A 54,949-nucleotide genomic window follows, 5' to 3' on the forward strand; every position below is an offset into this window, starting at 1 on the left:
GCCGAGCCACCAGTTGTCGTCGCCGGGGTAGTAGAAGAGGACGTCGGTGTGGCCGTTGCCGGTGAAGTCGCCGGTCCAGACGGGGCGGCCGTCGTTGAGGGTGCCGAAGCCGGCCGTGTTGCCGATGAGGGACCAGGTCAGTTGGCCGTTCTGCAGCGTGCCGAGCCACCAATTGTGGTCGCCGGGGTAGTAGAAGAGCACCTCCTCGCGGCCGTCGCCGGTGAAGTCGCCCGTCCAGAACAGGAACGCCTTGTTGATGGCGTGCCCGAAGCCGGCCGTGTTGCCGATGAGGGACCAGGTCAGTTGGCCGTTCTGCAGCGTGCCGAGCCACCAGTTGTCGTCGCCGGGGTAGTAGAAGAGGACGTCGGTGTGGCCGTTGCCGGTGAAGTCGCCGGTCCAGACGGGGCGGCCGTCGTCGAGGTCACCGAAGCCGGTGGTGTCGCCGACGTCGCGGAAGTCCATGGCGCCGTTCACGGTCTGCCCGAGGTACCAGTGGTGGCGTGCCGGTGAGTAGTGGAGGAGCTCGGTCCCCGGCTGCCCCTGGAAACGGCCGACCCAGGTGTTCGACGGGCTCGGATAGATCGAACCGTACATCCACGCGACCGCACCGCGGTCGGACTGGCTCAGGCCGTTGCGCTGCCCCATCACGACGCCGGGAGGCAGCTGCTGGTTGGGGCTGATCGTGGTGTTCGTCAGGCCCGTGGTGGGGTCGGTCGTGCCGAACGCCGTCGACCCGTAGTGCATGATTGACCCGAAGTCGTACTCGCCGATGTCGTCGCCGTCGGAGACGTGCTGGTCGAAGTTGTGGCCCTGGCCGGCCTGGATGTTCTGCCAGAGGATGGTGACGAACTTGTCGCGGTCCTCGCGGCTCTGCTCGTGCCACAGACCGACGGCATGGCCAATCTCGTGGATGGTCGCTCCCCGCCCGCAGCCGGCGGCGATGTTGATGTCCTGGGCACCGCCCTGCCGGCCGACCCAGGACGAGCACTGGTCGGAGTCCCGGAAGACGACCCACTGCGCGTCTGCCCCTGTGCGGGGCCGCAGGTGTAGGCGGGTGTTGAGGTGCCAGTGGTTGATCGCGCCGGTGATCGCGGTACGGGCGGCGGGCGTCAGGGTGTTGTCGAGGACGAACGGAACCACCCCGCCCGGCCAGCGCTTGTTCTGGCCCGGGACGATCACCGCCGACTCGGGAAGCCCGCCCGGCGGCTTCGCCGCGTCGACCGCTTCGCCGGGAGCGACCTCGTCCCCCACGCCGTGCGCCAACTGGGCCGCCTCGGAGCGGATCTGGCCCGCCTGCCGCTGGAGGTCCGCGTCGAGCCCGAGGATGATGTCGCCTTCGAACACTGCCACCCCGTCGACCACGCTGTACTGGACCGGCTGGTCGGTGAAGGTCTCCCCGCTGATGAGCGCCGTACGGACTTCGACGCCCACGAGCTCCTCGCCCTGACCGTCGGACGGCCCGTGCGGGTCGTGTTCGGGGCCCTCCGGATTCGTGTTGCTCCGTCGCTCGTCATCACTCATGACGGCCCCCTTGCTGTCGCTGGGCTCCTGCGGAGCCCTATCGGAGGACCACGCAACCAGTGGATTCCGCCATTCCTAAGGTCTGAACGCGTCACATGTCGCAAAGCAGTTGACAGACATCCTCAGAAACAAATAATGCGCACCGTCTCAGGGAGCCCGTCCCTGGGGGCCCGATCGGCGACTCCCTGAACGTGCGGCCCACCAGACGGTCGTGCTCCGCGCCCCGCCCTGCCAAGCGTGGCTCGATTCCCCTTTCACTCCTGCCGGGGCGCCGCCTCGCCTGACGCTGCTCAGCTGGAGGAGTGCAGCTGCTCTCCGAGCCCGTCCGGCGGCTCGCCGCCTGGTGCGTCGTCGTCCTGCTCGTCGCGGGGGTGGGCTCCGAGGCCCTTTTCCCACCCGTCAGCAGCGCCCCGTGCAGCTGACGGCTCCCTGCCTGTATCGCGCGCTCATCGGACGAGCTGAACAACAACGAGGACAACTTTTGCACCGTCCACGGCGAGGTCTACCAAGAGGCCGACGACAACGCCCTGGAGGCGCTCCGCGAACCCATCGGGAACTCCGATGACCTTCCGCGAACACAGCGCCTTCCCCGACTGGGACGACTGGGAGCTCGCCTGCGAGGCCGCCTGCTGCGCGCGGGATGGCCCGCTCCAACGACGACGCGCAGGCCGAAGCGGACCGGCAGATCGTCGCGGCGTTCACTGCCGACGAAGTCCGCCGGGTCGACGCCTACCTGGCCGCAGGAGTGCCCCGACACCGACCGCCTGGTCGCGGTCGAAGCCCGGCTCGATTCGAAGTGGCTGACCGAGCAGCTCAAGCGGGCCCTGGCGCAGATGGACGACCTGTGGGACCGGATCGACACCTCTGGAAGCCTCATGGACACCGGCTACGTCTCCAGCGCCATCGGATACATCAGCGGAACCCGCGAGTCGGTCGGCGGAACCCGCGAGGCGGGATGAGGCCCCAGCCGCCGCGCCTGCACCCGTTCGCACAGGCCGACCTCCTGGCCGGTGACGAGTGGTGGCGCGGCTGCCCGGACTGTCACCTGCCTATCCAGGGCGGGGGCGCCGGCCTCGCCGCGCACCGCAGCACCGTCCACACCAGCGCCGGGGACCCCCGGCGCCAGATCACGAGCCACCTGGATTTCTGACCCGCCCTCACCGGCGTGACGGACGCTCCGTGCCGCCGCGGCCCGGTTCGACGGAGGCCGGGGCGGTCGCGGTGGTCCCTCAACACCGAGGCACCAACACCGAGCAGAGAAAGGAGCTGGACGTCATGCACCTGCGCATCTACGAGGTCGACGTCCCGATACACGACACCACCGACCCGGACCGGCGCGGCCTGCACGTCTTCACCGGCGTCGCCGACTCCCCCACCGCGGCCCTGCGCCGCGCGCACGAGGTGTACGACGCCGCGCTCGCCGCGCACACGGCCGGACTCGAGATCCCCGGCAAGCAGCCGGACAGCTGGGGAGCGCGCGGGCTTCGGCCCGGCTGGCAGATGGAGTGGCCCGCCGCGAAGGCCGGCCTCTGGCACAACCCCGTCAGTTGGACCACCCGCAGCGACTTCGCGCTGTAGCTCCGCCCCGGGACAGCCGCACTTGCTTGGCGGCTTCGTCGGCTGTCCCGGGCCCATCCATCCCGTACGAGACGAGACGGAGAACCCAAGTATGTCGTCCCTCCTGCGCGTTCACGGCCGGATCGGCCAGCGCACCCTCTTACTGACGACCGCCGCCGTGCCACTGATCGGCTGGACCGTGCACGCCCTCGCGCTGCACAGGCGGCTCGCCGCCGCGAAGAGGGACCCGCTCACCGGCCTCCTTCGGCGCGACGCCTACACCGCCCGTGCCCGGCAGGTCCTGCACCGCCACGGCGACGACACCGTCGTGGTCCTGGTCGACCAGGACCACTTCAAGGACGTCAACGACCGGCTGAGCCATGCGGCCGGGGACACCGTGCTGCGGGCGACCGCCGACCGGCTCACCGCCTGGGCGGGCCCGGGCGCGGCCGTCGGCCGGCTCGGTGGAGACGAGTTCGCCGTCGTGCTGCACCTGCCCCGCGACCGCCGCGAAGTCCGCCTCGCGCAGCTGGTGCGGATGCTGCGCATCCCGGTGGTCCTCGACGACGGCCAGGCCGTGGACGTCGCCGCCTCGGTCGGCGCCGCGGTCCTGGACGTGATCGGCACCCGCGACCTGTCCGTGGCACAGCGCGCCGCCGACGCCGCCCTCTACGACGGCAAGCACTCCGGCCGCGCCGTCCTCGCCACCAAGGAGCACGCCAAGGTGCCGTCCATCAACGGGCGGCGCGCGGGCCGACCGGGCACGGCGATGTGGGGGCGAGCCGCATGAGCATCGCCACCCTGCCCGAGGGCGACTGGATCCGCGGCATCACGATCCGCCAGCCCTGGGCCACCTGCATCCTCGCCGGGAAGAACCCGGAGAACAGGCCCGTGCACTGGCCGTGGCGAGGCTGGGTCCTTCTCCACGCCGGGAAGGCGAAGCCAGAGCCCGCTGTGCTGCGTGACCCGCTGGTGGCCACCGCGATCCGCGGCCGCGAGCTCCACCGCGGCGCGGTCATCGGCGTCGCCCGGCTCACCGACTGCCACCTGGACCAGGGGCCCGAACACTGCACCAGCCCCTGGGCGCAGCGCGACGTTCACCACCTGGTCCTCGCCGACGTCCACGAACTGCCGCCGCCCGTGCCCGCCACGGGCGCGCTCCCGGCCTGGAAGCCGACGCAGGACCTTGTGGACCGAGTCTTCCAGCAGCTGCCCCACCTGCGGCCGTGACCCGCAGGAGCAGCAAGAAGCCGTTGTGGGAACCGGGCCTGATCCCGGTTCCCGGTGGCTTGCTGGACTGGCGCGACGGCCAGCATTTCGACCGCTGGCAGGACCGCCCCTGCGCGCTGTGCGACAAGCCCACGCCGATGCGCTCCCACTACGGGGAGCCCGTCCACAAGGCGTGCGCCGAACGCTGGATCGCCGCGAATCCCACCGAGGCCCGTCTCGGCCGGTTCGCCTCCGACGTCCAGCCCAAGCGCCGGCGCGACGACGACCACGCCTGAACCCCTCCACCTGGAGGCTCCCTTGAGCAGCACCCAACGCGAGGTCGACCACGTCCTCGCCTATCCCGAGCCGCCCGCTTCCCCGATCTGGCACCGCCACGGCGCGAAGGCCAGGCCGCTCACCGACGCCCAGAAGAAGCGCAATCGCGAGCTGCTGGATCTCGCGCAGCGCAAGCCCCGCACCGCCGCCGCGTAGGAGGGCCAGTCATGTTCACCGACATGAAAGAGGCCCTCGAAGCGGAGGCCCTCGAACTCACCCCGCTGGGCAGCGGCCAGAGCGCCGCCGCCTCCCTGGTGGTCGCCCACCAGCCCGCGACAAGGACGACGTCGCCGACCTGCTGGGCGCGCTCGGACTGCCCTGCGGCGAGGACGACCTCGTGACCCTGCTCCCGCACCTCACCAGCCCTGACACCCCGACGACCGGAGACCCGATGCCCGCCAACGCCTTCACCGCCACCGCCGCCTCCATGCTGAACAACGGCGACAGCCCCGAGCACGTCCGCGAGACCCTCGGACTGTCGGAGAGCGAACTGGCCGAAGCCCTCCAGTACAGCGACCAGGACGCCCCCACCCCGGACACCGGCACGGACGCCCCGCAGGCGGCCGGCCCCGCATCCGACCGTCCGGTGGACAGCGACGGGATCGAGGCCCTGCTCTCCTGGGCGAAGGAGCACCCGGCCGCCGTGATCCGTAACAAGGCCGCCCGGATCCGCAGCGACCTCTACGAGCTGACCGCACGCCGCGAGACCGACGACGCCCAGCGTGAGGCCGAAGAGCGCGTCGCCAAGCTCAAGGCGGAACTGGAGAAGGTCGTGCTCTACGACAACCCCGACGCGCTTCTGATCTGCGCGTTCAAACATGACAACGCCCTATGCGAACCTGAGCCCGGCACTACTGCCCCGAGGCAGTACGACTGCCGACCCGACTGCGGCAACACCGTCCGCACCGACACGCACGCCCGCCTGCTACGCGAACGCGCCGACGAGATCGACCAGCTCGCCGACCACGCACCACAGCCCATCGGAAAGCGCCTACGCGCCAATGCAGCCAGGCTCTGGGCAACCGCCGACACGCACGACGCCACCGCCCAATCCACCGAGGCCCTCACATGAACCAGCAACACCAGGACGAGCGCGCCTGCATCCGCGAGGCCATGGACCGGCTCCTCGCCGGACAGGCCACGGCCTCCAACGGCAGCCTCACCGTCGTCGCCCTCGCCACCGAAGCCGGCGTCCACCGCATGGCCCTCCACAAACGGCACGTCGATCTGAAGATCGAGTTCTACGAACGTGTCCGCAGAGAAACCGAACAGGTCCCGGAATCCGAGAAGCGACTTCGGGACACCGTCACCAAGCTCAGAAGGATCGTCACCAATCAGAAGGCCGAGATCGAGGAACTTCGCCAGCAGGTAACCAGGCTCACCCTCGCCAGCGCCGTGCTCCAAGAGAGCGAGAGGCAAGCAGAACGGGCACCTGCCTCCGACAACGTCGATGGGCTCCGCCCATCGCCAACCTGATGAGTCTGGCGTTGGCTACTCACACGGAGAGCAGGCGGCGCTTGTCGACGACTTAGCCAAGGACCCCGCGCAGTCCATGCCCGATCAGTCAGCAACGGGCGGCAGATCCCACAGCCGGGTGACGCCGTCGGCGGAGACCGCCAGCTTGGTGCCATCCGCGTTCAGTGCGAGCGCGGTGACGTTCCTGTAGCCGGTGATCGACTTTCCGGCCTTGTGGCATTTCTCGTCCCATATCCATACGATGCTGCGCTCGGAAGTGGCGAGCCGTCTGCCCGTGGCGCTGATCGCCACCTCAGTGGAGTCCGGGTAGGCCGGAAGTGAGCAGATGCGCTTGCCAGTGCGCATGTTGCGCACGAAGGTCTGGACAACCTCATCCTGGAGGACTTGGACAAGGTAGGTGCCGTCCGCACTCAGTGCCAGACGTCTGCCGTTGGGCTTCTCCGACGGTCGTTTGCTGATCGGTGCGCCGGTGTGGGTGTTCCGCACCATGCCACGCTTCGTGACGCCGTGCTCGTCCTCCAGCGCAGTGAGCAGGTACTTTCCTCCAACACTCAGTGCTGCAGGGCGGAACCGGAAGGGAGCATCGGCGGAAGGCAGGGCTCCGTCGAAGATGACGGTCTCGCGATTCCGTGCCCCGTCCCACGGAAGCACTCGCGCGTCGTCCCTGTCCGTATAACCCCCGTAATGGTTCGGGATTATCAAGACTCCGTCTTTGCGTGCGGCCAAGACGGGCGTCGAATCCCACTGCCGCCAGCCCGGGAGCCTGACTGCACCGCTCGTGGATTGTTCGCCGGTACGGGTATCCCATCGCCGTACCTCGCCGGAGGGGCTGACCGTGACGAGGGTGTGGTTCTTCGACGGGCTGAAGACCATTGATTGGACGTCACCGGTCACCATGACGACACCTGAGGTGTCTTCTGGCAGGACGTGGCGCACGGCGAGCCCGCAGGCCAGAAGGGCGGTGACGACTGTGACCACCTGGATGCGGCGGTGTCGGAGGCTCCGGGCCCGGGGTGTCGGGGCGCGGTCCTGGGCCAGCGAACGGCTGGCGAGCCGTTCTTGCAGCCGGATGTGGCGGAACTGGTAGGTGCCCGAGGACTGGCGCAGCAGCTGCCGGTCCCTGGCGTCGGAGAGGAACCGTGTCAGACGCCAGGGCAGTTTGCCTTGAGCAGCCAGGACCAGGCGGAGGAGCGCGAATCTGGGCCAGGACCGGGTCAGCAGTATGAGCAGGGCAAAGGCCACCGCCGGCAGGAGGGTGTTGCCGATGGTCGTCTGGAGTGTTTGGTAAGGATCGGTGTCAGCGACGATCTGGTTGACGAGATCGGAGGGTATGTGGGGGGCGGACGCATGAGTGAGCGCGAGCAACACCATGAATCCGACGGCAATAGCGAGGATCACCAGCGGCATTGCGATGGCGCCGAGAAATGCTCCGGCGGTCAGCGCCCCGGCCAGGGAGGACGTGCGGTCCTGGCGCAGGAGTTCAAGCGGGCCGGCACCAGTAGCACGTTCCGGTGGGGCATCGAGCCATGCGTGCACGGCGAGGGCCAGGTTGACGGCGAGAGCTCCTCCCGCCGCCCCTGCGACGATCCGGCAGAAGTCGAGCACCAACGACGTGGGCCAGCTTCCGGAGAAGGTGATGGCGACAGCCGTGGTGGCCGCGGTGGGCACGGTCAGGATGGACGTCAGCTTCAGACCCGCGGCGAACCCTCTGCGCAGCCGGCCCAGGGACCCGCGCCGGCTGAATGACAAGCTCCCGGGCGGCCGGTCCGGTGCCGCATACCAGGTGATGATGATCAGGATCGCGCAGCCGGCGCCGATCTCAGCTGCTTGGTTCAGTTCAAAGAAATCTTCATGGATCACACCCCTGGCGAGGTTCACAGTTCGGTTGACGGCGGCGGCGGCGATCATGATGAGCAGGCCCAGTGCGATGCCGAGGACGAGCCCGGCCCAGCGGGAGAACAGCCGGTTGCTCATGAGCCACCACACCAGATCACGTTCGCGGTATCGGTGGAGGTAGGTCGCCAGATACGTCAGATACTGCTCGGTACGCTCGGCTCTGCGTTGCCACTCCCCGTCAGCGTGACCCTCGCGGCTTCCCGGTGGCGGAGCATAGGCCGCGGTGATGACGTGGTCGACGAGGTGGTCTTCCACGGCGTGCGATCCGTCGAAGGAGAGGAGTTCGCTCGGATCCCGGTCGCAGTTGCGGTAAACGGTGCGGGCCAGAGTGAGAGCCAGCGGCGTCGACAGAGCGGCCGCGAGCGGGCTGTCGGGGTTTTCCCGCAGGTGCGCGTAGACCGGCTCCCACTCAACGTCGGCGGGCCAGCTCACGTCACCGAGATAGGCGATGGCGTCCGATACCGGCACCGGCGCCACCTCTACCACCGGCGCTCGGCGAAGAGCCGGTGAGCCACCTTCGATGACGTCCTGGTACTCGACCGAGCGGCAGGTCAGTACGACTCCGCGATCCTCACCGCAGGTTTCATTGAGGGCGCGTACGGCGCTGCGTCGGGACGCCTCGGGCATTTCGTCCAAACCGTCCAGGATCGGCAGCAGCCGCCGTTGGTTCAGCAACCGTTTCGGGATGTCGGGCCGGCCACCGTAGTAGGCGGTGGCGAGTGTGCCCACGATCCAATCGTCCAGCGACTCACTGACCGGGTCCCAGGCGGACACTGCCAGCAGCACGGGCACCGGTGCTCCCGCCTCACGTTCCGTAAGCAGACCGAGAGAGAGCATGGTGGCCAGTACGGTCTTGCCCGCACCGGGCTCCCCCAGCACAACCAGCCTGCCGCTGGGTATCTGCCGGTATCTCTCGGCCAGTTCGGCACCGGCCGAGGTGAAGTCGTCGTCCAGCCGGCCGTTCAGTGACAGCCGCAGGATACGGGCCCCGACCGGGCCGACGACGGCCTCCGGTGGCGCGGTCACCGGCCGGTCGGTGGCCGACCAAGCCAGCGGGATAATCCGTGGGTCGCGCAAGCGACGGGCTGCGACCTCCTCTTCCCACTGATCGCGCACCGTCACCGCAAGGTCGTCCGCGAGCTGCGCCGTGTCCGCCGGCGGCGACAGCGGCGGGAAGAGACCGGCCAGTGATACCGCCAGCGCAGCCAATGAGACGAACAGTCCGGCCCAGCCGACCAGTTGCTCAATCCCCTGCTCTTCATCCGAGCGCAACATCGCCCAGCCAAGGCCGAGGGACACAACCATCAACAGGGCGAACAGGCACAGGCGCACCCACCTTCGCCGCACGTACCGTGGGAGTCGGCTCACCACAGCAGGATGCCGGATGAGATCAACTCCTGTGTCGGAAATGCGCATTCAGCATCGTCGTGCACAGAATGCAAATGCTGCTTGGCAACTTTCGTGGCCTGCTGACCCCGGCTTGTTGGTGCAGGCAGCACGGGCAGCTGCTGACGCTGCCGGCATGGGCGAGGAACCTGGAGTTGGATCGTGCCGGACGGCTTATGGGAGATCACCAAGCCGCTGATCCCAGAACACCGAACATGGCCGCAGGGCGGCGGAACAGCCAACACGCCTGATGAGACGCTGTTCGTGGCCATCATCTACGTGTTGGTCGGCGGGTGTGCCTGGCGGGCCCTGCCGCCCTGCTTCGGTGTCTCGAAGTCAACCGCCCACCGCGGCTTCCTGATCTGGTCCAGAGCCGGAGTGCAGGGCCGACTACTTCGACGTACTGTGCGCCTGCCTCCGTCTGCCTATTACACGGCTGAGGCCGACCTCCCTGATGGCGACGCAGAAGCAGGCACACATACCTCGCACTGCGCGAAATCCGACACACGGTCATCCGCCTCATCCGCGATCACCTCCGCCTTGCCCCCGAGGATCCGCACTCCTGGCGGGGCCACCACCTCGACTTCACCGCCGTCACCTTCGACGGCGGAGACTTCTCCGGTGCGGTGTTCTCCGGCGGCATAGTCGACTTCAGCCGTGCGGTGTTCTCCGGCCGGACGGTCGACTTCAGCGGGGTGACCATCCCCACCGGGAGCCAGCACTGCCAGGAGACTGAACAGAAGAACTTGACAGGGAAGACGACCCCGCAGACGACACGGCCTTCTCCTGCACGACCGAAGAACCCCGCATCGCGTACGCGCTGCTCACCGAGATACAGCCCGGCGACCTGCTGCACGTGGCGGGATTCCTCCCCCAGTCCGACAGCCCGGCGGAGCCTGCCCGGCTCACCGTCGACGTCCTGGAAGTCCTGGCCACCGCACCGGCGCGGGCGCCGATGCCCGGTCACACCCCCGAGAACCCCGCTCAACTGTGGAACGCAGGTTGAGGTGGTGCACTACTGACAAAGTTTCCTGCACGGATGACAAAGTCCGAAGCCCACGATGGCTCTAAGGTCCATCGTTGTCACGTGTTGGCGTGACATGCATCCCTCCAGTCCGTCACGTAACTTTCGATACGCGCCGCCCGAGGGCGAATCACGGGCGCTGTTCCAAGCTCTGCGTTCTGCAGAAATGAAGGAGCTGTTTCCGCCCAGAACCGACAGGAGGCAGTCGTGCCCGTCTCTGAGGAGGCTGACCCCAAGGTGGTCGTCAACGGCGAGGGCTCGCGTTCGATTTGGCCCGCCAACCGGGCGAGCCCAGCGGGCTGGCCCGACGAGGCAACCCGGCCTGCCAGGATCGCACCCCTCGACGACACCGACGGGCTCCTGCCCAACGAACCGGGTAGGGCGGCGACCGCCGACGCTGAGGCATGGTGATCGACCGTGCGCAAGGCCCCGCTCCACCAACTGGCCCTGCGCAGCCGGGCGGACGCCCGGCGGCTCCAGACCCGATCCAGTTCGGCAGAAGCATTCTGCCCCACCGCTCCGATCCCGGGGCTCCTCGCCCAGGCCCCTGGCACAGCACGGTGACGCTCGGGCGAGCAGCGTCCCCGCCAAGTCTTTCAACTACCGCAGTCAGAGGATGCCCCTCTTTGCCCGGAGTAGGGGACTTGAAGCCGGAAGGTAAGACCGTCATGGATGAACTGGTGCTGCGTGCACAGCAGTTCGTGAACAACACATACAGCGACGTGATTGGCACGACGCTTGAGGAGGACGGGCAAACTGGCTGGGCCACGATGTACGCGCTCACCCGCGCGCTCCAGTACGAACTCGGTATCACCGCCCTGTCCAACAGCTTCGGCCCCACCACCCTGACCACCCTGAGAGCGGCGTACCCGTCGCTCACTGCAGCGACCGTACCGTCGGAGAACTTCGCGAAGATCGTGCAGTCGGCGCTCTACTGCAAGGGATACGACGGCGGCGACATCGACGGTGTCTGGGGGCCGCGCGTCACCACGTCCGTGACACAGCTCAAGCAGGACATGGGCGTCGGCAATGTCGAAGGAACCGGCCTCACCCCGAAGGTGTTCAAGGGCCTGCTGAACATGGACCCGTACGTGCTGGTGACCTACGGCGACCGGGCCGGCAGCTCGGCCGTGCAGACTGTCCAGCGCTGGCTCAACGGACGCTACATCGGCCGCGCCGACTTCTTCGTCATCCCCTGTGACGGTCACCACTCCCGCAGTGTTGCCAAGTCAATGCTGTACGCGATCCAGTACGAGCTCGGCATGGCGGACGGCACCGTCAATGGCGTTTTCGGCCCCACCACCCAGTCCGGCCTGCGCAGCCACCCCCTGGCTTCCGGAAACAGCGGTGTCTGGGTGTCCCTGCTCACCGCTGCCCTGGTCCTCAACGACCGCCCGGTGGCGTTCACTTCCTCCTACGACGCACAGGTCGCGGAGGCGGTCGCGCTGTTCCAGTCGTACGTCGCCCTGCCGCACACCGGCACCGTCGACTTCTCCACGTGGGCGTCGCTGCTGATCTCCTACGGCGACCAGTCCCGCCCCGGCACCGCCTGCGACTGCATCACCACCGTCACCCCAGCCCGCGCCCAGGCCCTCCACGACGCCGGATACCGGCACGTCGGCCGGTACCTGAGCAACGTGGCCGGCTCCACCCTCGACAAGATGATCAAGCCCGGTGAGCTCGACACCATCGCCGCGGCCAGTCTGAGCTGCTTCCCGATCTACCAGACCTGGGGCGGCAGCGCCGACTACTTCTCCTACAGCCAGGGCCTGCACGACGCCCACGACGCCATCGTCTGGGCACGACGACACGGCTTCCAGGACGGCACCCGCATTTACTTCGCCGTCGACTTCGACGCCCTCGACGGCGAGGTCACCGCCTCCGTCCTGCCGCACTTCCGTGGCGTCCACCACGTGATCACGACCTACTCCCGCTACCGGATCGGCGTATACGGCGCACGCAACGTGTGCCGCCGCGTCTCGGACGCCGGCTACGCCGACGCCAGCTTCGTCTCCGACATGTCCAGCGGCTTCTCCGGAAACCTCGGCTACGCCCTGCCCGCCAACTGGGCATTCGACCAGATCGCTACCCTCACCGTCGGCTCCGGCGAGGGCACCATAGAGATCGACAAGAACATCGCCTCGGGCCGCGACGACGGCGAGCGGACCTTCAACCCCGCCTCTTACACCGAGACTCTCGACGTCGACATCGTCGCCGCCGACCACGAGGCGATGAAGGCCGAGATCCGCACCTACCTCGAGAGTATCGGGGTCCCCGAGACCGGAGGCGACGGCTGGACGGACGACGACTGGATCACCCTCGGCGGCATATCCAACTCCCAGGCCATCGACGCAGTCGTCTCCATGGACTGGCTCTTCACCCGTCTGGCCCGCAACCTCCGGCTGCGCAAGGCACTGGTGCAGGCACCGGTGCTGTGGGAACTGCGGCAGTTCAACCCGCTGGACCCCATAGCCGACGAAGCCGTCAAGGCCGGCCTGAAGGACGACTCCAGCACCGGCTGGGGCCAGATCTTCGGCTGGGTCGCCATCGAGGCCCGCAACTACTGCGTGGAGCAGGGCCTCCTCAATGAGCCGCTGCTGACGCTCGAGGACGACCTCTCCACCGTGTGGACCAGACTGCACGAAGACCCCGAGTACAACATCGAGACCGCGGCCTACCTGACGGTCTACAACGCCTTCCAGATCAGTCTGCCCCGCCCCGGCCTGGACACCTCGGACTCCGACAGCGAACGGATCATCGCCCGTTACAACGGCACCAACGAAGCCGCCGAACAGTACGGCCGGGACGTCGGCGGCGTGTACCGCGTCATGGAAAGCTACTACGCCCGCCACCGCGCCGCGGCGAACTGACCCCTGCCCACAGCACATCGAGGAAGAGGCGCTCGACATGACGTACATCAGCAGGCGCATGATGGTGCAGGGCACGGCGGTCCTGGGGCTGGGACTCGCCTCCGGCACCCTCCTCACCGCCCCGACGGCTTCCGCCGCCGACGTGGCAGCCTCCGGAAGCTCCGCAGGAGCCGTGGGCGCCGCGGCGAAGGAACGCCCCGTTTCACTCAACGGCTGGGTGATGGAGGAGCAGGCGGACGACGTTTCCACCGTCTGGACCCGCCCCGTCCCTGGCACCGGCCTCACCGTCGCCACCCGCATCGGCGATGTGGAGACCGTTCTGGTCCATCTGCTGCGCCGCCACCATTACGAGATCGACGAGTTGCGCCCTGGCGATGTCACCGGCTGGCAGCACCCGTCAGGCATCGCCCAGGCGACCCCCGCCTCCAACCTGGCCTCTGGCACCGCTCTGCGGATCCGCCCCGGCCATTACCCGGCCGGCACCGCAGGAGGCTGGTTCCTGGATCAGCTGACCGTGCTCCGCGACATCCTCGCCGAACTCGACGGCGTGGTCCGCTGGGGCGGGGACGACAAGCAGCCCGACGAGTCCCTGTTCAGCATCGACGTCACCCCCGGCAGCCCCCGCCTGCCCCGCCTCGCCGCCGAATTGCGCGGCTTGCGCGAACACCCGGGGCGTGGAGCCGGCGTCCCCGCCGACCCACTGGCCACCGACCGCCGCGAGGCCGCCGAAGCCCTCGCCCGCCAGCAGCGAGCAACCGCTCGCTGAACCACCTCAACCAGCCCTGAAAGGGTTAAACCAGCATGTCGAGAATCAGTCGCACCCTCATCGCCGGCGCCGCCGCTCTGGCATTCAGCATCACCTTCAACACCAGTCCCGCCGCCGCCAGTGTGAGCAGCGGGTACATCGACGAAAACGCCGGCGCCCAGAACGACTTCTCCGACGAGGCCACGCTCTGGTCGGGCAGCTCCTACTGGAACAGCAACTCCGTGGGAGTGATCCAGTCAATCCTCTACGCGGAATTCATCATTGATGCCCCGGATGTGGACTGCGCCTTTGGTTCAACCACGACGTGGGGTGTCAAGCAGCTGCAGAAGAGGCTGGGGTTTACAGGCGATGATGTCGACGGCGTCGTAGGCCCGAAGACCTGGGACAAGCTGGACGACCGCCTCATCGAAGGCAGCAACTACAGCGACAGCATGCAGTACATCAAATACCGCGCCACGAACGGTCTCACTACCAACCTGTTCCTGCGGGCAAGGACCAGCGGCGGCACGTACATGTTCAGGTACTACGGCGGCTACTTCGGCGGCAGCTCCGGCTGGAAGCAAGCCCTGTACCGATCGCTGTCCGGTCGCGAGTGCAGCTGACCATTTGCCCCGCCCTTGACTCGCATTCCGCCCGTTCAAGCCTCCGCCGGGGACCATCCACAAGCCAGTGAGGGGGGATGGTCCCCGGCCGCCAGGGCCAACCTGTGTGTGACCTACGACCTGATACCGAAGAGCATCGAACGCACCCGCGCAAAGCTGAAACGCTGGTCAAACTCCTCGCTGAAGTCGATGCCGACGCCTTCGCCAAGAGGTAGTAGCCGACGAACGCCCTGGCCAGCAGCCGTGCCCCAGAGAAGAGATCAGCGCGGCGTTTCCGCGCCGCCTACCTGCCGGACCCGCTCCAGCACCTCGGCGTGGAGTGCGACGTTATGCAGACCTGCCGCCCGCGAGCTGCCCGGCATTGCGCCGGACCGGGTGGTGGCCGGGCCTCTCATCAGCGTCTCCGACGGCACCTCCCGGGCCCGGTGACACCAGCCCCCAGGTCATGTCTTCGACAGGGGGACACAGTCATGCCGGGCCCGGAGGCCAGCGGCCCTCTTGCAGGACCGCGAAAAACATAACTGCAGGACCGCGAAAAACATAACTCGGGGGCAGGGCTCCGTCGTTCTCGCGATCGGCCGGGAATGATCACGTGAGTCCGAGGGTCGTCAGCGGCCGGGTCATGTCCCGCCCGTGATGGCGTAGGCCCTCGGCGATTTGTCCCGCCCGCCAGGCGGAGCGCGCCGATGGCCAGGTTTCTCAGGGAGGCCATCGCCCGCGGCGCACTGCCGGTCCGCACCCGTGAGGCATCCTCCCTGGGCGGTGTAGATCGTGAAGTCGCTGGTCACGGGTCTGGTGTGAATGGCGAGTTGGGTGCTCGTGCCGGTCGGCGGCCGATGACCATGGCGTAGATCATCGGGCATGTCCGGCTCCGGCGGGATGCCGGGTTCGGCTGCGCCCATGACCGGCCCCGCCTACGATCCGTCAGCAGGTCGGCACGCCGTGAGAACGCGGGAGGGTGCGGGGATGCAGTAGCGGCAGTGGATCACCGCCCGCCGGAGCGAACTGGACGCCCTCGCGGAGGAGTTGGCCAAGCAGCTCCAGGAGGTCCAGGCCGAGCGGGATGAACTGGCGATCGCGGAGCGGGTGTTGAACCGCCTGGCCGAGCAGGCTCGGGCCGACGCCGGGGCTGTCGCCCCGGTATCGGCGAAGGTGGCCGGGCGGGCAGTCCTGCTCATCCCGCACCGCAGCGACGCGGCCGACGAGGGTGCGCTGCCCGGCGACTACCGCAAGATCCTGGCGATCGTGCGGGAGGCCGACGGCCCGGTGCAGGTCAGGGCGGTCGGTGAGCGGCTGGGTCTGGACGCCTCGGTGCGCGGCAAGCTGGAACCTCTGCGGGCGAAGATGACGAAGCTCGCCGACCGCGGCTGGCTGCACAAGCGGGGCGACGGGCGGTTCACGGCACGTCCGTAGTCGCACGGGGCGCGTCCGTAACTGAGGGGCACCCGACGGCAGTTGAGTTTGTGTGACGAAAAACAACAGTTCCGTCGAGGGCCCTGACGGCCTTGTCTACACCGCCCGCCTGCCGCTGTCGAGTGCCACCCTGAACTGGCTCGCCGACCTGATACGCGGCCACCTCAAGAAGATCGGCTCCAGGTGCCCTCTGTTGACACGCGCTCTCACCCTGGAGGCCGGGAGAGCCTGGCAGCTCCCTGCTGCGGGCGAGTGACGCCTGTCCTCAGCGGACGCCGAGGCGGTTGTGGCTGTCCTCGCCCGTCTCACCGCCCCGCTCCCCACCCGGCGGGGTGCAGCGGCACAGACCCGGGCGACGGACCGAGACAGACGGCTTCAACGCATACTCCGGACTACCGTCCATCACCTCGACGCCGGTACTGTCAGCCCGCCTGCCGCCGCCCTCCTGGCCGCCGTCGCCCGCGCCCTGCTGCCCTGGCACACGGCCCCGAATCCACCCATTGCGGCGGCGGCTCCGAGGTATGGCACCGTGCCGGGGACGACGGAAAGCGCGGCGCCGCCGACCGAAGAGGGCGAAGCCCTGCTCCCCGACCTGGCCGCACTGTTCACCGCTCTCGCCGCGACAAGCGTGCCCGGCGCCGTCCCGCTCACACCGCCGGTTGAGCCCTGGCAGGCCCGGTACGCGGGTAGATTCCGCCGCCACACCAGACCCGCGCCGGGGGTATGGGCAGCCGAAACCGTCGGCTGCCCGAAGTGCGGAGGCACGAACGGCCCGTGGACCGTGACCTGCGATTGGCGCCGGGCCACGTTGGGCTGCCACTGTGGGGCGGTGAGTCGCGAGCACGGCCTCGCCTTCTCCGAGATCTGGCTCGTACTGCCGGAGACCTGACTGAGCCTCCGAGCCGGTGCGTTTCGCGGGCGGCGCCTTGCTCCGGACAACCAGGGCGTCCGGCCGCCGTCGAGAGCGCCGGCGGCGCGACCCAACGGTTGACACCTTGAGCACCGACCTTGCCGAACGGGCCAACTACAGCGCTCAGTCACAGCACGACAGTTCGCGAGGGAGCACGACAGCTTGCGAACGTGTGCCGATGACGGCAGCCTGTCCGCGGCGCAGGCGCACACCAACTGACGTCCATCACTTGGCCCTTGCGCAGTGGCAAACGAGGAGCTGGTATCGCTCCAGCACTCCGGGCACCTGCTCACGGAAGGTGTGGCGGCAGCCACGCGTGGGACATACCAGGTCGCGTCCACGTCGGCCCCCTCTCTTCGCCCGACCACCGGGGCGACGCCATCAACGAGCCACCGCTGCCCCCGACATCGCCGCCTTCCAGCAAGAACGGCTCGGCATGCTGAAAGACGCCGACCCGGCCGTCGGCCGTCGGCGAGGTGCCTGCTGAGCAGGCCCTTTCCCCACGGCCCGCAGCCCGAACGGCGCATGGTTGCAGTGCGGCAGTCTCCTCGTCCGGGAGGGGACGCGAAATGCGATGGACGCGACGATCTCAGCGGACGTACCTTCGACCGGTCACAGCCTTCACGCGTCCGAAGAGGTGCATTTGATGACGGTCCAGGTAATCGCGGCCAGTTTGCGTCGGCCGTCTTCCCCAGCCGTTCTGACCTCCCCGGACCGAAGGAATCCCCATAGTGGATCTGCCACGTAGCTTCACCATCCGCGAGAGCAGCCATCGCCTCTGCAACCCGTTCACCAGCGAGAAACTGGCCATCCTGGGCCAGGCCATCAGCCCGTCCCCGGGCACCCGGGTGCTCGACCTCGCCTGCGGCAAGGGCGAGATGCTGTGCACCTGGGCGCGCGACCACGGTGTGACCGGCAGCGGGGTGGACATCAGCACCGTGTTCATCGACGCCGCCCGCGCGCGGGCTGTGGAGCTGGGTGTTGCCGACCGGGTCGGCTTCGTGCATGCGGACGCGTCGGGCCACGTCGTCGACGATCCGGTCGGCATCGCGGCCTGCATCGGCGCCACCTGGATCGGCTCTGGCGTGGCGGGCACCGTCGAACTCCTGCGGCGCAGTCTCGCTCCCGGCGGGATGATGCTGATCGGCGAACCTTACTGGCGCCGCGAGCCTCAGGACCAGGCCACCGTCGAGGGCTGTCACATGGCCCGGAAGGACGACTTGCTCCCGCTGCCGGGACTGCTCGAACAGTTCGGCGCCCTGGGCTGTGATGTCGTTGAAATGGTCCTTGCCGACCAGGACAGCTGGGACCGGTACGTCGCGGCCCAGTGGCTCAACATCCGCCGCTGGCTGGATGCCAACTCCGACGACGAGCTCGCCGACGAGATGCGTGCGGAACTCGCTGCGTCACCCGTCCAGCACGCCAGGTACCAGCGCGAATACCTCGGGTGGGGCGTTTTTGTACTGATGGACCGCTGAGACACCACTGCGAGTGAGCCTCGGCGCCACCTGCCGGGGCTCACTCGCACGGCACCCCGCCTCGAACGCCCGGCCGGGCACGCCGCCCCATACGCGCGAGGTCGTTCGCAGACCGCGAAGTGGCCGGGATGGAGTGTGCCTGCCGGTGAACGTGCGAGGCGGGCTGTGAGCTCTTAGGGTGATGTTGCTCGGGGACATCGCGGAGGTTTTGCCATGCCCCGGAGCATTTGGAGCGGTGCCATCTCGTTTGGCCTGGTCACCGTGCCTATCCACGTACAGTCGGCAACCGAGGACCACAGCATCCGCTTCCACCAGTACCACCTGGAGGACATGGGCCGGGTCCGCACCCGGAAGGTGTGCGAACTGGAGGACCGCGAGGTCTCGAACGCTGAGATCGGCAAGGGCTACGAGCTGACTAAAACGCAGGTCATCCCGATCAGCGATCAAGAACTTCGGGAGCTGCCGCTGCCGACCGCGAAAGCGATCGAGATCGAAGCGTTCGTGCCCCTCGACAGCATTGATCCGATACAGATCGGGGCAGGCTACTACCTCGCGCCCGACGGGCAGGTCGCCGCGAAGCCGTATAAGTTGCTGGTGCAGGCCTTGGGCCGGTCGTCGAAGGTGGCAGTCGCGAAGTACGCGTGGAGCGGCAGGGAGCGATTGGGTCTGCTGCGGGTACGAAACGATGTGATCGTGCTGCATGAGATGCGCTGGCCGGATGAGATCCGCGACCCTGCCGAGCTGCTCCCTCCGCCCACGGAGGTCTCCGAGGAGGAGATCGAGGGCGCGCTCGCGCTGATGGAGACGATGAGCCGTGAGGACCTCGAAGGCCCGGAGTTCGAGGACGCCTACACCGACGCCATGGCGAAGATCATCGAAGCGAAGCGGGAGGACCGTGAGCTGCCCGAAGCGCCGGAGACAGAGAAGCCCGGCAAGGTGCTTGACCTCATGGCCGCCTTGACGGAGTCCGTGAGCAAGGCCAAGGCCTCGCGGGGCGAGGACGCAGACGTCCAGGAGATGCCGAAGAAGACGGCGAAGAAGACCTCGGCGAAGGCGGCGAAGAAGCAGCCGGCCAAGAAGTCCACTGCCAAGAAGGCGGCCGGGCGCCGATCGCATAGCGCCTGAAGACTCTTGCCAGCGATCCACCCGGCGATGGCGGCCTCGCTGTCCGGGGGCGCCGGGCGGCTGTGGCGTGCGCCTGCGCAGCCGGTCACATCGACGGTATCGACGACGGCCAGTCCGTACTGAGCGGACATAGGCTGTGCCGCAGCGACTCGGGGACAGCTGCGGCACAGCCCTTCGCAGCCCGGAGCGCAGCAGGAAGAGAACGCCCGGGCCGCACTCCCAGTGCCCCGTCATCCAGTGCCATACTGCGCCGATCGTGATCACCTCGTGGGTCATGGTCGGCACTCCTCAGGATTCGGTGCGGGTGGTCTTCGAGCCGTGCGGGGTGGCGGTGAGCCGGCCGGCCAGGGGCAGGGCGTTCGGCGCGACCGGCGCGACCGGCGCGACCGGCGCGACGGGAACGCCGGACATCTCGGCGCGGACCTGTTCGCGGTAGCCGACGTGCCATGCGCAATTCGGCGTGCGTGGGGCACCGGGTGATGCTTACTGATGCTTGCCTCGCCCAGCGCTGCCCCGGATGCCTCTGTGTATGCGGCTGCCGTGAAGGGGCAACGGTGAAGCGGCGAAGCAGCTCGACACCGTCCTCGTCGCGCTGGTCACAGCATGCCGCGTGCTGGCCGATGAACTACGCCCATTCATCCCAGATGCCGCCACGCGGATCACCCGACAGCTGACACCGGTCGAGGGGCTTCTGCCCACAGCACAGCCGCTGTTCCCTCGCCTTCGCGAGGACGCGCAGTCAGCGTGACCTCCGGTGCTCCATGAACCTGGTCGCCTTCCTCTCGATCTTCGTGCAACTTCGGGAGGGGGCGCCCAAGGCGCTGGTCAGTTCCGAGATCAGCTTCGCTACTCGTACCTGCCAGCAGCTTCGCTAACGCGAGGTAGCCGGCCCAGCTGTCCTGGGCGAGCGCCGCCCACTGGGTCGCGGTGTTTCTGTGGACGCCGAAGAGGTCGCTGATGACGATCGGCGGTAGTTCTCCGGCCATGCCGAACAAGGCCGTGTTGCGGGCGGCGATGGTGGGCAGGCCGTGCTTCATGAGTCCTGTTACTTCCCGCCGTCGGCGGGCCGGTCCGGCTCGGGTGTGCCCTCCACGCGTGCGCCCTGCCAGAACGCCACATGGTCCTTGATCTTCCGGGCCAGAGGGCTGGGCTTGGGGTAGTACCAGGCGGCATCCGGGTTCGTCAGCCCGTCGACCTCAAGGCTGTAGTAGCGGGCCACCCCTTTCCAGAAGCACAGCGACCTGGTTCTACTCGGCGTGAGGTACTGCTGGTTGAGCGACTCGGGCGGGAAGTAGTGGTTGCCCTCGACGATCACCGTGCGCGGGGCCTCCGCGATCACTTGTCCGTTCCACACCGCACGCAGCATGGCCTTGCTCCTCAGCGTGAACGGGGGCGGTACGCCCCGGGAGCCTTCACGCTAGGCAGGACCGGCCGCCCCCTTCAGTGAGGGCGCTCACCGTCGAGGCGGCTGATTCGTCCCCGTGAGGATGCGGCACACCTCGGCGTCGGTGCAGTCGGCCGGATCGGTCACCACGGCCCGCTCCGCTAGCCCGAGCAAGACCGCCTTCGTGGCGGGAGTTGGCGGGGTCGCGAGCTTGACCGGCGGCAGGGCGTACGTGCTGCTGCACGCCTGCCCATGACCCCCTGGGCCCACTCGGGCGCTGGGGCGACCTGGAGGCGCGCGAACGGTCCTTGAGGCTGCGCGAGGGGATGCCGATCCTGGTCTCGCCGGAAGACCCGCGACTTCATGCGCAAGGCAGAACCCTCCCTCGGCGGGTGGAGAGCACTTGCCACCACTCCAGTTGGCCGATATATATTACAGCCGTAAGTTAAATGACCGTAATATAACTGCGCGGGGCCGCGGTCCTCGCGCCGTATCCGGTGAGGTCAGATGAAGACGACAAAGAGCATGAAGTGGATCGACGTGCCCACCCGCACGATCGACGTCGACGGGGTGCCGTTCGCCTACCGCGAGCTCGGTCCGACCGGTGGTGTTCCGGTGGTGTTCCTGCACCACCTGATGGCTGTCCTTGACGACTGGGACCCGAGGATCATCGACGGCATCGCCGCCCGTCGCCGGGTGATCACGTTCGACAACCGCGGGGTCGGCGCGTCCGGAGGATCCGTGCCGCCCGACGTCGCGGACATGGGCCGCGACGCCGTCGCGTTCATCCGTGCGATGGGACTCGAGAAGGTCGACCTCCTCGGGTTCTCGCTCGGCGGCGGAGTCGCACAGATGGTGGCCCTGCAGGCACCCGAGCTCGTGCGCCGGATCGTCCTGGCCGGGACCGGTCCCCGCGGAGGCGGCGGCATCAAGGAGATCAACAAGGTCGCGGTCGGGGCGTACATCAAGTCCGCGCTCACTCTGAAAGACGCCCGGACGTTCCTGTTCTTCCCGCGCAACGCCGAGGGCAAGCGGGCCGCGAAGGACTACCTCGCCCGGCTCAAGGAGCGCACCCAGAACCGCGACGAAAAAATCTCCCTGCAGGCTCGACGCGCGCAGCTGAAGGCCATCCGCGCGGCCGGACTGCACGAACCCGACGACCTCTCGGTGATCACCCAGCCGGTCTTCGTCGCCAACGGTGATCACGACCTCATGGTCGCGAGCAGCAACTCGGCCGACATGGCCCGCCGGATCCCGAACGCCCGCCTGAAGATCTACCCGAACTCCGGACACGGCGGCGTCTTCCAGTACCACCGGGAGTTCGTCCCCGAGGTTCTCGAGTTCCTCGATTACTGAGCGGTCCGACCGGTCGATCGCCGGAAAGATCGCCCTCGTCACCGGCGGCGGCCGGGGGGACGGGGCAGCAGCAGGACCAGTCCGCCCAGATCGATCCCGTTGGCGGTGAGCGGGAGACGGAAGAGATTCATCGCGGGCGAGCCGATGAAGCCGCCGACGAACGCGTTCGCGGGGCGCTGGAAAACCTCCTTGGGCGTGCCCACCCACTGCAGCAAACCGTCCTTCATGACGGCCCCTCGGTCCCCCATGGTCAGAGCCTCGACCTGGTCGTGGGTGACGTAGACCGTGGTGGTGCCGAGTCGTCGTTGCAGCGAGGCGATCTGCGTGTGGGTCTGGACCCGCAGCTTCGCGTCCAGATTGGACAGGGGCTCGTCCATGAGGAAGACCTGCGGTTCGCGGACGATGGCACGGCCCATCGCGACCCTCTGGCGCTGGCCGCCGGAGAGGGACTTGGGCTTGCGGCCGAGGTAGTCGTCGAGGCCAAGGATGCCGGCGGCCTCAGCGACGCGGCGCCGCACGTCGTCTTTGCGCACCTTCGCGCGGGACGCCATTTTGCGAGGGGCTCCCCTGCGCGTCGTGCACGTCTGGCACGTGCCCTTCGGACATGGCATCCCCGACGCCGAGGAGCGCGGGCTGATCAAGGAGAACGCGGAAAGGGAGCTCGCGGCGCTGCTCGCCCCCTGGCGCGACAAGTTCTCCGGCGTCTTCGTGCGCGACACGCTGTATGAGGGGCGTCCGGCCCAAGTTCTCGTGAAGGCGACGGGCGGAGCGGGCCTGCTGGTGGTGGGCCGCCGCAGGCGCCGAGCCGCCGTCGGTTCCCACACCGGCCCGGTGGCCCACGCACTGATCCACCACGTGCCCTGCCCCATCGCCGTGATCCCGCACGACTGACCCGGTAGACCGCCTCGTGCGTGACGGCGGGGTCGATGTCCAGGCGGATCACGGTCCCCTCGACGATCGGGAGGGTGCCGTCGGCTGCCGCCCAGGAGGAGCGGTGGGTCAGCTTGGGGTGGAGCCGGTTCCAGGAGCGTGCGGTGGCGGTGCCGTAGAGGCGTGGGTCGGTGACGGTTTCGGTGTCCGGGATGCCCCAGGTGTCGGGCTGGCCGAAGACGAATTCGCCTCCGTGCCGGGGCGGGCGGCCGAGCATGTGCGGCTGGCGGGGCGGAACAGCTCTGCGCAGCACTCGGTCCGATCGCATCCGGGCCAGCACCTGCACCGGCAGGTCTCTCAGGAGGAACGCGAGGCGGGAGCGTCGTATCCGGCGTCCGCGATGATGAGGATGTCCGGGTCGCCCGCCTGCCACTGCCCCGCGGTGATCAGTCGCCCGAGCAGATCGCGCAGCTGCTGGGCGGTGATGGTGGCGGCGTCGGCCCCGGGCGTAAGGCGCAGGGCGTCCAGGGGTGCGGTCCACGAGCTGCGGCCGGGCTCGAGTGCGCAGATGATCGAGTAGGGCCAGCCCGGGATGGGGATGTGCTGGTCCTTGCCCCGGCCGTAGGTGTGACACAGGATCCGTTCCGGTGAGGTGTGGGCGTCGGGCCGTAGCCAGCAGGTGATGTCGATGGCCAGGACCAGCCGGCCGTCGGCGGCTCGCGGCAGTGGCACGGCGGCCAGGGCCCGTCGCAGTCGGCCGGTGTCGATCCGGCCGCGGGCCACGGCACCGTAGAGCCCTCCGTGGCCGCGGCGGTGTTCGCCCACCAGCGACAGCTCGGCCAGTGACCTCACCGGCCCGTCACCGCACAGAACTGCGTCAGCCAGCTCGAACAGTGCGTCCGAACGAGCGGTCAGGCAGGAGTAGAACTCGCCCCGGAAGCATGACAGTTGTGCCAACGCCTCTCGATGGGCATCGTGATGCAGCAGACTCACCCTCACGGCCTTCGCGCTGGACGTGTGTGTTCCTTGGTCGGAGCACATGTTCAGACGAAGGCCGCTTTGGCGTACGCCGGTTAGCGAACCGAGTGATCAAGTTCGACGGACCATTCGACGTCGGACGTTAAAGATCAAGCTAGCCGACACCGTCCCGCAGCGCGCGTGCCAGGGCCTCTTCGACTGGGGTGAGCGGGAGGTCCGGGGAGAGCCGCTCCGGGTGGCCCGGCGGCGGGCCGGTCAGGGGCGGCGGCGCGGGGGTGTCCGCGGACGTGTGCGGGGGCGGGGGCGGGGGCGGGGGCGGGGGCGGCGGCTGGAGCGTCCACAGCTGCCCGAAGGCGACCATGCTTTCGTACACGACGCGGAGGAGACGGACGACGAAGGTGCGCATGCCGGCAAGCGTTACCCGGCTCGCCTAAGCGAGACCAAAGCAGTGTGGTGAAGGCTGGATCGTGGCGTCCGGAAGGCACCGAACCGGCGTGGTTCCACGGGCGATTACCGGCCAAAGGCCGTCACGTACGCAGTTCCACTGATGCGCGGACACCGGCGCAGGCGCGAATGTGATCTCCGGCGCGACCACGACCGGCTTCCCCTCGCAGGAGGTGTCGATGCGATACGAATTACTGGGCCCGCTGCGCGTGACGAACGGGCAGGACCACTTCTCCCTCAGTGCCCCCAAGATGGAGACCCTTCTCGCCCTGCTGCTCACCAGCGCCGGGCAGAGCGTCACCAAGGACCAGCTGATCACCGAGCTATGGGGGACGCGCCCGCCGCGCCGTGCGGCCGCGGCCGTTCATGTCTACATCTCGCAACTGCGCAAGTTCCTCGTCCGTGCGGGCGACACCGAAGGACGGGCCATCGCCACCACCCCGGCCGGCTATCTGCTGCGGCGCGGAGGGGCGGGGCTCGACGTTGACGACTTCCAGGAGGCCATGCGGACCGGCCGCGAGCACCAGCACGCGGGCCGCTACGAACGGGCGTCGAGGGACTTCGACCGCGCGCTCGCCCTCGTCCGTGGCCCGGTGCTCGCCGGTACGGCGGAGGGTACCGCGCTGGCCTCGTTCGGCACCTGGGTCGAGGAGGAGCGCCTGGCCTGCCTTGAACTCCTGGTGGACGCCCGTACCGCGCTCGGTCGGCACCGTGAGGTGATCAGCCTGCTGTCCCGGCTGACCGCGCAGTACCCGCTGCGCGAGGTGTTCTACCGACAGCTGATGCTGGTGCTGTACCGCTCGGAGCGGCAGGCCGAGGCGCTGCAGGTGTACCGATCCGCGCAGCGGGTGCTGCGGGCCGAACTGGGGTTGGAGCCCTGCCGTTCGCTGCGCCGCATGCACCAGGCGATCCTGACCTCCGACCGGCACCTCGACCTGCCGCTGGCGAGCTGAGGTGGCCTTCGTAACCGGTGTACGGACCGGTGCCGATGCCCGCTGGCTGCGCCGGCTGCGGCTCGGCCGCGACACGGCGGCCACCCTGGTCTGTTTCGCGCACGCGGGCGGTGCTGCCGGATACTGGCAGCCGCTCGCGGCAGCGCTGCCGCCCCACGTGGAGGTCCTGGCCGTGCAGTACCCGGGCCGCCAGGACCGGCACCGGGAGCCCGCTGTCGAAGACCTGCACCGGCTGGCCGAAACGATCACCGGTGTCCTGACGGACGACCCCCGCCTCACCGGCGCTCCTTGGGCGTTCCTCGGCCACAGCATGGGCGCGTCGGTGGCGTACGAGACGGCCGCCCTGCTGTCCCGGAACGCGGACGACGGCCCGGGCGCGCTGTTCGTGTCCGGCCGCCGGGCCCCGTCTCGGCCGCGGCGCAGCACCGAGTCGTTCCCCGACGACCACGCGCTGCTCGACAAGGTCCGCCGACTCGGCGGCACCGACGCGCGGCTCCTGGACGACGCGGACGTACAGGAGTTGATCCTGCCTGCGCTGCGGGCCGACTACCGTGCCGTGGCCGCCTACACGGGCACCCCCGGTGCACCGCTGTCGTGTCCCGTCGTGGCGCTCGCCGGCGACGGTGACACCGAGGCGTCCGTCGACGACGTCGCCGCATGGGCTCAACACACTACTGGCACCTTCGAGTTGAGGGTGTTCAAGGGAGGGCACTTCTTCCTTGCCGACCAGTGGGCGGCCGTGGCGCGGCTGGTCGGGTCGCGGCTGCCCGGCGGTCCGGCGTGAGCGGCGCGGCCGGCGGCAGTCTGCTCGCCATCAGCGACCTGCACGTCGCCTTCGACGACAACCGTGCGGTGACCGAGGCGCTGTGGCCCGGGCACGACGACGACTGGCTGATCGTCGCGGGGGACACCGGGGAGATCGTCTCGGACATCGTCTGGGCGCTGGAGCTGCTGAGCAAGCGGTTCGAGAAGGTGGTGTGGGTGCCCGGCAACCACGAGCTGTGGACGCACCGGCTCGATCCGGTCACGCTGCGCGGCGAGGAGCGCTACCGCCATCTCGTGTCTGTCTGCCGGGAGTTGGGGGTCGTCACACCCGAGGACTCGTACCCGGTGTGGCACGGCGAGGGCGGCCCGGTGACCGTGGCACCACTGTTCCTGCTGTACGACTACACGTTCCGGCAGCCGGATGCGCACACCAAGCAGGAGGTGCTGGCGCGGGCGCACGCCAACGGGGTGGTGGCCGCCGACGAGGCACTGCTGCACCCGGACCCGTACCCGTCGCTCGACGCCTGGTGCCGGGCCCGGCTCGACGCGACCGCGGCCCGCCTCGACGCACTGGACCCGCAGGTGCGGACCGTCCTGGTGAACCACTTCCCGCTGGTGCGCGAGCCCACCCGGATCCTGCGCCACCCCGACTTCGCAGCCTGGTGCGGCACCGAGGCGACCCGGGACTGGCACCTGCGCTACCGGGCCGCGGCGGTCGTGTACGGGCATCTGCACATTCCGCGCACCACCTGGCACGACGGGGTCCGCTTCGAGGAGGTGTCCGTGGGCTATCCACGGGAGTGGCGCGCCCGCGCCCGGCCGACCGGCGCACCGCGCCGCATCCTGCCCGCACCGCGGGAACCGCGATGATCCGCGAACTGCTGCCGCCCGGCACGGAGGTGGCGGAGGCGTACGGCGACCCGCCGCAGGCCCGGCTGCATCCGGCCGAGGAGCCGCTGATGGCGCACGCCGTGGAGTCCCGGCGCCGCGAGTTCACGACCGTACGCCACTGCGCGCGCACGGCCCTGGCCCGGTTCGGGTTCGCCGGGCCGCCGCTGCTGCCGGGCCGCCGTGGCGCGCCGCGGTGGCCGGACGGGATCGTCGGGAGCATGACGCACTGCGCCGGCTACCGGGCCGCGGCTGTGGCGCGGGCGTCGGCCACGGCCGCGCTCGGCATCGACGCGGAGCCCGATATGCCGCTGCCCGCGGGCATGCTGGAGACGGTGTCGCTGCGCGAGGAGCGGGCGCGGATGCCGCGGCTGCGCGCCGCCGTGCCTGGAATCGCCTGGGACCGGCTGCTGTTCAGCGCCAAGGAGGCCGTCTACAAGGCGTGGTTCCCGCTGACCGGGCGGCTGCTGGACTTCCCGGAGGCGGACCTCGTCTTCGCGGTGCCGCCGTCCGGTGTCCGGCAGGGCACGTTCCGGGCCCGGCTCCTGGTGCCGGGCCCGCTGCTCGGCGGGCAGCCGGTCGCCGCGTTCGAGGGACGCTGGACGGCGGTCGGCGGGCTGCTCGCCTCCGCCGTCGTGGTCGCTCAGCCGGCGACGGCCATCAGCCGGACCAGCGCGGCCTTCGAGTCGACCCCCAACTTGCTGTAGATCCGGGTCAGATGGACGTCCACGGTCCGGGGGCTGACGCTCAGCCGCTCGGCGATGTCCTTGGACTTGAAGCCCTGACCGGCCAGGTCCGCGACCTCCCGCTCGCGCACGGTCAGTTCGGCGAGCAGTACGGTGCCACGGCCCGCCCCGGCCCTGGCCCGGCGCGCCAGCTGCCGGGCCCGTACGCCCGCCGGGGTCTCGCCGCCGAGGAGTTCCACCGCGTCCTCGTAGGTGCGGGCCGCCTCCTCGGCCCGGCCGCGCTGGGCCAGCAGATGGCCACGGGCCAGCAGGGCGTGACCGCTCTGCTCGGGCAGTCCGATCCCGGCGGCGGCCTCGGCGGCGTGCTCGACCCACTGGGCGATGTCCGCCTGCTTGTCGCGCGCTTGGCTCAACAGCGCGGCGGCGGCGAGGAGTTCGTAGCCGCGGGCGGCGAGGACCGGCACCGGTTCGGACACCCGCCAGGCGGCGCCGGTCGGCAGCAGCAGCGAAAGGGCGCGCTCCCCGTCGCCGCGGGCCAGGGCGGCCTCGGCGTGCAGCAGCGCGTTGAGCGGGGTCCGCGGCACCTGCTCGGTGGGGGCTGCGGCGGCCGGGCCGCGGCCCAGTTGGGCGGCGCCGCCCAGCTGGGCGAGTGCGGCGGAGATGACGGCGTCGGCGAGACCGGCCTGGTCGGTGCGGCCGACGGCCCGGCCGATGGTGCGGGCCTCCTGGGCGGCGTCGAGGGCGTCGGCCATGCGGCCGCTCTGGTAGTGCGCGTAGGACAGGGTGTTGAGCATCGGCGCCAGCAGGTGCTCGTCGCCGTTCTCCCGGACGAGCGGCACGGAGCGCTCGATGTGGTCGAGGGCCGCGGCGTGCCGGCCCATGAGGGATTCGGCCCAGCCGAGCGTCAGCAGGTGCTCGGGCAGGAGCGCGGCGGTGGCGGCCTTGGCGTCGACGGAGTCGAGGAGTTTGGCGGCGGCGCCGAGGCGGGCCTCCGCGGTGCAGATGTCGCCGGTGAGCACGGCGCACAGGCCGTGCAGGGCGAGCGCGCCGCCCGCGGTGGCCGCGTCGGCGTCGCGGGTGCCGCGCACCAGGGTCTCGACGTCGGAGCGGGTCGGCAGTGCTCCGGCGAGCACTTGGACCAGGCGCAGTTGTACCTGGAACGTCGCGGCCTGCGCGCGGTCGATGTCCGCCGCACGCGAGAGGTGGGCGGCGATCAGGTCCCGCGCCTCGTCGGCGTGGCCCAGGCCGCCGTAGACGCCGGCCAGGAACGCGACGTCGGCCGCGCGGTCGGTGGCCGCCGCCGCGGGAGACGCGAGGTAGCCGCGGCCGAGGGTGCGGATGCCCTCCACCGCGCCCTGGGCGGCGAGTGCCCGGACGACGGAGCGCCACAGCTCCGGTGTGCCGTCGGGGGCCGTGCCGGTCGCGCCGAGCGTCAGGGTCAGCCAGTGCGCCGCGTCGTCCACGCGTCCCAGGTGCAGAGCGGCGCGGGCGGCCTCGGCGAGTGCGGCGAGGTCGGCCGCGGAGGGGCTGCTGCCGGCCCGCTCGATGTGCGGGGCGAGTTCGACGGGCGGCGCGCCGAGCGCGGCGAGCCGGTGCGTGGCCCGGCGGTGGGCGCCGGCGCGCCAGCAGGTGTCGGACTCCGCGTACAGGGCGCGGCGGATCAGCGGGTGCCGGAAGGTGAGTCGGCCGGTGGTGGCGGTGCGCACGAGGTCGCGGTGGCGCAGGGCGCCGAGCGCCCGGCAGGCGGCGTCGCGGTCGAGGGCGGCGACCTCGGCGACTCCATCGACGTCGAAGGTGTCGCCGAGGACCGCCGCCGCGTACAGGGCGGTCCGCTCGGTGTCGTCGAGGTGCGCCGTCTCGATGAGCAGCCGAGCCGTCAGGGTGCTCGCGGCTTCCGTGTCCGGGGTGCCGGGGGCGGTCTGGGCGAGGGCCGTGAGGTAGAGGGGGTTGCCCGCGGCGCGGGCGTGCAGTGCCGTCAACTCCTCGGAGTGGCCCGCCCATTGGAGGAGGTGCGCGCTCTGGGTGACGGTGACGGGTTCGAGCCGCACCGGTTCGACCGCGCCGAGTTCGAGGCCCTGCTGCAGCACGGCGCGCAACGCCACGGGGGTCTGGCGCGGCCGGTGCGCGACGACCACGGTCAGTCCGCTGGTGACGGGCCAGCGCACCAGCATGTCGAGGAGCTCGACGGAGCCGATGTCGCTCCAGTGGGCGTCGTCGAGCAGCACAAGCAGTCCGCGGTCGGTGGCCGCGACGCAGGCGGCGAGCAGGGTGCGCAGTTCGGCGTAGAAGCGGCAGCGGCCGGTGAAGTCGGTGCGCCGGGACCCGGGGGGCGGGCCGGCCAAGGCGCGCACGAGGGCGGCGGCCGGGTGCGGGGCGGTGTCGCCCGGGCCGGGGAACCAGTTGCCGAACGCTTCGAGGAACGGCTGGAAGGGGACATCCGCGTGGCTCTCCGCGGCGGTGCCGCGCACCACGGTCAGGCCGCGGACGCGGGCCTCCTGGGCGAGGGCGGTCAGCAGCCGGGTCTTACCGGCGCCGGGGTCACCGCCGACCTCCATGACACCGCCCCGGCGGACCGCGCACTGGTCCACCGCCGCCAGCAGCCGCCGCAGTTCGACACTCCGCACCGTGAACGGCGCGGAGGTCCGTATTCGGGTCGTGGTGGTGGTCACGTCTGACGTCCCTTTCCCCCGGGTCCCGCGGACACGGTCTCAAGGGCGCGTTGCAGCCGAGACGGCGCACGGGACAGCTTCGACTCGGCCCAGCGTAAGGGGGCCGAGTGGCGGCGAACAACGCGTAACAGGAGTGTCATACATCATTCATCCACAGCCCCACGGACGGGAGCCGGGGCCCTTAGGACAGCTTTAGACCCCCGGGTGAGGCTGGCGCTCCGCCGACCGGACCGAGGAGCTCACCCGTGACCGTGCCCTGCGACCTCCTGACCGATGCCGTCCAGTGGCGATTCCCGCTCGGAGACACGCAGGAACTCCATGTGGCCCTGCCCACCGGCGAGTTGGAGCTGCGTCGGCAGGACCTGTTCGTGGCGGGCCCACCCGGCGGTGAACTGCGCGTGGTGGGCGAGTACCGCGGCGGCGGCAAACCCGACGGCCCCGACGACACCGGTGACGGGTTCGGACCCGGCTGGGCCTTGACGCAGGGCGCGGGCCCCGACGCGCGCGGCCGGGCGGTGCTGTCGCGCGACGCCGACGGGCGGGTCACGGCGGTGCTCGATCCGCTGGGCACGCGGGCCGCGGCGTTCGCGTACGACGGGGACGGGCGGCTGGCGCGGCACACCGACGCGGGCGGTCACGACACCGGCTACCGGTGGGACGCGGAGGGTCGGCTCGCCGGTCTGCTGCTGCCCGACGGCGGCGCCGTCGACATCGCGTACGACCCGGCGGGCGCCGTGGCGGAGGTCGTCTGGGAGGGTCCGCAGGGGCCCGCCCGGGTCCGGTTCGGGTATGCGCCGGGGCGGGTCACGGTGACCGACGCCGTGGGCCGGGTGACCGTGCACGCCTTCGACACAGAGGACCGGCCGCTGTCGGTGACCGGCCCGGCCGGGGAGCTCGCCCGCTGGTCGTGGGACGCGCACGGCCGGCTCGCCGCGGCCACCGACGCCACCGGGCACACCACCCGCTACGCCCATGGCCCGCAGGGGCAGTTGACGGAGCTGACGCTGCCGACGTCGGCGCGCTCCACGGCCACCTACGACGATGCGGAGCACCCCGCGCTGCCGACCGCGCTGCGCGACCCGGCGGGCAACACGCTGCTCCTCGCCTACGACACACAGGGGCGCCTCGTCACCACCGGCGCGCCCGGCCGGACGGCGCCCGTCGACCGGCGGGCCTACGATCCGGGCCACGGCGGGCTGCTCTCCCTCACCGACGGCAAGGGCGACACGACGGCCTTCGAGTACGACGCGGACGGCCTGCTCACCACGGTCGCGCCGCCCGCGCCGCTGGGCCGCACCGTCCTCCACCGCGACGACCTGTCCCGGATCACCGCGGTCACCGCGGGCAACGGGCGGCGCACCGGCTACCGGCGCGACGCGTCGGGCCGGCTCACCGAGGTGCGCGACGAGGACTCGGGCGGCGTCCTGCTCACGCTGGTCCACGACGCGCTGGGCCGGGTGGTCCGCAAGGCGGGCGCGGGCTGGTCGTACGACTTCACGTGGGTGCGCACGCAGGCCGGCAGCCGCCTGGCCGCCGCGGTCCGCACCGAGGGCGCGGGCCGCGAAGAGGTGCGCCTCACGTACGACGCGGCGGGCGCCCCGCTGTCCCTGACGACGGCGGGCGGCACCACCCGCTACACCTACGACGCGGCGGGCACACCGGCCACCGTCACCGGCCCGTCGGGCCGCACCGTCCGCCTCACACACGACGCGGCGCACCGCCCCGTCCGCCTCGACACCGGCACGGCCGTGCAGGAGATCGGCTACGACGCGTCGGGCCGCCGCACCTCGCTGGTCGTGCGCGGCCGCGACGGCGCGGAGCTGCTGCGCGCGGCCTACGACTACGCGCTGCCGGACGGCACCGACACCGACGTGCTGCGCTCCGCGACCGTCGACGGTGAGACGACGGCGTACGCCTACGACGGCCTGAAGCGGCTGGCGCGGGCCGGTGACGTCACGTACTCCTACGACGACGCGCACCATCTGGTCCGGCTCGGCTCGATCGACTTCACCCTCAACTCGGCTGGCCAGGTGGTGCGGTTCGGGGAGACGGAGTTCGGCTACGACGGCGCGGGCAACTTCACCGACGAGGTGAACCCGACCGGCTCCTTCAGCTACAGCCCCACCCATCAGACGCTGGCGGGCGTCTTCGGCGGGCAGCTGGTCGCCGAGATGCGCTACGACGCGCTCGGTCAGGAGATGCCTCGCCGGATCACCGAGACCGCGCTCGACGGCCGCACCGTCACGCACGTGTTCACCTACACACCGCTCGGTATCGCGCGCGTCCTCGACGACGGGGTGCCCACCGACGTCGTGCGCGCCCCCGACGGCACCCTGCTCGCCGTGCTCACCGCGGATGGCCGGCACTACTGGACCGTCACCGACCAGCAGGGCTCGGTCCTCGCCCTGCTCGACGAGGAGGGCCACGTCGCGGCCAGCTACCGCTACACCCCGCACGGCGCCGTGACGGCCCGCGGCGACGCCGCGGCGGCCTGCCCCTTCCGCTACCGGGGCGCCTACCAGCTGCTGCGCAGCGCCCACCTGCTCGACCACCACTTCTACAACGGTTTCTGGGGCCGCTTCACGCAGCCCGACCCGACCGGGCTGCAATACGCGCCGTACACGTTCGCGGACAACGACCCGGTGAACACCGGGACCTGGACGCGGCACGACGTGTGGGCCGTCGCGGCCCGCGGCGGCGTGCGCGGCTTCTTCCCCCGCCCGCCGGGTCCGGGCACGCCCGGCGCCGCCGTGTTCGACGTGACCGGCCCCGGGGTGACACCCGACCGGCAGCCGCTCGTCGCCGGGCAGCCGGCGCGGCGCGCGCTGTCCACCCCCTGAACTCCCTGTCGAACCCCCTTGTTCCTCACCTCACCCCGGCGAGTCACCCCATCGAGAAAGGCATCCACCATGGCGGACCAGATCGTGCTGCGCGTGCCCAAGGAAGTCGTCGTCAAGGTCGTCGACGACGTGCACAACCTGGAGGACCCGCAGATCGGGCAGGGCGGCACCTTCGACGACGAGTTGTACGACGAGACCGGCAAGCTCATCGGCACTTCGCACGGCACCTTCACCATCAAGTACGTGCGCCCCGGCGACGACGGGCTGCTCACCTACTACTCGGAGGACATCACTCTAGAGGACGGCACCATCCACGCCGAGGGGTGGGCCGACTTCCACGACGTGCGCACCAGCGAGTGGGTGTTCTACCCGGCGACCGGGACGAGCGGCCGCTACGCGGGCCTGACCGGCTTCCGCACGTGGCGGATGACCGGCGTCCGGGCGTCGGCCGAGGCACGGATCCTGCTCTCCGACTAGTCGCGGCCCCCAAGGAGGAACGGCACATGTCCCAGCAGGACGTGCACATTCTGTCGGCGGCCTCGGCGCTGCCCGGACCGGCGGTGGACAACGCGGCGCTGGCCCGGCGGTTCGGCATGGACGCGCTGTGGGAGCAGTGGGTCGAGGCGTTCATCGGCACCCGGTCGCGGCATCTCGCCCTCGACCTGGAGTCCGGCCGGCTCACCGGCACGCTCGCGGACCTCGCGGAGGAGGCCGGCCGCAAGGCGCTGAAGGCGGCCGCGCTCGCGCCCGGCGACATCGACGCGGTGGTGCTGGGCACCGCGACCCCGGACCGGCTGATGCCCGCCACGGTCAACGTGGTCGCCGACCGGCTCGGCATCGACCAGGTCCGCAGTTTCCAGCTGCAGTCGGGCTGCTCGGGCGCGGTGCAGGCGCTCGACGTGGCCCGGCAGCTGGTGCTCGGCGGCGCCGCCCGCCGGGTCCTGGCCCTCGGCGGTGACGTCATCGCCCGGTTCTACGACGTGACAACGGACCTGCGCCGCGCGGACCCGGCCGAGTTGGTCAACTTCGTGCTGTTCGGCGACGCGGCGGGCGCCGCCGTCGTGTCCGCCGAGCCGGGCCCCGGGTCGGCGGCGGTACGGGCCCTGTTCACCCGGCTCGTCGGGCTCGGCCGGGAACCGGGCGCCGTCCTGGAGTGGTTCGGGCCCGCCGACCGGGACAGCGACCGGCCGGCCGCCACCGAGGACTACAAGGCGATCGAGGAACACGTGCCGCGGATGACCGAGGAGGTGCTCCACGAACTCCTGGCGGACACCGGCTGGCGCCCCGAGGACGTGGGCCTGCTGCTGCCGCCGCAGCTGTCGGGCCGGATGACCCGGCTGATCAGTGACCGGCTCGCGCTGCCGACGGCGCGCGACGTGTCGGTGGTCGACGACGCGGGCAACTGCGGCAACGCCATCGTTTTCCTCCAGCTGGAGCGGGCGCTGGCCGAACTCGGCGCGGGTGAGCGGGCGTTGGGCATCTCCATCGAGTCCAGCAAGTGGCTCAAGGCGGGCTTCGCGCTGGAAGGGAGCGCCCCGTGACCCAGGACGCCGCCGCCGAACTCGCCGCACTGCACCGCGACGGCCTGCTCGCCGCCCACTACCCGCGCGTGCGCGGCCTGTTGGCGCAGCTCGACGACGCGGGCCTGGCCCGCGCGGGCCATCTGCTGGCCCGGCTCGACGCCGACGAGGTGCTGGCCGCCCACCCGGACACGCTCGTCCCGCTCATCGCCGTGACCGGGCACGGCACCCTGTCCGCGCTGCCGCCCCCGCTCACCGCGCAGGCCGCCCGGCACGGGCTCCTCGCCCGCGTGGAGCTGTCGGACTTCGACAGCTGGGTCTTCGACCTCATCACCCCGGACAGCGCCCTGTACGCGCGCCAACCGGCGTTCGTGCTGTGCGTCCTGGACGCGGCCCTGGTGGCCGACGAGCTGCCGCTGCCGTGGACGGCCGAGGACGCCGAGCGGGTCCTCAGCCAGAAGGTCGACCTGGTGGAGCGGGTGGCGGAGGTGTTCACGCGGGCCGCGCCCGGCGCCACCCTGGTCCTCAACACCCTCCCGCTGCCACGGGAGTTGACCGCGCAACTCGTCGACCTGCGCTCCCGTGCCCGGCTCGGCGCCGCGTGGCGGGAGGCCAACGCCCGCCTGCTGCGGCTGCCCGAGCGGTGGCCGCAGACCGTCACCGTGGACCTCGACCCGCTGCTCGCCGAGGGGCTGCCCGCCCGCGACGTACGGCAGAGCGTGTACGCGAAGGCGCATCTGTCGCCGGAGCTGCTCGCCACGTACGCCCGTGAAGTGGGCCATCTGCTCCGCCAGTTCGCGGGCGCCGGAAAGAAGGTGCTCGCCCTCGACCTGGACGGCACGCTGTGGGGCGGCGTCCTCGGCGAGGCGGGCCCGGAGGGCATCGAGGTGGCGGGCGGCTATCGCGGGGAGGCGTTCCAGCGCTTCCAGCGCGTGGCCCGGCAGCTGTCGGCGCAGGGCGTGCTGCTGGCCGCGGTCAGCAAGAACGACCTGGAACCGGTCGTGAAGGTGCTGCGCGACCATCCCGAACTGGCGCTGCGCGAAGGGGACTTCGTGCAGGTGCGGGCCGACTGGCGGCCCAAACACGAGAACCTGACGGAGCTGGTCGCGGACCTGAACCTGTCCGTGGACAGTGTCGTCTTCGTCGACGACAGCTCCTTCGAGCGCGGCCTGGTGCGCCGGGAGCTGCCGGGCGTCGCCGTGGTCGCGGTGGGCGACGAACCGGCCCGGCACGTCGGGGACCTGCTGCGCGACGGCTGGTTCGACGTACGGGAGCTGACCGCCGAGGACCGGGCCCGGCCCGCCCGGTACAAGGAGGAGCGGGCGCGCCGGGACTTCCTGGACGACTTCGACTCCCTGGAGGGCTATCTGCGGGAGCTGGATGTCACGGTGACGGTGGCGCCCGCCACGGCCGGTCAGCTGGCCCGGGTCTCCCAGATCACGCTGCGCACCAACCAGTTCAACCTGACCACCGAGCGGCTGCAGACCGCCGACGTGCAGGCGCTCGCGCAGGCACCCGACGCGGAGGTCCTGGTGATCGCGTCCGGTGACCGGTTCGGGGACAACGGCCTGGTCGGCGCGGTGCTGCTGCACCGTGACGGCGACACGGTGCGCGTGGACAACTTCCTGCTGAGCTGCCGGGTGTTCTCGCGCGGCATCGAGCAGGCCGTCCTCACCGCCGTGCTGGCGGACGCCCGGGCCACGGGCGCCCGGCAGGTGCTCGGCCGCTATGTGCCGAGCGCGAAGAACGGCAAGGTCGCCGACTTCTACCCGCGCTCCGGCTTCACCGCGGTGTCCGGTTCGGCGGACGGGCCGGGGGAGCTGTTCCGGCACGACCTGGCCCAGCTGCCGAAGCCGCCGGAGCACATCCGTCTGATCGCGAGGCTGCGGCCCGAACCCGGAGGGAACACCCCGTGAATTCCATCGACGACTTCGTGGCCCTGCTGCGCGACGAACTCGCCCTGTCCGTCACCGCCGACGACATCGGTCTCGGCTTCGACGCGGTCCCGTCGTGGGACTCCGTGCACCTGCTGTCACTGTGCACGATCCTGGAGCGGGAGACGGGCCGGCCGCTGGCGCTCTCCGAGGTCCTGGAGGCTCCGTCCCTGGAGGCCGTCTACCGTCTGGCGACCGCGTCATGAGCGCGCCGCGCGTCGGCGAACCGGTGCCCCGGCAGCGCCGGCACACGCTGTTCTTCCAGGAGGTGATCCGGGAGTTCGCGCCGGTCTTCCTGGACACCGAGGTCGACATGAGCGCGGTCCGCGCGCACCGGGCGGCGGCCCTGGAGGCCGACGGGGTGCGGTACGCGACGACCGCGTACGTGCTGCACGCGGTGGGCGGGGTGCTGGCCAAGCACCCGGAGGCGAACGCGGCGGTGAGCGGCCCGCCGTGGCGGCCACGCGTCGCCCGCTATCCGTTCGTCAGCGGCAAGCTCACCCTGGACCGCACGCTTGACGGCCACCGGGTGGTGCTCGGCACGGTCGTGCCGGATCTGCACGAGGCCCGACTGGCCGACATCCAACGCCACTTGGAACGGGTGCGGGAGAGCGATCCGCAGCGGGCCCCGGAGTTCGAGGGCATCCGGGCGCTGCACCGGGGCGCGCTGCTCGCGGCCCGGCGGCGGTTCCGGCGGGCGGCCCGCTCGCTGGCGCTACGGCCGCATCTGACCGGCACCGTCGCGGTGACGTCGCTCGGCCACCGGGCGGTGGACTCCTTCCAGTCGGTGGGCGGCACGACGCTGACGTTCGGCGTGGGCCGGGTCACCGACCGGCCCGTGGTGCGCGACGGGGAGGTGACCGTGGCGCCCGTGCTGCGGCTCAGCCTCTGCTTCGACCACCGGGTGATCGACGGGGCCGAGGCGGCGGACGTGCTGACCGAGCTCAAGGAAGCGCTGGAGAGCGTATGAACGACATCGCGGAACTGAAGAACTTCGTGGTGGCCCACACCCGTTCGCAGGGCCTGCCGCCCGAGCACTACGACCCGCTGCTCGCCCGCATCCGTGACGACGGCGACGGCACGCCGGGGTCATGGGTGCGCGAGTGGAGCGCCGAGGCGGACCGACTGGCCGGGGAGGGCCGCCTGCTCGACGCCTGTGTGCACTACAACATGGCCCGCTTCCCGTTCGTGGACGGCCCGGCCCGGCAGGACGCCCTGGAGCGCTGCACCGAGGCGTTCGACGCCTGGCGCGCGGCCGCCTTCCCGGCGATCGAGCGGCTCGACGTGACGCTGCCCGCGGGCCGGGTGCGCTGCTGGACGGTGGGCCTGGACGCCGCCGAGCAGCGGCCGCTGCTGGTGATGACCGGCGGCATCGTCTCGGTCAAGGAGCAGTGGGCGCCGGTCCTGACGCAGCTCGGCGAACTCGGTTTCGCGGGCGTGGTCACGGAGATGCCGGGCGTCGGCGAGAACACGCTGCCCTACGACGCTGACTCCCCCGGCATGTTCTCGGCGCTGCTGGACGCGGTCACCGGCCGCGCGGACGTGTCCCGCACGTACGCGCTGGCGCTGAGCTTCAGCGGGCATCTGGCGCTGCGGGCCGCGCTGCGCGACGACCGGATCCGGGGCGTGGTGGGAGCGGGTCTGCCGGTGCGGGACTTCTTCACGGACACCGGATGGCAGCGGCATGTGCCGCAGGTCACCACGGACACCCTGGCCCATCTGACGGGCACGGCGCCGGAGAAGGTGTACGACCTGATCCGGGACTGGGCGCTGACCGGGGAAGAACTGGCCGCGCTGCGGGTGCCGGTGGCCCATGTGACCAGTCTGCGCGACGAGATCATCCCCCCGGCCGACGCCCGCCACCTGCGCGAAGAGGTGTGCGGAATACGGCTGTTGGCCCACGACGACGTGCACGGCTCGCCATCGCACTTCGCCCAGACGCGGCTGTGGACGCTGCTGTCGGTGCTGCGGATGCGCGGCGGGTACGGGGCCGAACGCACTGCGCTGACAAGGGAGTTCGCCCGGTTGCGGTACGGCGGGGAGCGGTCCGCGTGAGCGAGATGCTGCTCGACGGCGGCACCCGATGTCTGCGCAACGTGCTGGGCCGGTTCGCGACCGGCGTGGTCGCCGTGGCCGCGACCGATCCGGCGGACGGTACGCGGGCGGGCCTGGTGGCGAACTCGTTCTGCTCGGTGTCGCTCGAACCGGCACTGGTGTCCTTCTGCGTGGCGCACACCAGCAGCAGCTGGCCGCGCATCCGGGCGGCCGGACTGCTCGGGATCAGCATCCTGGGGGCCGGGCAGAAGGAGGCGGCGAACCGGCTCGCGGCGTCGGGCACGGACAAGTTCCGCGGCCTGCCCTGGACCCGATCGCCGGGCGGGACGCCCGTCCTTAAGGGCTCGCTGGCCTGGCTGGAGTGCTCGGTGGAGGCGGAGCACCCGGCCGGGGACCACACCATCGTGGTGACGCGGGTGCGTGCCCTGGACGCGACGGCGGACGGCGAGCCGCTGCTGTTCTACCGCGGCGCCTTCGGCGGCTTCAGTCGCTGACCCGCTCCCCGTCCGAGCCCGTGCCGAAGGCGCGCAGGAACGTCTCGACGCCGGCCGTCACGACCTCGGCGACCTGCTCCGGGTCGAGCGAGCGGGTGCCGAGGGCACTCATGCCCGGCAGCTCGTCGTAGATGAGGGCGATGAACTGGTTGGCGGCCCGGACGGGGTCCTCGATGCGCAGGTGCCCGGCGTTCGACAGGCGGGCGAGCCGGCCGGCCAGGGCCTCGGTGAACTGGTCGGGTCCGCTGGCCCGGACGGCGTCGAAGAGATCGGGGAAGCGCACGGCCTCCGCGTACAGGAGCCGGCGCACCGCCTCGGAGCGCTCGTCGCAGTAGCAGTCGACGAGCTTGTGCGCGACGTCCTGGAGGCCGGGCCGCAGCCCTTCGGGGTCGGTGGGGAAGTCCTGCAGGACGTGCAGCGTCTTGGCGTTGGAGCCGGCCGCCGTCTCGGTCATGACGTGCCGGAACAGGTTCTCTTTCGAGCCGAGGTGGTTGTAGATCGTCGGCTTCGAGACGCCCGCCTCGGTGGCGATCATGTCGAGGCTCGCCTGTGTGTAGCCCACGCGCGCGAAGACGCGCAGCGCCGCGTCCACGATCGCCCTGCGCTTGTCCATGCGCCCCCGCTCGGCGGGCACGGCTGCGGTCTTCTCGCTCTCGCCAACGTTCATACGGCCATGCTACCGTGCCAGCCACCGAATTTAACTACCCAGTTCAATTCACAGGGTGAGTCAGTTAAAGGGAGTTGCTGTGTCTGTAACGAAGGCGGAGGGGACCGGGCCCGCCCGGCTCGATGCCGCACTGCTCACCGTGGTGGGCGTGATGGTGCTCGGCGGGATGATGTCCTACCTGGACGCGACCATCGTCAACGTCGGGATCAGCACGCTCGGCGGCGAGTTCCACGCGACCCTCTCCACCATCGAGTGGGTCACCACCGGCTATCTGCTGGCCGTCGCGCTCGCCATCCCGGTGGCCGGCTGGGCCACGGTCCGCTTCGGCGCGAAGAAGATGTGGCTGCTCGGTCTGACCTTGTTCCTCGCGGGCTCCGCGCTGTGCGCCGTGGCCTGGAACGCGGAGAGCCTGATCGCCTTCCGCGTCCTGCAGGGTCTGGGCGGCGGCATGGTCGACCCGATCATGATGACCGTCGTGGCGACCGCGGCGGGCCCGGAGCGGATGGGCCGGGTGATGGGCCTGATCTCGGTGCCGATCACGCTCGGCCCGGTCGTCGGCCCCATCGTGGGCGGTCTGCTCCTGGAGAACCTCTCGTGGGAGTGGATGTTCCTGGTGAACATCCCCTTCGCGCTCGCCGCGATCGTCCTCGCGATCCGGGTGCTGCCCGCCGACCCGCCGCGCGGCTCCGAGCCGGTGCCGCTGGACGCGCTCGGCGTCGCCCTGCTGAGCCCCGGCTTCGCCGCGCTCGTCTACGCCCTGTCCCAGGCGGGTGCGCACGGCTTCGGCAGCGCCACCGTCATCATCGGGCTCGTCCTCGGGCTCGCCCTGTTCGTCGGCTACACCGTGCACGCGCTGCGCACCAGCAAGACCCCGCTCCTCGACGTGCGGCTGTTCTCCAGCAAGGGCTTCTCGGCGAGCGTGGCCACGATGTTCCTGCTCGGCGGCGGCCTGTTCTCGCTGCTGTTCCTGCTGCCGCTGTACTACCAGCAGGTGCGCGGCCACAGCGTTCTGGAATCCGGGCTGCTGCTCGCGCCGCTCGGGCTCGGCACGCTGATCGGCATGCCGGTCGCCGGCAACCTCGCCGACAAGATCGGCGCGAAGCGACTGGTGCCCGTCGGCGCCCTGCTGATCGGGGCCGGGGCGCTGGTGTTCACGCAGTCCGACGCGGACAGCTCCCAGGTGGCGCTGACGGTGGCGCAGCTCGCCGCGGGCTTCGGCATGGGCCTGGTCGGCGCGCCCACGATGGGCTCGGTGTACCGGACCGTGCCCGGCGAGGCCGTCGCCGGCGCGACCGGCGCGGTGTTCATCCTCAACCAGATCGGGGCGTCCCTGGGCATCGCCGTCGTCGCGCTGCTGCTCCAGGGCGGCGGCGCGCACACGGCGCCCACGGCCGACTCCTTCGCCAACGCCTTCTGGTGGCCGGTCGCGGCGGCGGTCGTCGTCCTCGTCGCGGGCCTGCTGCTGCCGGGCAAGCCGCAGCCCGCGCCGGAGGCCGCAGCGGCCGAACCCGTGGCGGACCACGCCTGACCTCCGCCCCCGGTACCGCTGTGCCCGCCGGTCGATCCCCCGCGCCGGCGGGCACAGCTCCGGGCCGACAGCCCCTGAGCGCACAGGAGTTCACCGATGAGCCGATCCGAGACCCCGCTCGCCCTGTCCGTCCTCGACGTCGTACCCGTCTTCGAGGAGGACTCCGCCACCCACGCGCTGCGACGCACCGTCGCCCTCGCCCCGCAGGTCGAGGCGCTCGGCTACCGGCGGTACTGGGTCGCCGAGCACCACAACACTCCCAGCCTCGCCACGTCCGCGCCGGGCATCCTCATCGGCCGGCTCGCCGCCGCCACGACGACCCTGCGGGTCGGGTCCGGAGGGGTGCTGTTGCCCAACCACGCGCCGCTGGTGGTCGCCGAGCAGTTCGGCACGCTGGAGGCGCTGCACCCGGGCCGTATAGACCTCGGCCTCGGCCGGGCCCCGGGCACCGACCCGCTGACCGCCCGCGCGCTGCGCCGGGCACCCGACCGCGGCGGCGACGACTTCGCCGACCAACTCACCGAGCTGAGCGGCTACTTCGCGCCCGTCGACCCGGCCTCCGGCATCATCGCCGTACCGGCCGCGGACGGCCGGCCCGACCTGTGGGCGCTGGGCTCCAGCCCGTCGAGCGCGCACCTCGCGGGTGCGCTCGGGCTGCCGTACGCGTACGCGCACCAGATCAACCCGTACGCGACCCTGCCCTCGCTCGACGCCTACCGCAGCGCCTTCAGGCCCTCCCCGTACCTGGACCGGCCGCGGACGCTGATCGCCGCGCTCGCGACCGTGGCGGACAGCGACCGGGAGGCCTGGCGGGTCGCGGCCCCGTATCTCCTCGGCAAGATCCGGATGCGCCAGGTGCCGCGCTTCGACGCCTTCCCCTCGGCGGCGACCGCGGCCGCGCACACCTTCACACCGACCGAGCGGACCTTCCTCGACGACCTCGCCGAGCCGCAGCTGATCGGCGGCCCGGACACCGTGCGGCAGAAACTGGACGCGCTCGTGGCGGCCACCGGCGCCGACGAGGTGATGGCCCTGACCGTCGTCCCCGACCAGGAGGAGCGGCTGCACTCCTTCCGGCTCCTCGCTCAGGCGGCGGCCGAGGTGAGGCCCGGCTCCGCCGAGAGCGTTTCAGCTCCGCTTTAGAGCTCCGAACAAAAGTGGAGTCCGATCAGCTCGCGGCGTCTGGTGCGTGCGATCGCAAGGCGCCGGAAGCTCCTCGTAGCGGAGCTACTAGGAGCTTCCGGCAACGCGGCGAGCGTGCGTGCCAGACGCCGCGAGCCGGGCTCCACTTTTGTTCGGAGCTCTTAGCCCAGCTGGCGACAGTTCCCTCGGCACTCGCACCCCTTCGCGCCATACGGAGCCCCCATGCATCCACGCCGGACCGTCCGCACCGCAGCCCTGCTCGTCCCGTTCGCGCTCGCCGTCGCCGGCTGCAGCAGCGGCGGCAGTGGTACCGGCGGCGCCGGGGCTGCAGCGCCACGGTCCGGCGGCACGCTCACCTACGCCGCGGACCAGGAGCCGGACTGCTGGGACCCGCACGCCAGCGCGCAGGACGTGACGGCGTTCGCGCAGCGTCCGGTCTTCGACTCGCTCGTCTACCAGACGCCGGACGGCGCCCTGAAGCCGTGGCTGGCCACGAAGTGGACGATCGGCGACGGCGGCCGCACGTACACCTTCGCCCTGCGCAAGGACGTCACGTTCCACGACAGGACCCGCTTCGACGCGGCAGCCGTGAAGGCCAACTTCGACCACATCACCGCCAAGGGCACCCAGTCCCAGTACGCCGCCGGGCTGCTCGGCCCGTACCGCTCCACCACGGTCAAGGACAAGTACACGGTGCAGGTCCGCTTCAGCCGTCCCTACGCCCCCTTCCTCCAGGCCGCCAGCACCACCAACCTGGGCATCGCCTCCCCCGCCTCGCTCGACGACGGCAACGACAAGCTGTGCGCGGGCACCGATTCGGTGGGCTCCGGACCGTTCAAGGCGGGCCGGTACGCGCGCGGCCAGCAGCGCGTCTACACCCGCAACGCCGCCTACGCCTGGGCGCCGCAGGGCGCGGGCCACTCCGGTCCGGCCCGCCTCGACCAGGTCACCGTCCGGTTCGTGCCGGAGGCGGCGACCCGGGTCGGCACGCTCACCTCCGGCCAGGTCGACGCGGCGGGCGCGCTGCCCGCCAACCAGTACGCGGCCGTCGCGCGCAACACCCGCCTGGGCGTGGTGAAGAAGGCCACGCCCGGCGCCGTGGACAGCTTCTACCTCAACACCACGAGCCCGCTCTTCTCCGACGTGCGGGTACGCCGCGCGTTCCAACGTGCCATCGATGTGGACGTGTTGGTGAAGTCCGTCTTCCTGGGCACCGGCACCCGCGCCTGGAGCACGCTCTCCCCCACCACCCCGCACAGCTACGACGCGTCCCTGGAGAAGTCCTGGCCCGTCGACCGCGAGCTCGCCGGGCGGCTGCTCGACGAGGCGGGCTGGACCGGCCGCGACGCCAAGGGCTACCGCACCAAGAACGGCAAGCGGCTCACCGTGCGCGCCCCCGTCTACGGGCAGCCGAGCGTGTTCGCGCAGGCGGTGCAGGGCGACCTGAGGAAGTCCGGCATCCAGCTCGCGCTCGACGCCTCCACCGACGCCACCGAGGTCTCCGACCGGCTCGACAAGGGGCGCTACGACGTGGTGGAGACCGGATGGGCACGCGCCGACGGCGACATCCTCAGCCAGTTCTTCCTGTCCACCGAGACGTCGGTCGGCGGCGGCCACAACTTCGCGCACGTCGCCGACGACCAGGTCGACCGCTGGCTGCACGCTGCCCAGACCGCGCAGCAGCCGGCCGAGCGCGCCGCGAACTACGCCGAGGTGCAGCGCTGGACGCTCCGTCAGGCCGCTGTCGTCCCCGCCTACGTGAACACCTCCGTCGTCGGCTTCAGCAAGAAGGTGCACGGTTTGCGGCTGTCGATCTCGGCGTGGCCCGAGTTCTACGGCGCCTGGGTGGAGGGCCGATGACACCGCCGAGGCGCGCCCCGCTCGTGCTGCGTTACGCGGCCACCCGGCTCGGCTCCGCCCTGCTGGTCGTGTGGGCGGCGGCCACCTGCGCCTTCGTCGTCCTCCAACTGGTGCCGGGCGACCCGGTGAAGGCGATCGTCGGCTCCCACGCGCTGGTCGGCGCCGAGCAGCGCGACGCGATCCGCCACCAGTACGGCCTGGACCGGCCGCTGCCGCTGCAGTACCTGAGCCATCTGGGGCAGCTGGCCAGGGGCGAGCTCGGCGACTCCTACCAGTTGCAGCAGCCGGTCGGCGACGTCCTGGCCGACCAGCTCGGGCCGACCGCGCAGCTCGCCCTGTGGTCGACGATCGTGGCCGTCCTGCTCGCCGTCGCCGTCACCCTGCTCACCACCGGGCGCGCCCGCTGGCCGCGCCGGCTGTCCTCGGTCGTCGAACTCGTCGTCGTCTCCACACCCTCGTTCTGGCTGGGCATCCTGCTCCTGACGGTGTTCTCGTTCCGGCTGCGCTGGCTGCCGGTCGCCGACTCCGGTGACGCGCGCTCCCTGGTGCTGCCGGTGCTGACCCTGGCCCTGCCGATCGCTGCGGTGCTCGCCCCGGTGCTGCGCGAGGGACTGCTCGGCGCGCTCGACCAGCCGTTCACACTGACCGCCCGGGCGCGCGGCCTCGCCGAGCACCGGGTGCGTTCCCGGCACGCGCTGCGGCACGCGGCGCTGCCCGCGCTGACCCTGGCCGGCTGGTTCACCGGGACCCTGCTGGGCGGCGCCGTCGTCGTCGAGAACGTGTTCGCGCGGCCCGGCATCGGCCGGATCACCCTGCAGGCCGTCGCCGACCGCGATCTGCCCGTGATCCAGGGCGTGGTGGCCCTGTCGGCTGTCGTGTTCGTCGTCGTCGCCGCGCTCGTCGACCTGGCGTACGCCGTGGTGGACCCGCGGCTGCGCAAGGAGACGGGAGTGAGCGCCGCCTGATGTCCACGTCACGCCACCCGGCCGGAAACCGGCCGTGCGCCGCCACCGCCACCGCGGCCGCCGCCGCGCTCGTCCTCGCCGTCATCCTGCTCGCGGCCCTCGCACCCCAGCTCCTCGCGCCCGACGACCCGGCCGCCACCGATCCCGCCCGGGCGCTGCTGCCGCCGGACGGGCACCACTGGTTCGGCACCGACCAGTTGGGGCGTGACGTGTTCGCCCGGGTCGTCCACGGCACCCGCTACTCGCTGGCGATCGGCGCCGCCGCCACCGGTGTGGGCCTGGGCCAGGCCGTCGTCTGGGGGCTCGGGGCGGCGCTGCTGGGCCGGTTCGGGGACGCCGTGCTGATGCGCGCCGCCGACGCCCTGCTGGCCCTGCCCGGGCTGCTGCTCGCGCTCCTCGTCGTCCTGATCACCGGCAAGGGGGTGCTCGGCACCACGCTCGCGGTCGCCGTCGGCACCGCCCCCGGGTTCGCCCGCGTGGTGCGCTCCCAGGCGCTCGTCGTGCGCCGCTCCGGCTACGTCGACGCGGCCGTCGGGCTCGGCGTGCCGCGCCCGCTGGTCGTCGTACGGCACATCGTCCCGAACACGGTCGGCCCGCTCATGGTGCTGGCCACGGTGACGCTCGGCGCCTCCATCTCCACCGGCGCGGCGCTCAGTTACCTCGGGCTCGGCGCGCAGCCGCCGACGCCGGAGTGGGGCGCCATGCTCACCGAAGGGCAGGGCTATCTCGAACAGGCCTGGTGGATCGCCCTGTTCCCCGGTCTGCTGCTCGTCGGCACCGTCCTCGCCGTGACCGTCATCGGACGCCACGCGCAGGCCCGTACGGAAGAACGGTCCCCGCGATGACCGGCACACCGCTGTTCGACGTCGACGGGCTCGACGTGCGGTTCGGGTCGGGCCCGGCCGCCGTGCACGCCGTACGCGACGTCTCCCTCAGCCTCGACGCGGGCCGCTGCCTGGCCGTGGTCGGCGAGTCGGGGTCCGGCAAGAGCGCCCTGGCCCGCAGCCTCCTCGGCCTCGCCGGGCCGACCGCGCACGTCACGGCGCGCCGGCTGCGCCTCTACGGGCAGGACGCGCTCGCCTTCGGGCCGCGCGAGTGGCGTGCGGTGCGCGGCCGCCGCGTCGGCCTGGTCGCGCAGGACGCCCTGGTCGCCCTCGACCCGCTGCGCCCGGTCGGCCGGGAGATCGCCGAGCCGCTGCTCATCCACCGGCTCGCGACCCGCCGCGAGGCACCGGGCCGGGTCGTCGACCTCTTGGTCCGCGTCGGCATGCCCGAACCGGCTGAGCGTGCCCGCAGTTACGTCCACCAGTTGTCCGGCGGGCTTCGCCAGCGCGCCCTGATCGCCTCGGCGCTGGCCGCGGAGCCCGGCGCCCTCATCGCCGACGAGCCCACGACCGCGCTCGACGCCTCCGTCCAGGCCCGCGTCCTGGAACTCCTCGGCGCCCTCAAGGCGGACGGCACGGGACTGCTCCTGATCAGCCACGACCTCGCCGTGGTCGAGGCGCTCGCCGACGACATCGCCGTCATGCACGCGGGCGAGATCGTCGAACACGGCGCCGCCGCCGACGTCCTGTACACCCCTCAACACCCCTACACCAAGGACCTGTTGGCGGCCGTCCCGGGGCGCGGCCGGCCGCCCCGCCGCCCCGAGCGGGCGCCGCGGACCGGCCCCCCGCTGCTCGAAGTGACCGGTGTCGCCAAGCAGTTCAGCGCGGGCCGTGGGGTGCGGCGCACCGCCGTGCACGACGTCTCCCTGAGCCTGTACCCGGGCGAGACCCTCGGGATCGTCGGCGAGTCCGGATCGGGCAAGTCGACACTCGCCCGGATCATCCTCGGCCTGCTCCCGCCGGACGCCGGGCAGGTGCGGCTCGCGGGCGAGCCGTGGAGCGGGCTGCGCGAGCGGGAGCGCCGCCCGCGCCGCGGCACCCTGCAACTCGTCCCGCAGGACCCGCTCAGCGCCTTCGACCCGCGCTGGAGCGTGGACCGCGTCATCGGCGAGGCGCTCGGCACCGCGGGCACGCCCCGTGAGGCGCGGCGTGCCGAGACGCTGCGGCTGCTGGAGCAGGTCGGACTCGGCGCGAGCCACCAGGGGCGCAGGCCGCTCGCCCTGTCCGGCGGCCAGCGCCAGCGCGTCGCCATCGCCCGGGCCCTCGCGTCCCGCCCGCGGCTGCTCGTGTGCGACGAGCCGGTGTCCGCGCTCGACGTGTCCGTGCAGGCCCAGGTGCTGCGGCTGCTCCGCTCCCTCCAGCAGGACCTCGGTCTCGCCACCCTGTTCATCTCCCACGACCTCGCCGTCGTACGGGAGATCAGCGAACGCGTCCTCGTCATGAAGGACGGTCGCGTCGTGGAGAGCGGCCCCGTCGACGAGGTGTTCGCCGAGCCCCGGCACGCCTACACGCGGGCCCTCCTGGACGCCGTGCCCCGCCCGCGGCGCGGCGACCACGTCGGGGAGCCCACGTGACCGCGCACCCCGCCGCCGTCCCCGTACACCGGCCAAAGGACAGCTTTAGATCCGGCCAATCGGCGACTGCCAGCCTCGGCATGCCCGTTCCCTCCCACCCAGGAGCACGAGACCATGCCGCAGTCCCCACCAGCGCCCGCCACCGCCCGGAAACTGCCGTCCCTGACGGGACTTCGCTTCATCGCCGCCTTCCTCGTGTTCGCCTTCCACGTCACGTTCCTGCCGTCCCGCTACATCGGCGGCGGACTCGGGGACTCGCTCGGCGACATCCTGGCCAAGGCCGGTTTCTACGGCGTCTGTTTCTTCTTCGTCCTCAGCGGGTTCGTACTGACCTGGTCGGCACGGACCGACGACACGGCCCCGCGCCTGTGGCGGCGCCGCCTGGTCAAGATCTACCCCAACCATCTGGTGACCTTCGTCCTCGCCGCGGTCCTCATGACCGTCGCCGCCGAGAAGATCAGCGGCGGGCAGGCGCTGGCGAACCTGTTCCTCGTGCAGACCTGGCTGCCGGACATGGCCACCGCCAACTCGATGAACGCGGTGAGCTGGTCGCTGGCCTGCGAGGCCTTCTTCTACCTGGCGTTCCCGCTGCTGCTGCGCGCCCTCAAGGCGATCCCCGCCCGGCTGCTGTGGCCGGCCGTCGCCGTCGTGGCCGCCCTGATGATCGCCGCGCCGCTGATCGCCCGCTCCACGATCTCCGGCGCGAAACTGCCCGGCATCGCCGACGGCACGTACTCCTTCGAGCAGATCTGGTTCGTGTACTTCTTCCCGCCGGTACGGGCCCTGGAGTTCGTCCTCGGCATGCTGCTGGCCCTGATCGTGCGCGCGGGCCGCTGGCCGCGTATCTCCCTCGCCCCGGCCGTCGGCATCGCGGTCGCCGGATACGTCGTCGTCTCCTACGTCCCGTACCTGTTCTCGGTGGCCGGGTCCGCCGCGCTGTGGCTGGCGCCGCTGGTCGCGGCGGCCGCCCTCGCGGACACCGGCGGGCGGCGCTCGCCGCTGTGCGGCCGGGTCCTGGTGCGGCTCGGGGAGATCTCGTTCGCGTTCTACATGGTGCACGGCCTGGTCGTCACCTACGGTCACAAGTGGCTTGTCCAGGACACCAGTTGGTCGCCCGCGGCGGGCATCGCTCTGGCCCTCGCCGCGTTCGCGGTGTCGCTGGCCCTGGCCCACGCCCTGTTCAGCTGGGTGGAGACCCCGCTCGTGCGCCGCTTCTCCGCACCCCGGCCGCGCCCGTCGGCGGCCCCCGCCGCGGTCCCGGCCGCCCCCAAAGTCCTGGAGGTCAAGGAATGACCGAGACGACCGAGGCCGCACCCGCGCCGGCCGCCGAGCCGCCCGCGTACCCACTGCCCCGCGGCTGCCCCTACCACCCCCCGGCCGGCTACGACCGGTACACCGAGGAGGGGCCCGTGTCCCGGGTGCGGCTCTACAACGGGCGGCAGGTGTGGGCGGTCAGCGGGCACGCCGAGGCGCGGCAGGTGCTCCTGGACGCGGCCACGTACTCCTCGGACCGGGTCCATCCGCACTTCCCGGCGCTCGCGCCCCGCTTCGAGTCGGCGCGCAAGGTGCGCAACTTCATCGGCATGGACCCGCCGGAGCACACGGTGCAGCGGCGGATGATGCTGTCGAGTTTCACCGTGAAGAAGGTGGCGCTGCTGCGGCCGCGGATCCAGAAGGTGGTCGACGACCTCCTCGACCGGATCGAGGAGCGCGGCCCGGTGGCGGACCTGGTGCCGGACTTCGCGCTGCCGGTGCCGTCCGTCGTGATCTGCGAACTGCTCGGTGTGCCCTACGCCGACCATGCGTTCTTCGAGCACCAGTCGCGCCGCGTCGTCACCGGGTCGACGAGCCTGGAGGAGAGCGCGGCCGCGTTCGGCGAGCTCAGCCGCTATCTGGACGGGCTGATCCGGCACAAGCAGGCGGAGCCGGGCGACGGTCTGCTCGACACGCTGATCGCCGAGCAGGTCGACACCGGCGCTCTGACGCGGCGCGAACTGGTCGACATCGCGCTGCTGTTGCTCGTCGCGGGTCACGAGACGACCGCGAGCGCCATCGCGCTCGGTGTCCTGACGCTCCTGGAGAACCCGGACCAGCTCGCGGCGGTGCGCGCGGATTCGGCGCTGCTGCCGACCGCCGTCGAGGAGTTGCTGCGGTTCATGGCGATCGCCGACGGGGTGGCCCGGTTCGCGACGAAGGACACCGAGCTGGCCGGGCACCGCATCCGCGCGGGCGACGGGGTGGTCGTGGTGATCTCCACGGCGAACCGGGACGAGCTGGCCTTCGCCGGGTCGGACACGTTCGACGTGACGCGCGGCGCCCGGCACCACATCTCCTTCGGTCACGGCGTGCACCAGTGCATCGGCCAGAACCTGGCGCGCGCCGAGATGGAGATCGCGCTGAGCACCCTGTTCCACCGGCTGCCCGGGCTGCGGCTCGCGGTGCCCGCGCAGCGGCTGCCCGTGAAGGAGCCCGGCGGGGTGCAGGGCGTATGGGAACTGCCCGTCACATGGTGACCACCCGGGGCGGGTGGTCGGGAGAGGAAGTGCGTCGTATGCGCATCACGGCGGACCCGGGCCGGTGCCTGGGCGCGGGACAGTGTGTGCTGTCCGCGCCCGACCGGTTCGACCAGTCGGAGGAGGGAACCGTGCTCGTGCTCGACGCGCGGGTGGCCGACGAGGCCGACGAGACGCGGCTGCGCGAGACGGTGTCCCTGTGCCCGTCGCAGGCGATCGCGCTGGTCGCGGACGACTCGGCCACCGTGGTCGCCGGGACAGGGGGTGTCTCCGGGACAGACGGGGTCGCCGGGCCCGATGCGGCCGGTGCGAATGTCGCGGGCGCCGCGGACGCTGGGACCGACGGGACCGTCACGACCGGCGGGGCCGACCGAACCGTCAGCACTGTCGCGGACGCCGGACCCGCCGGGCCCGGTGCGGACGTCACGGGCATCGCGGACGTCCGGTCCGTAGGGAAGGGGGCCTGACATGCCGGTGACCGGACGGCTGGTCGAAGCGCTCGGTGAGCACCGTGGCCCGCTCCTCGACGTGCGCCAGCTGCCGCCCGTGCCGGGTGTGCGGGTGCGTGAGGAGCGGGTGCCCGGGCCGCCCGGCGGGCCCGATGTCCGGGTGCGGGTCTACCGTCCGGACGACACGGCGGCTGCGCTGCCCGCGGTGCTGTGGATCCACGGCGGCGGTTTCGTCCTCGGCGATGTCGACGCCGTGCACGGCAGCGCCGCCCAGGCCGCGGTGCACGCCTCGGCGGTCGTGGTCGCGGTGAGCTACCGGCTCGCCCCGGAGGCCCGCTATCCCGCGGCCCTCGACGACTGCTACGCCGCGCTGTCCTGGTTGGCCGGCAACACGGGCCCGCTGGGCGTCGCCCCGGGGCGGCTCGCGGTGGCGGGGGCCAGTTCGGGCGGGGCGCTCGCCGCCGGTACGGCGCTGCTCGCCCGGGACCGGGGCGGTCCGCCGCTGGTGTTCCAGCATCTGAGCACGCCGGTCCTGGACGACCGCCTGGACAGCGGTTCCATGACGGCGTTCACGGACACCCCGGTGTGGAGCCGGCGCCTGGCGGAGGAGAGCTGGCAGCTGTATCTGGGCGATCTGCTGGGCAGCGCCCCGGTGTACGCGGCGCCGGCCCGTGCCGAGGACCTGTCGGGTCTGCCGCCCGCATACATCTCGACGGCGCAGTTCGATCCGCTGCGCGACGAGGGCATCGAGTACGGGCTGCGGCTCGCCCGGGCAGGCGTGCCCGTGGAGCTGCACAACTTCCCCGGTCAGTACCACGCGTTCGGGGAGGCGTCCGATCCGGGCGAGCTGCGCAGGATCGGTGCCGAGCATCTGGAGTCGCTGCGCCGGGGCCTGCACCCGTGAGCGGCGCCGCGCCCGCGACGCTGCGGGTGGGGATCGGGTTCCTCAATCTGGCGCCGTCGCCCGAACGCGCGGACGCCGAGGCCCTGTTCACGGAGTTGTTCGAGGACGCGGTGTGGGCGGACGGGGCCGGCTTCGACGGGCTGTGGGTCACCGAGCACCACTTCTCGACGTACAGCCTCACCTCGTCGCCGCTGCTGTTGCTGGCGCAGGTGGCCGCGCTGGCACCGCGGTTACGGATCGGCACGTCCGTGCTGGTGCTGCCGTTGTGGGACCCGGTGCGGCTGGCGTGCGACGTGTCGACGCTGGACGTGCTGTCGGGCGGCCGGCTCGACGTGGGGATCGGCCGGGGCTACCAGCCGCACGAGTTCCGGGTGTTCGGCCGGGAGCCGGACGACAGCCGGGCCCGCTTCGAGGAGACGGCGCTGGTCCTGCGGAAGCTGCTGAGCGAGCGGGACGCCTCCTTCGCGGGCGCCTTCCACCGGATCGACGCCCCGGCCACGGTGCTGCCCCGGGTCGCGCAGCGCCCCCATCCGCCGGTGTGGGCGGCCGCGCTCAGCCCGGACTCGGTGGCCTTCGCGGTCCGCGAGGGCTTCCACTTCATGGTGAACGCGGCGATGCCCGAGCCCGCCGTCCTGGACCACTGCCGGGCGGTACGCCGTTCCCTGGCGGCCGCGGAGGTGCCCGCGGCCGATCGCGAGATCGCCGTGAACCGTTTCGTGTACGTCGGTACGGACCCGGCGACGCGGCGCCTGGCCGTGCGTGAGGTCGCCCGGCAGCTGGCGACGTCGCGAGCCTTGGCCGAGGGTGGTGTGCCGCTCGGCGGCGCGGCACCGTATCCGCGGGCCGAGGAGCTGAGCGAGGAGGAACTCGCCGCGGCGGAGGGCCTGTTGGTGGCCGGTTCGGCGGACGAGGTGACACGGCGCCTGGCCCGGCTCACGGAAGTCGGGGTGTCGTACGCCATCGCCGGTTTCCGCTTCGGCCGCTTCCCGTCGCAGGCGGCGCGGGAGTCGATGCGGGTCTTCGCCGAGGACTGCCTGCCCCGGCTGTCCGCCTGAGAGCACCCTGCAACGCGCCCCGGTGGCCCCGTGCCGCCGGGGCTTTCGGCGTTCCCGGGCCCGGCCCGGCACGGCTTTAGCGTGCCGAAAGACCACCGTTAGGCGGCGCGCGGACGCTGGCCGGGCGTGATCCCGCAGGAAGGAACACGGCGCGGCCGTCGGGTCCGTGCCGTCGTCGACGAGGGAGCCGGTAGCCCACGATGCCCACAGATCCCACTGCCCCCGCCGCCCGGCCGACCGCTGAGGCCCCCCTCGCGTCGTCGGCGCCCGGCGTCGCGATCGCCGTCGTCGGCGCGGCCTGCCGACTGCCGGGTGCCCCGGACGTCGCCGCGTTCTGGGAACTGATCGACCGGGGCGCGAGCGCGGTGGGCGAGGCGCCGGAGGGCCGGGAGCTGGGGGATACTCCCCGGTTCGGGGCGTTCCTCGACGACGTCGACCGGTTCGACGCGGCGTTCTTCGGCATCGGGCCGCGAGAGGCGGCGGCGACGGACCCGCAGCAGCGGCTGCTCCTGGAGCTGGGCTGGGAGGCGCTGGAGAACGCCCGGATTGTCCCCGCGGACCTGGCCGGCACCCGCACCGCCGTGTTCGCCGCCGCCATCTGGGACGACTACGCGGCCCTGCACCACCGCCAGGGCGCGGCCGCGGTCGGCCGGCACACGATCACCGGCCTGAACCGGGGCGTCCTCGCGAACCGCCTGTCGTACGTGCTGGGTCTCAACGGGCCGAGCGTGACCGTGGATTCGGCCCAGTCGTCGTCGCTCGTGGCGGTGCACCTGGCCTGCGAGAGCCTGCGCCGCGGCGAGTCGGACGTGGCGATCGTGGGCGGGGTGAACCTGGTCCTGGGCCCGGCGAGCGCGGCCGCGAGCGCCACGTTCGGCGCACTGTCGCCGGACGGCCGCTGCCGTACCTTCGACGCGGCGGCCAACGGGTACGTGCGCGGCGAGGGCGGCGTCGCCGTCGTCCTCAAGCCGCTGGCGGCGGCGCTCGCCGACGGCGACCCGGTGCTGTGCACGCTGCTGGGCAGCGCGGTCAACAACGACGGCGCGTCCGCCGGTCTCACCGTCCCCGACCGGGCGGCCCAGGAGGCGGTGATCCGTGAGGCCCACGCCCGCGCGGGCACCACGCCGACGGCGGTGCAGTACGTCGAGCTCCACGGCACGGGCACACCGGTCGGCGACCCGATCGAGGCCGCCGCGCTCGGTGCCGCACTGGGCGCGGCGCGCGCGCAGGCCGGGGCGCCGCCGCTGCTCGTCGGCTCGGTGAAGACGAACGTGGGGCATCTCGAAGGCGCGGCCGGCCTGGTCGGCCTCCTCAAGACCGCCCTCGCCGTCCACCACGGGCGCCTGCCCGCGAGCCTCAACTTCCGTACGCCGCCCGCCTCCATCCCGCTCGCCGAGCTGGGCCTGGACGTGGTGACGGAGGGCCGCGCCTGGCCCTGGCAGGACGACGAGCCGCTGATCGCGGGGGTCAGCTCGTTCGGCATGGGCGGCACCAACTGCCATGTGGTCGTGGGCACTTCGGCGCTTGCGGACGCCCGCCCCGTGCCCGCCGCGCCCTCCGGCCCGCTGCCCTGGCTTCTCTCCGGCCGCGGCGACGAGGCGCTGCGCGAACAGGCGGCACGGCTGCGCGACCACGTACGGACGCTCGCCCCCTCCGGGGAGCGCCCGCTCGACACCGCGTACGCCCTGGCCACGACCCGCACCCACTTCGAGGACCGCGCCGTCGTGCTGGCCGCCGACCACGACACGGCCGCGGCGGCGCTCACGGCGCTGGCCGAGGGCCAGACACATCCGGCGGTGGTACGGGGGCAGACCACGGCCGACGGCGGCGGGACGGCGTTCGTGTTCACGGGGCAGGGCAGTCAACGCCCAGGGATGGGGCGTGAACTGTACGAGACGTACGGGGAGTTCGCCACCGCCTTCGACGAGGTGTGCGCGGCCTTCGACCCCCACCTCGACCGCTCACTGCGCGAACTCGTACTCAGCGGCGACGAGTCCAT

Annotated in this window: 52 protein-coding genes and 4 pseudogenes; 46 read left to right on the forward strand and 10 right to left on the reverse strand. The window is 71.4% G+C overall.

The annotated features are described in order from the left end of the window. On the reverse strand, positions 1 to 1,521 hold a 1,521-nt coding region (locus ACFYO2_RS43590), incomplete at its 3' end, for a M12 family metallopeptidase (protein ID WP_388361393.1). Between the two features lie 833 nt (positions 1,522 to 2,354). Here ACFYO2_RS43590 and ACFYO2_RS43595 point away from each other — a divergent pair. The 10 genes from ACFYO2_RS43595 (at position 2,355) to ACFYO2_RS43640 (ending at position 6,099) form a co-directional block, all read left to right on the forward strand. Next, positions 2,355 to 2,480 (forward strand): hypothetical protein, encoded by a 126-nt coding sequence (locus ACFYO2_RS43595; protein WP_388361396.1) that lies wholly within the window; start codon positions 2,355 to 2,357, stop codon positions 2,478 to 2,480. Further along, on the forward strand, positions 2,477 to 2,671 hold the full coding sequence (locus ACFYO2_RS43600; protein ID WP_388361399.1) for a hypothetical protein: 195 nt from the start codon (positions 2,477 to 2,479) through the stop codon (positions 2,669 to 2,671). Before ACFYO2_RS43595 ends, ACFYO2_RS43600 begins: the two co-directional genes overlap by 4 nt. A 125-nt stretch (positions 2,672 to 2,796) precedes the next feature. Beyond that, complete coding sequence (locus ACFYO2_RS43605; protein ID WP_388361402.1) at positions 2,797 to 3,099, forward strand: hypothetical protein; 303 nt, start codon at positions 2,797 to 2,799, stop codon at positions 3,097 to 3,099. Positions 3,100 to 3,190: 91 nt separating this feature from the next. Then, positions 3,191 to 3,868, forward strand: a complete 678-nt coding sequence (locus ACFYO2_RS43610; protein WP_388361405.1) for a GGDEF domain-containing protein — start codon at positions 3,191 to 3,193, stop codon at positions 3,866 to 3,868. Beyond that, positions 3,865 to 4,308, forward strand: a complete 444-nt coding sequence (locus tag ACFYO2_RS43615; protein WP_388361408.1) for a hypothetical protein — start codon at positions 3,865 to 3,867, stop codon at positions 4,306 to 4,308. The genes ACFYO2_RS43610 and ACFYO2_RS43615 overlap by 4 nt, the downstream gene beginning before the upstream one ends. Further along, positions 4,305 to 4,583: a hypothetical protein gene (locus ACFYO2_RS43620; RefSeq protein ID WP_388361410.1), complete on the forward strand. Its 279-nt coding sequence runs from the start codon at positions 4,305 to 4,307 to the stop codon at positions 4,581 to 4,583. Before ACFYO2_RS43615 ends, ACFYO2_RS43620 begins: the two co-directional genes overlap by 4 nt. A gap of 22 nt (positions 4,584 to 4,605) precedes the next feature. After that, positions 4,606 to 4,779, forward strand: a complete 174-nt coding sequence (locus ACFYO2_RS43625; RefSeq protein ID WP_388361412.1) for a hypothetical protein — start codon at positions 4,606 to 4,608, stop codon at positions 4,777 to 4,779. 11 nt (positions 4,780 to 4,790) lie between these two features. Next, positions 4,791 to 4,964, forward strand: a complete 174-nt coding sequence (locus tag ACFYO2_RS43630; protein ID WP_388361415.1) for a hypothetical protein — start codon at positions 4,791 to 4,793, stop codon at positions 4,962 to 4,964. Continuing rightward, complete coding sequence (locus tag ACFYO2_RS43635) at positions 4,961 to 5,695, forward strand: hypothetical protein (protein WP_388361417.1); 735 nt, start codon at positions 4,961 to 4,963, stop codon at positions 5,693 to 5,695. The genes ACFYO2_RS43630 and ACFYO2_RS43635 overlap by 4 nt, the downstream gene beginning before the upstream one ends. Further along, entirely contained in the window at positions 5,692 to 6,099 is a 408-nt protein-coding gene (locus tag ACFYO2_RS43640) for a hypothetical protein (RefSeq protein ID WP_388361420.1), read from the forward strand. The genes ACFYO2_RS43635 and ACFYO2_RS43640 overlap by 4 nt, the downstream gene beginning before the upstream one ends. 84 nt (positions 6,100 to 6,183) lie before the next feature. On the opposite strand, the gene ACFYO2_RS43645 is transcribed toward ACFYO2_RS43640, so the two are convergent. Beyond that, a complete protein-coding gene (locus ACFYO2_RS43645; RefSeq protein WP_388361422.1) occupies positions 6,184 to 9,411 on the reverse strand; it encodes an NACHT domain-containing protein in 3,228 nt (1,075 codons plus the stop codon). 129 nt (positions 9,412 to 9,540) lie between these two features. Between ACFYO2_RS43645 and ACFYO2_RS43650 the strand changes: the two are divergent. From ACFYO2_RS43650 to ACFYO2_RS43695, 10 genes and pseudogenes are all read left to right on the forward strand, one after another. Beyond that, positions 9,541 to 9,774 (forward strand): annotated as a pseudogene (locus tag ACFYO2_RS43650) (transposase); the annotation flags it as partial. 463 nt (positions 9,775 to 10,237) lie between these two features. After that, entirely contained in the window at positions 10,238 to 10,387 is a 150-nt protein-coding gene (locus tag ACFYO2_RS43655; protein ID WP_388361528.1) for a hypothetical protein, read from the forward strand. A 225-nt stretch (positions 10,388 to 10,612) separates the two neighbouring features. After that, entirely contained in the window at positions 10,613 to 10,816 is a 204-nt protein-coding gene (locus ACFYO2_RS43660) for an MbtH family NRPS accessory protein (RefSeq protein WP_388361425.1), read from the forward strand. A 257-nt stretch (positions 10,817 to 11,073) separates the two neighbouring features. Continuing rightward, the gene (locus tag ACFYO2_RS43665) at positions 11,074 to 13,275 is read left to right on the forward strand and encodes a glycoside hydrolase domain-containing protein (RefSeq protein WP_388361427.1); all 2,202 of its coding nucleotides are present in this window, start codon (positions 11,074 to 11,076) and stop codon (positions 13,273 to 13,275) included. 37 nt (positions 13,276 to 13,312) lie between these two features. Beyond that, on the forward strand, positions 13,313 to 14,041 hold the full coding sequence (locus ACFYO2_RS43670; protein ID WP_388361430.1) for a hypothetical protein: 729 nt from the start codon (positions 13,313 to 13,315) through the stop codon (positions 14,039 to 14,041). Between the two features lie 35 nt (positions 14,042 to 14,076). Next, positions 14,077 to 14,643, forward strand: coding sequence for a peptidoglycan-binding protein (locus ACFYO2_RS43675; protein WP_388361432.1), 567 nt, complete (start codon positions 14,077 to 14,079; stop codon positions 14,641 to 14,643). A gap of 1,026 nt (positions 14,644 to 15,669) precedes the next feature. Continuing rightward, positions 15,670 to 16,056, forward strand: coding sequence for a hypothetical protein (locus ACFYO2_RS43680; RefSeq protein ID WP_388361435.1), 387 nt, complete (start codon positions 15,670 to 15,672; stop codon positions 16,054 to 16,056). 52 nt (positions 16,057 to 16,108) lie between these two features. Further along, positions 16,109 to 16,945, forward strand: a pseudogene (locus tag ACFYO2_RS43685) (hypothetical protein). Positions 16,946 to 17,697: 752 nt separating this feature from the next. Next, a complete protein-coding gene (locus tag ACFYO2_RS43690) occupies positions 17,698 to 18,444 on the forward strand; it encodes an SAM-dependent methyltransferase (RefSeq protein WP_388361437.1) in 747 nt (248 codons plus the stop codon). Between the two features lie 213 nt (positions 18,445 to 18,657). Then, on the forward strand, positions 18,658 to 19,569 hold the full coding sequence (locus ACFYO2_RS43695; RefSeq protein WP_388361440.1) for a Ku protein: 912 nt from the start codon (positions 18,658 to 18,660) through the stop codon (positions 19,567 to 19,569). A 288-nt stretch (positions 19,570 to 19,857) separates the two neighbouring features. Here ACFYO2_RS43695 and ACFYO2_RS43700 read toward each other — a convergent pair whose 3' ends face one another. From ACFYO2_RS43700 to ACFYO2_RS43710, 3 genes are all read right to left on the reverse strand, one after another. Continuing rightward, positions 19,858 to 19,980 carry a hypothetical protein gene (locus tag ACFYO2_RS43700; protein ID WP_388361442.1) on the reverse strand — a complete coding sequence of 41 codons (123 nt, stop codon included), beginning with the start codon at positions 19,978 to 19,980 and terminating at the stop codon, positions 19,858 to 19,860. A gap of 248 nt (positions 19,981 to 20,228) precedes the next feature. Then, positions 20,229 to 20,606, reverse strand: a complete 378-nt coding sequence (locus tag ACFYO2_RS43705) for a hypothetical protein (protein WP_388361445.1) — start codon at positions 20,604 to 20,606, stop codon at positions 20,229 to 20,231. 8 nt (positions 20,607 to 20,614) lie between these two features. Continuing rightward, positions 20,615 to 20,935 (reverse strand): DUF427 domain-containing protein, encoded by a 321-nt coding sequence (locus ACFYO2_RS43710; RefSeq protein ID WP_388361446.1) that lies wholly within the window; start codon positions 20,933 to 20,935, stop codon positions 20,615 to 20,617. A 525-nt stretch (positions 20,936 to 21,460) separates the two neighbouring features. On the opposite strand from ACFYO2_RS43710, the gene ACFYO2_RS43715 reads away from it, so the two are divergent. Beyond that, positions 21,461 to 22,309 (forward strand): alpha/beta fold hydrolase, encoded by an 849-nt coding sequence (locus tag ACFYO2_RS43715; RefSeq protein WP_388361449.1) that lies wholly within the window; start codon positions 21,461 to 21,463, stop codon positions 22,307 to 22,309. 59 nt (positions 22,310 to 22,368) lie between these two features. Here the strand turns inward: ACFYO2_RS43715 and ACFYO2_RS43720 are convergent. Beyond that, positions 22,369 to 22,848, reverse strand: a pseudogene (locus ACFYO2_RS43720) (ABC transporter ATP-binding protein); the annotation flags it as partial. A gap of 37 nt (positions 22,849 to 22,885) precedes the next feature. Here ACFYO2_RS43720 and ACFYO2_RS43725 point away from each other — a divergent pair. Beyond that, entirely contained in the window at positions 22,886 to 23,200 is a 315-nt protein-coding gene (locus ACFYO2_RS43725) for a universal stress protein (protein WP_388361451.1), read from the forward strand. Between the two features lie 31 nt (positions 23,201 to 23,231). Here ACFYO2_RS43725 and ACFYO2_RS43730 read toward each other — a convergent pair. Next, a pseudogene (locus tag ACFYO2_RS43730) lies at positions 23,232 to 24,172 on the reverse strand (transposase); the annotation flags it as partial. Between the two features lie 139 nt (positions 24,173 to 24,311). Continuing rightward, positions 24,312 to 24,563: a DUF6059 family protein gene (locus tag ACFYO2_RS43735; RefSeq protein ID WP_388361454.1), complete on the reverse strand. Its 252-nt coding sequence runs from the start codon at positions 24,561 to 24,563 to the stop codon at positions 24,312 to 24,314. 217 nt (positions 24,564 to 24,780) lie between these two features. Between ACFYO2_RS43735 and ACFYO2_RS43740 the strand changes: the two genes are divergently transcribed. The 4 genes from ACFYO2_RS43740 to ACFYO2_RS43755 are packed head-to-tail and all read left to right on the forward strand — an operon-like array spanning position 24,781 to position 27,914. Next, positions 24,781 to 25,554, forward strand: coding sequence for a BTAD domain-containing putative transcriptional regulator (locus tag ACFYO2_RS43740; protein ID WP_388361457.1), 774 nt, complete (start codon positions 24,781 to 24,783; stop codon positions 25,552 to 25,554). 1 nt (position 25,555) lies between these two features. After that, positions 25,556 to 26,338 (forward strand): thioesterase II family protein, encoded by a 783-nt coding sequence (locus tag ACFYO2_RS43745; RefSeq protein WP_388361459.1) that lies wholly within the window; start codon positions 25,556 to 25,558, stop codon positions 26,336 to 26,338. Beyond that, the gene (locus ACFYO2_RS43750) at positions 26,335 to 27,189 is read left to right on the forward strand and encodes a metallophosphoesterase family protein (RefSeq protein WP_388361462.1); all 855 of its coding nucleotides are present in this window, start codon (positions 26,335 to 26,337) and stop codon (positions 27,187 to 27,189) included. Before ACFYO2_RS43745 ends, ACFYO2_RS43750 begins: the two co-directional genes overlap by 4 nt. Beyond that, a complete protein-coding gene (locus ACFYO2_RS43755; RefSeq protein WP_388361464.1) occupies positions 27,186 to 27,914 on the forward strand; it encodes a 4'-phosphopantetheinyl transferase in 729 nt (242 codons plus the stop codon). Before ACFYO2_RS43750 ends, ACFYO2_RS43755 begins: the two co-directional genes overlap by 4 nt. On the opposite strand, the gene ACFYO2_RS43760 is transcribed toward ACFYO2_RS43755, so the two are convergent. Beyond that, on the reverse strand, positions 27,851 to 30,562 hold the full coding sequence (locus ACFYO2_RS43760) for an AAA family ATPase (protein ID WP_388361467.1): 2,712 nt from the start codon (positions 30,560 to 30,562) through the stop codon (positions 27,851 to 27,853). The genes ACFYO2_RS43755 and ACFYO2_RS43760 overlap by 64 nt on opposite strands. Before the next feature lie 245 nt (positions 30,563 to 30,807). Between ACFYO2_RS43760 and ACFYO2_RS43765 the strand changes: the two genes are divergently transcribed. From ACFYO2_RS43765 to ACFYO2_RS43800, 8 genes are all read left to right on the forward strand, one after another. After that, a complete protein-coding gene (locus ACFYO2_RS43765) occupies positions 30,808 to 33,402 on the forward strand; it encodes an RHS repeat protein (RefSeq protein ID WP_388361470.1) in 2,595 nt (864 codons plus the stop codon). A gap of 69 nt (positions 33,403 to 33,471) precedes the next feature. Further along, positions 33,472 to 33,879 carry a hypothetical protein gene (locus tag ACFYO2_RS43770; RefSeq protein ID WP_388361472.1) on the forward strand — a complete coding sequence of 136 codons (408 nt, stop codon included), beginning with the start codon at positions 33,472 to 33,474 and terminating at the stop codon, positions 33,877 to 33,879. A gap of 26 nt (positions 33,880 to 33,905) precedes the next feature. Beyond that, positions 33,906 to 34,943 (forward strand): 3-oxoacyl-ACP synthase III family protein, encoded by a 1,038-nt coding sequence (locus ACFYO2_RS43775; protein WP_388361474.1) that lies wholly within the window; start codon positions 33,906 to 33,908, stop codon positions 34,941 to 34,943. Further along, positions 34,940 to 36,838, forward strand: coding sequence for an HAD-IIIC family phosphatase (locus ACFYO2_RS43780; protein ID WP_388361477.1), 1,899 nt, complete (start codon positions 34,940 to 34,942; stop codon positions 36,836 to 36,838). Before ACFYO2_RS43775 ends, ACFYO2_RS43780 begins: the two co-directional genes overlap by 4 nt. Continuing rightward, positions 36,835 to 37,062 (forward strand): acyl carrier protein, encoded by a 228-nt coding sequence (locus tag ACFYO2_RS43785; RefSeq protein WP_388361480.1) that lies wholly within the window; start codon positions 36,835 to 36,837, stop codon positions 37,060 to 37,062. Before ACFYO2_RS43780 ends, ACFYO2_RS43785 begins: the two co-directional genes overlap by 4 nt. Beyond that, positions 37,059 to 37,826: a 2-oxo acid dehydrogenase subunit E2 gene (locus ACFYO2_RS43790; protein WP_388361483.1), complete on the forward strand. Its 768-nt coding sequence runs from the start codon at positions 37,059 to 37,061 to the stop codon at positions 37,824 to 37,826. The genes ACFYO2_RS43785 and ACFYO2_RS43790 overlap by 4 nt, the downstream gene beginning before the upstream one ends. After that, positions 37,823 to 38,911: an alpha/beta hydrolase gene (locus ACFYO2_RS43795; RefSeq protein ID WP_388361486.1), complete on the forward strand. Its 1,089-nt coding sequence runs from the start codon at positions 37,823 to 37,825 to the stop codon at positions 38,909 to 38,911. The genes ACFYO2_RS43790 and ACFYO2_RS43795 overlap by 4 nt, the downstream gene beginning before the upstream one ends. Before the next feature lie 5 nt (positions 38,912 to 38,916). After that, positions 38,917 to 39,405 (forward strand): flavin reductase family protein, encoded by a 489-nt coding sequence (locus tag ACFYO2_RS43800; protein ID WP_388361525.1) that lies wholly within the window; start codon positions 38,917 to 38,919, stop codon positions 39,403 to 39,405. Here the strand turns inward: ACFYO2_RS43800 and ACFYO2_RS43805 are convergent. Continuing rightward, positions 39,395 to 40,072, reverse strand: coding sequence for a TetR/AcrR family transcriptional regulator (locus tag ACFYO2_RS43805; RefSeq protein WP_388361489.1), 678 nt, complete (start codon positions 40,070 to 40,072; stop codon positions 39,395 to 39,397). The two genes, ACFYO2_RS43800 and ACFYO2_RS43805, sit on opposite strands and share 11 nt — an antisense overlap. Positions 40,073 to 40,151: 79 nt before the next feature. Between ACFYO2_RS43805 and ACFYO2_RS43810 the strand changes: the two genes are divergently transcribed. The 12 genes from ACFYO2_RS43810 to ACFYO2_RS43865 all read left to right on the forward strand — a co-directional run. Continuing rightward, complete coding sequence (locus ACFYO2_RS43810) at positions 40,152 to 41,600, forward strand: DHA2 family efflux MFS transporter permease subunit (protein WP_388361492.1); 1,449 nt, start codon at positions 40,152 to 40,154, stop codon at positions 41,598 to 41,600. 96 nt (positions 41,601 to 41,696) lie between these two features. Continuing rightward, complete coding sequence (locus ACFYO2_RS43815) at positions 41,697 to 42,743, forward strand: LLM class flavin-dependent oxidoreductase (protein ID WP_388361494.1); 1,047 nt, start codon at positions 41,697 to 41,699, stop codon at positions 42,741 to 42,743. Between the two features lie 222 nt (positions 42,744 to 42,965). Next, complete coding sequence (locus tag ACFYO2_RS43820) at positions 42,966 to 44,603, forward strand: ABC transporter substrate-binding protein (RefSeq protein ID WP_388361497.1); 1,638 nt, start codon at positions 42,966 to 42,968, stop codon at positions 44,601 to 44,603. After that, the gene (locus ACFYO2_RS43825; protein WP_388361500.1) at positions 44,600 to 45,568 is read left to right on the forward strand and encodes an ABC transporter permease; all 969 of its coding nucleotides are present in this window, start codon (positions 44,600 to 44,602) and stop codon (positions 45,566 to 45,568) included. Before ACFYO2_RS43820 ends, ACFYO2_RS43825 begins: the two co-directional genes overlap by 4 nt. Continuing rightward, positions 45,568 to 46,413, forward strand: a complete 846-nt coding sequence (locus tag ACFYO2_RS43830; RefSeq protein ID WP_388361503.1) for an ABC transporter permease — start codon at positions 45,568 to 45,570, stop codon at positions 46,411 to 46,413. The genes ACFYO2_RS43825 and ACFYO2_RS43830 overlap by 1 nt, the downstream gene beginning before the upstream one ends. Further along, complete coding sequence (locus ACFYO2_RS43835; protein ID WP_388361506.1) at positions 46,410 to 48,029, forward strand: dipeptide ABC transporter ATP-binding protein; 1,620 nt, start codon at positions 46,410 to 46,412, stop codon at positions 48,027 to 48,029. Before ACFYO2_RS43830 ends, ACFYO2_RS43835 begins: the two co-directional genes overlap by 4 nt. Before the next feature lie 114 nt (positions 48,030 to 48,143). Further along, a complete protein-coding gene (locus tag ACFYO2_RS43840; RefSeq protein WP_388361508.1) occupies positions 48,144 to 49,322 on the forward strand; it encodes an acyltransferase family protein in 1,179 nt (392 codons plus the stop codon). Further along, positions 49,319 to 50,542 (forward strand): cytochrome P450, encoded by a 1,224-nt coding sequence (locus ACFYO2_RS43845; protein ID WP_388361511.1) that lies wholly within the window; start codon positions 49,319 to 49,321, stop codon positions 50,540 to 50,542. Before ACFYO2_RS43840 ends, ACFYO2_RS43845 begins: the two co-directional genes overlap by 4 nt. Before the next feature lie 38 nt (positions 50,543 to 50,580). Continuing rightward, a complete protein-coding gene (locus tag ACFYO2_RS43850) occupies positions 50,581 to 51,009 on the forward strand; it encodes a ferredoxin (protein ID WP_388361514.1) in 429 nt (142 codons plus the stop codon). 1 nt (position 51,010) lies between these two features. Then, positions 51,011 to 51,895: an alpha/beta hydrolase gene (locus tag ACFYO2_RS43855; protein ID WP_388361517.1), complete on the forward strand. Its 885-nt coding sequence runs from the start codon at positions 51,011 to 51,013 to the stop codon at positions 51,893 to 51,895. Continuing rightward, on the forward strand, positions 51,892 to 52,950 hold the full coding sequence (locus tag ACFYO2_RS43860) for an LLM class flavin-dependent oxidoreductase (RefSeq protein ID WP_388361519.1): 1,059 nt from the start codon (positions 51,892 to 51,894) through the stop codon (positions 52,948 to 52,950). The genes ACFYO2_RS43855 and ACFYO2_RS43860 overlap by 4 nt, the downstream gene beginning before the upstream one ends. 200 nt (positions 52,951 to 53,150) lie before the next feature. Next, the coding region (locus tag ACFYO2_RS43865; protein ID WP_388361522.1) for a type I polyketide synthase at positions 53,151 to 54,949 on the forward strand (1,799 nt) is incomplete at its 3' end.

The organism is Streptomyces sp. NPDC006602, assembly GCF_042870385.1.
Classification (GTDB): domain Bacteria; phylum Actinomycetota; class Actinomycetes; order Streptomycetales; family Streptomycetaceae; genus Streptomyces.

Excerpts from the sequence above, each read along its gene's own strand:
- ACFYO2_RS43595 (WP_388361396.1), top strand. The coding sequence starts at position 2,355 with ATGGACGACCTGTGGGACCGGATCGACACCTCTGGAAGCCTCATGGAC.
- ACFYO2_RS43600 (WP_388361399.1), top strand. The coding sequence starts at position 2,477 with ATGAGGCCCCAGCCGCCGCGCCTGCACCCGTTCGCACAGGCCGACCTC.
- ACFYO2_RS43605 (WP_388361402.1), top strand. The coding sequence starts at position 2,797 with ATGCACCTGCGCATCTACGAGGTCGACGTCCCGATACACGACACCACC.
- ACFYO2_RS43610 (WP_388361405.1), top strand. The coding sequence starts at position 3,191 with ATGTCGTCCCTCCTGCGCGTTCACGGCCGGATCGGCCAGCGCACCCTC.
- ACFYO2_RS43615 (WP_388361408.1), top strand. The coding sequence starts at position 3,865 with ATGAGCATCGCCACCCTGCCCGAGGGCGACTGGATCCGCGGCATCACG.
- ACFYO2_RS43630 (WP_388361415.1), top strand. The coding sequence starts at position 4,791 with ATGTTCACCGACATGAAAGAGGCCCTCGAAGCGGAGGCCCTCGAACTC.
- ACFYO2_RS43640 (WP_388361420.1), top strand. The coding sequence starts at position 5,692 with ATGAACCAGCAACACCAGGACGAGCGCGCCTGCATCCGCGAGGCCATG.
- ACFYO2_RS43645 (WP_388361422.1), bottom strand. The coding sequence starts at position 9,411 with ATGCGCATTTCCGACACAGGAGTTGATCTCATCCGGCATCCTGCTGTG.
- ACFYO2_RS43665 (WP_388361427.1), top strand. The coding sequence starts at position 11,074 with ATGGATGAACTGGTGCTGCGTGCACAGCAGTTCGTGAACAACACATAC.
- ACFYO2_RS43670 (WP_388361430.1), top strand. The coding sequence starts at position 13,313 with ATGACGTACATCAGCAGGCGCATGATGGTGCAGGGCACGGCGGTCCTG.
- ACFYO2_RS43675 (WP_388361432.1), top strand. The coding sequence starts at position 14,077 with ATGTCGAGAATCAGTCGCACCCTCATCGCCGGCGCCGCCGCTCTGGCA.
- ACFYO2_RS43695 (WP_388361440.1), top strand. The coding sequence starts at position 18,658 with ATGCCCCGGAGCATTTGGAGCGGTGCCATCTCGTTTGGCCTGGTCACC.
- ACFYO2_RS43700 (WP_388361442.1), bottom strand. The coding sequence starts at position 19,980 with ATGTCCGGCGTTCCCGTCGCGCCGGTCGCGCCGGTCGCGCCGGTCGCG.
- ACFYO2_RS43705 (WP_388361445.1), bottom strand. The coding sequence starts at position 20,606 with ATGAAGCACGGCCTGCCCACCATCGCCGCCCGCAACACGGCCTTGTTC.
- ACFYO2_RS43710 (WP_388361446.1), bottom strand. The coding sequence starts at position 20,935 with ATGCTGCGTGCGGTGTGGAACGGACAAGTGATCGCGGAGGCCCCGCGC.
- ACFYO2_RS43715 (WP_388361449.1), top strand. The coding sequence starts at position 21,461 with ATGAAGACGACAAAGAGCATGAAGTGGATCGACGTGCCCACCCGCACG.
- ACFYO2_RS43735 (WP_388361454.1), bottom strand. The coding sequence starts at position 24,563 with ATGCGCACCTTCGTCGTCCGTCTCCTCCGCGTCGTGTACGAAAGCATG.
- ACFYO2_RS43740 (WP_388361457.1), top strand. The coding sequence starts at position 24,781 with ATGCGATACGAATTACTGGGCCCGCTGCGCGTGACGAACGGGCAGGAC.
- ACFYO2_RS43755 (WP_388361464.1), top strand. The coding sequence starts at position 27,186 with ATGATCCGCGAACTGCTGCCGCCCGGCACGGAGGTGGCGGAGGCGTAC.
- ACFYO2_RS43770 (WP_388361472.1), top strand. The coding sequence starts at position 33,472 with ATGGCGGACCAGATCGTGCTGCGCGTGCCCAAGGAAGTCGTCGTCAAG.
- ACFYO2_RS43775 (WP_388361474.1), top strand. The coding sequence starts at position 33,906 with ATGTCCCAGCAGGACGTGCACATTCTGTCGGCGGCCTCGGCGCTGCCC.
- ACFYO2_RS43790 (WP_388361483.1), top strand. The coding sequence starts at position 37,059 with ATGAGCGCGCCGCGCGTCGGCGAACCGGTGCCCCGGCAGCGCCGGCAC.
- ACFYO2_RS43795 (WP_388361486.1), top strand. The coding sequence starts at position 37,823 with ATGAACGACATCGCGGAACTGAAGAACTTCGTGGTGGCCCACACCCGT.
- ACFYO2_RS43800 (WP_388361525.1), top strand. The coding sequence starts at position 38,917 with ATGCTGCTCGACGGCGGCACCCGATGTCTGCGCAACGTGCTGGGCCGG.
- ACFYO2_RS43805 (WP_388361489.1), bottom strand. The coding sequence starts at position 40,072 with ATGAACGTTGGCGAGAGCGAGAAGACCGCAGCCGTGCCCGCCGAGCGG.
- ACFYO2_RS43815 (WP_388361494.1), top strand. The coding sequence starts at position 41,697 with ATGAGCCGATCCGAGACCCCGCTCGCCCTGTCCGTCCTCGACGTCGTA.
- ACFYO2_RS43820 (WP_388361497.1), top strand. The coding sequence starts at position 42,966 with ATGCATCCACGCCGGACCGTCCGCACCGCAGCCCTGCTCGTCCCGTTC.
- ACFYO2_RS43825 (WP_388361500.1), top strand. The coding sequence starts at position 44,600 with ATGACACCGCCGAGGCGCGCCCCGCTCGTGCTGCGTTACGCGGCCACC.
- ACFYO2_RS43830 (WP_388361503.1), top strand. The coding sequence starts at position 45,568 with ATGTCCACGTCACGCCACCCGGCCGGAAACCGGCCGTGCGCCGCCACC.
- ACFYO2_RS43835 (WP_388361506.1), top strand. The coding sequence starts at position 46,410 with ATGACCGGCACACCGCTGTTCGACGTCGACGGGCTCGACGTGCGGTTC.
- ACFYO2_RS43840 (WP_388361508.1), top strand. The coding sequence starts at position 48,144 with ATGCCGCAGTCCCCACCAGCGCCCGCCACCGCCCGGAAACTGCCGTCC.
- ACFYO2_RS43845 (WP_388361511.1), top strand. The coding sequence starts at position 49,319 with ATGACCGAGACGACCGAGGCCGCACCCGCGCCGGCCGCCGAGCCGCCC.
- ACFYO2_RS43850 (WP_388361514.1), top strand. The coding sequence starts at position 50,581 with ATGCGCATCACGGCGGACCCGGGCCGGTGCCTGGGCGCGGGACAGTGT.
- ACFYO2_RS43855 (WP_388361517.1), top strand. The coding sequence starts at position 51,011 with ATGCCGGTGACCGGACGGCTGGTCGAAGCGCTCGGTGAGCACCGTGGC.